This is a genomic window from Streptomyces sp. NPDC029956, assembly GCF_055574655.1.
In genome coordinates, this window is record NZ_JBVHZJ010000013.1 from 30,916 (window position 1) to 88,586 (window position 57,671).

Consider the following 57,671-nt stretch of genomic DNA (forward strand, 5'->3'; position numbering starts at 1 on the left):
CGGCTCTCCCTGTGGACTCAGTCACAACCACCCCCCACCCTGGGTCTTCGGCCCCCGAGCCGCTCCCGGACGCCCCCCGCCCGAGGCGACGACCCGCCCCCCCCCCCCCCCCCAGGGGCCCGTGCGGGGTGTTACAGCGCCGGGTGGGCGTTCTTCAGGAGCTCCTGGAACTGGGCCGAGAACCACTGGCCCGAGATCGGGGCGTCCGGCAGCGAGCCCGACATGCTGTTCCCGTTACGGGCGTTGCCCGTGTACGTCGGGTCGCACATCCGGTCGAAGCCCTTGCCCTCGTTGTTCGGGATCTCCTTGCTGGCGCCGTCGGACTCGCCCGGGGGCTTGACCCAGACGTACGCGTCGATGCCCGCGGCGGGCGCCGCCTGGGGCCGCTCGCCGAGACCGGCACCGGACTGGTTGCACCAGTTGCCGAGGTGGATGCGACGGTCGTACTTACCGCCGTTGACGTAGGTGTCGACGGTGGTCGTGGCGCCCGGGGCGGTGGGCCGGGCGGTCCCGCCCCAGCCGTTGCGGGAGGTGTCGATCAGCATGCCGAGGTTGCTGTCGAAGCCGAGCGAGACCAGCTTGGTGCGCATCGCCTGGGCGTACGACAGCTCGTCGGTGTACCGGTTCCAGTCGACCCACTTCGACTGGCGCACGGAGACGCCGTTCACGCTGTCGTTGATGGTGAAGTGGTCCTCCTTCAGGGCGCTGTAGTTGGCGGTGTTCACGATGAAGCCGTGGACGTTGGCGACCGTGGAGCCCTCGGCCGTGGCGGCCTGCTTGAACAGCTCGGCGGAGGCGCCGAAGTTGTCGTCCCAGCCCAGCCAGCCGTGGTGGCCGGCGTCCACGTAGTTGTAGACGTTGCCGATCGCGCCGAGCTTCTTGAGCGCGTAGCCGACGCCGGTGATGTAGTTGCCGTTGGCCTTCATGACATCGCAGTTGGCCGTGGCGGTCGGGCGTCCCGAGACGTTGGTGACCAGGTTCGGCAGCGAGTCGATCTCGACCGTGGTGACGATCCGCAGGCCCGCGTACTTCGAGTCGGCGAGGATCGCGGCGATCGGGTCGATGTACTCGGTCTTGTAGCGGCCGATCTCGGTCGGGCCGAGCTCGCCGTTGGAGGCGAGCGCGGCACAGTCGCGGCCCGGCAGGTTGTAGACGACCAGCTGGACGACGAGCTCGCCGGAGCCCTTCTGCTCCAGGGCCTTGTCGAGGTGGGCGCGCAGCCCCATCGAGGTGCTCGAACCGTTGATGGCGGCGATCCGGTCCAGCCAGACGCCGGTGGGCTGGTTGGAGACCTTGGTGCCGCCGGGCTCGGCCGCCGCCTTCGCGGACCACTCGGGGTTCACGTACACCTTGGCACCGGCGTACGGGTTGTCGGCCTTGGTGCCGGGCGGCGGGGTCGTCGGGGGAGTGGTGGGCGGGGTGGTGGGCGGCTCCGTCGGCTCGGTGGCGCCGTTGCAGGTGACCCCGTTGAGCTTGAAGGTGGCCGGTACGGCGTTGCTGCCGCTGTACGAGCCGTTGAAGCCGAAGGAGGTCGAACCGCCGGTGGCGAGGGTCCCGTTGTAGGAGACGTTCTTGGCGGTGACGGCGGCACCGGACTGGGTGATGGTGGCGTTCCAGCCCTGGGTGACCTGCTGGTTGCCGACGTAGGACCACTCGACGGTCCAGGCGGCCACCGGGTCACCGGTGTTGGTGACGGTCACGTTGGCGCCGAAGCCGGTGCTCCACTGGTTGGTGATCTGGTAGTCGACCTTGCAGCCGGGGGTGGCGGCGCCGGCGGTGGCGGTGCCGAAGACGGTGGCGGTGGCGCCGGTGGCCGTGATGAGGCCGAGGGCCGCCAGGAGGGCGGTGCGGCTGGTGCGGCTCATGCGGGTGGGGGTTCCTTTCAGGGGGTGAGGCTGCGCAGGTGGTCGCGCAGCCCGATGCCGAATGCGGTGGGGGTTCCGTCGTACGAACTGATCAGTGCGGGACCGGAGTTGCAGTTCCAGGTGTTCCAGGTCCAGCCCAGGTACGAGAGGTCGCGGTCGTCGAACCACTTCATGACGCGGTCGATGAACGCGTGTCCGCAGGTGTTCTCACCGATCTCGCCCGCGAGGAGAGGTACCTCGGCGGCTACCGGGGCGAGGGTGTTGTTCCAGCACGTCTCGTCGGCGCAGGTGTTGAAGTTGTAGACGTGCCAGGCGGCGGCCAGATTGCCCGCCGGGTCCGTGGGGCGGTACGTGAGCCACTGGCTCAGGTCGTTGGAGTACGCGATGCCCGGGGCGAGGACGAGGTTCTTCGCCCCCGTGGCCCGCACCGCGTCCAGCAGGTCCTGCATGCCGGCGACCTCGTAGCCGATGCCGGGGCAGGTGCCGCCGTCGCGCCAGCAGGACCAGGCCTGGGTCGCGGTGGAGGTCGCCCGGTCCGGATAGGGCTCGTTGAACAGGTCGAAGACGACCCGCTTGTCGTTCTTGAAGGTGTTCGCCACCGAGGTCCAGAACGCCGGTGTGTACTGGGCGTTGGGCATCGGCTTCTGGCAGGAGGCGTGGACGTCGGCGCAGCCCGCGGAGTTGCCCGTGTACTGGCCGTACGTCCAGTGGAGCTCGACCACCGGGGTCATGCCGTGCGCGATGACCTTGGTGACCAGGTCCTTCACGGCGTTGATGTAGTTCGTGCCCCGGTACTCGGGCTTGATGTTGTCCAGGCCGAGCCAGCACTCCTCGTTGAGCGGTATGCGGACCGTGTTGGCCTTCCAGTCGGCGATGGCCTTGACGGAGGCGTCGTCGACGGGACCGTCCCAGATGCCGTAGCCCTGGACGCACATGAACTCGCCGCCGGAGCGGTTGACGCCGAGCAGGCGTCGGGTCGCGCCGTTCTGATCGGTGAACTTGTTTCCGGAAACGCCGAGTTCGGGCGCGCCGGTGACCGGTGTGGGTGTGGTCGGGGGAGTCGTGGGCGGGGTGGTGGGCGGGGTGGTCGGGGGAGTCGTGGGCGGTGTCGTCGGATCGGTGGGCGTGGGAGTCGGCGTCGGGGTCGTGCCCGAGTCGCACGGTGTGCCGTTGAGCGTGAACGCGGTGGGCGCCGTGTTGGCACCCGACCACGAGGCGATGAAGCCGCCCGTGACCTTCGCGCCCGTGCCGAGCGCGGCGTTCCAGCTCTCGTTCACCACGGTGACGTCGGTCCCGGACTGGGACCACTTGCCACCCCAGCCCTGACCGACGACCTGGCCGGCCGGGAAGGCGAAGCCGAGGCTCCAGCCGTTCAGCGCGGCACTGTTGTTGGTGACGGTGACGGCACCCTGGTAGCCGCCGGCCCACTGGCCGACGACCGAGTACTCCACTGTGCAGGCGGGTGCGGCCGCGGCTCCTGAGGCCGTACCCATGAGGGCGAACGCGGTGCTCGCCATCGTGAGCGCCGCTCCGGAGAGCAGCGCGGACAGACGTGGGGGATGTCGCATGAGCGAGTCCTCGCAGCGAGGGCACACCCCTGACGGTGTGCCGACCGGACGGATTCGCTCCCACTGGTCGGGCAGACCGTAGCGTCAACTCCCGCCAAGGAAAAGAGGGGTTGGGTAAATTCCCTCGCCAATTGCCTTCGACTCTTCACGCACCTTGACGCCGATGCGTCCCAACTGCACAGTGGGAGCGCTCCCACTGGTTCAGAGCTTGTCTCCATGCACCTTTCGCTCTTCGCTCCCCCGACCTCCCGAGCCGCGAGGAGAACCACCCGCATGCCACGCCTCCGACCAAGAACGCGACCACGCCGGCAGCTGACCGCGCTGGCCGCCGCGCTCTCCCTCCCCCTCGGTCTCACGGCCGTCGGCGCCACCACGGCCCAGGCAGCCGACGTGCAGTGCAGCGTCGACTACAAGACGAACGACTGGGGTTCGGGCTTCACCGCCGAGCTCACCCTCACCAACCGCGCCACCACCGCGCTCGACGGCTGGACCCTCACCTACGCCTACGTCGGTGACCAGAAGCTCACCAACGGCTGGAGCGGCGTCTGGTCCCAGTCCGGCAAGAACGTCACGGTGACCAACGCCTCCTGGAACGGCACCCTCGCCGCAGGGGCCGCCACCACCACCGGCGCCCAGTTCACCTACAGCGGCGCCAACGCCGCGCCCACCTCCTTCGCGGTCAACGGCACCCCCTGCACGGGCGCCCACCAGCCGCCCGTCGCCGTCCTCACCAGCCCGGCACCGGGCGCCGTCTTCACCTCGGGCGACGCGGTGCCCCTCGCCGCCACCGCCGCCGCGGCCGACAGCGCCACCGTGAGCAAGGTGGAGTTCTACAGCGACACCGCGCTCCTCGGCACCGACACCACCGCGCCCTTCACCTTCAGCGCGGCCGGCCTCGCCACCGGCGCCCACTCCCTCTACGCCAAGGCCTACGACAGCCTCGGCGCCTCCGCCGAATCCCCGCCCGTCGGCATCACCGTCGCCGCGGGACCCGCGCTCGTCGCCGCCCCGAGCCAGCTCGGGGTGCGCCAGGGTGCCACCGGCACCTTCGACCTGAAGCTCTCCACCGCGCCCACCGCCAACGTCGCGGTGAGCGTCGCCCGTACCTCCGGCAACACCAACCTCACGGCGGCCCCGGCCTCGCTCACCTTCACCCCGGCGAACTGGAACACCGCCCAGAAGGTGACCGTCGCCGCCGCGGCCACCGGCACCGGATCCGCCGTCTTCACCGCGACCGCACCCGGCCACGCCAAGGCCGAGGTCACCGTCGCCCAGCTGGCCGCGAACTCCACCTACGACGCACGCTTCCTCGACCTCCACGGGAAGATCACCAACCCGGCCAACGGCTACTTCTCGCCCGAGGGCATCCCGTACCACTCCGTCGAGACGCTGATCGTCGAGGCCCCCGACCACGGGCACGAGACGACCTCGGAGGCGTACAGCTACCTCATCTGGCTCCAGGCCATGTACGGCAAGATCACCGGCGACTGGACCAAGTTCAACGGCGCCTGGGAGACCATGGAGAAATTCATGATCCCCACCCACGCCGACCAGCCCACCACCTCCTCGTACAACGCCTCGAAGCCGGCCACCTACGCGCCCGAGTGGGACCTGCCCTCGCAGTACCCGGCGCGCCTCGACTCCGGCGTGACCTCCGGCTCCGACCCGATCGCCGCCGAACTCAAGAGCGCCTACGGCACCGACGACATCTACGGCATGCACTGGCTGCAGGACGTCGACAACGTCTACGGCTTCGGCAACGAGCCCGGGAAGTGCTCCGCCGGACCGACGGCCACCGGCCCCTCCTACATCAACACCTTCCAGCGCGGCCCGCAGGAGTCCGTCTGGGAGACCGTCACCCACCCCACCTGCGACAACTTCGGCTACGGCGGGCGGAACGGCTACCTCGACCTGTTCACCGGGGACGCCTCCTACGCCAAGCAGTGGAAGTTCACCAACGCCCCCGACGCCGACGCCCGCGCCGTCCAGGCCGCCTACTGGGCCGACCTCTGGGCCAAGGCACAGGGCAAGGGCGGTCAGGTCTCCGCGACCGTCGGCAAGGCCGCCAAGATGGGCGACTACCTGCGGTACTCCATGTTCGACAAGTACTTCAAGAAGGCCGGGAACTGCGTCGGTCCGACCACCTGCCCCGCCGGCACCGGCAAGGACAGCGCGCACTACCTGATGTCCTGGTACTACGCCTGGGGCGGCGCCACCGACACCTCCGCCGGCTGGTCCTGGCGCATCGGCTCCAGCCACGCCCACGGCGGCTACCAGAACCCGCTCGCCGCCTACGCGCTCAGCGAGTACGCCCCGCTCAAGCCCAAGTCGACGACGGGCGCCGCCGACTGGGCGACCAGCCTCGACCGGCAGCTGGAGTTCTACCGCTGGCTCCAGTCGGACGAGGGAGCCATCGCGGGCGGCGCCACCAACAGCTGGCAGGGCCGCTATGCCACCCCGCCGGCCGGTACCCCCACCTTCCACGGCCTCTTCTACGACGAGAAGCCCGTCTACCACGACCCGGCGTCGAACCAGTGGTTCGGCTTCCAGGCCTGGTCCATGGAGCGGGTCGCCGAGTACTACCAGCAGACCGGTGACGCCCAGGCGAAGACGGTCCTCGACAAGTGGGTCTCCTGGGCGCTGTCCAAGACGACCGTCAACCCGGACGGCACCTACCGCATCCCCTCCACCCTCCAGTGGTCCGGCGCGCCCGACACCTGGAACGCGACGAGCCCCGGCGCCAACGCCGGGCTGCACGTCACCGTCGCCGACTACACGAACGACGTCGGTGTCGCCGCCGCCTACGCCAAGACCCTCACCTACTACGCGGCCAAGTCCGGCCACGCCGAGGCCAAGCGCGTCGCCAAGGCCCTCCTCGACGGCATGTGGGACCACCACCAGGACCCGCTGGGCATCGCCGTCGAGGAGACCCGCGCCGACTACAACCGCTTCGACGACCCCGTGTACGTACCGAACGGCTGGACCGGCACCATGCCGAACGGCGACACGGTGAACAACTCCTCCACCTTCGCCTCGATCCGCACCTTCTACCAGGACGACCCGGCCTGGCCGAAGATCGAGGCCTATCTGGCGGGCGGCGCCGCGCCCGTCTTCACCTACCACCGGTTCTGGGCCCAGGCGGACATCGCCCTGGCCATGGGCTCGTACGCGGAGCTGCTCGAATAGCAGCCGCCCCGCACGGAGCGGCTCCACGTACGACGAGACCGGGCGGACCCCGAGAAGGGGACCGCCCGGTCTTCCGCCGTCCCACCGCCGGGTGAGTACGCGTACTCAGGTGGCGCCGTCCCGGACTCCTCCATGCTGGTGCGCGAACGCCCGACCGTCTCAGGGGGGACCCGCATGACCCACGGCCTGCAGCTGCGCGCCGCCACGCACGACGACCACGACTGGATCCACGAACTGCGCCATCGCGTATACGCGGAGGAGCTGGGACAGCACCCGGTGGACCCCTCGGGGCGGCTGAGTGACGGGCTCGACGGCGACAACGTGTACCTCGTGGCCGCACGTGGGGAGACACGGATCGGTTTCGTCAGCCTCACCCCGCCCTGGGTCGGCCGCTACTCCCTGGACAAGTACCTGACGCGCGAGGAGCTGCCCCTGCTGACGGAGGAGCCGTTCGAGATCCGCGTCCTGACCGTCGAGGAGCGCTGGCGCTCCACCGCGGCGGCGCCCCTCCTCATGTACGCGGCGCTGCGCTGGGTCGCCGCGCGGGGCGGCAGCCAGGTGGTCGCGATGGGCCGCACGGAGCTGCTCGGCATGTACCTCGCGGCCGGGCTGCGGCCGGTGGGGCGGACGGTCCGCTCGGGCGCCGTCTCGTTCGAGGTGCTGAGCGGCTGTGTGGCCGAACTGACGCGGACCGTCGCCGAGCGCCACGGCCGGACGCTGGAACGGGTGCGGGCGGGCCTCGACTGGGAGCTGGACGTGCCGTTCGCTCCGCGCGCGGACGGCTGTGAGCACGGCGGTGCCTTCTTCTCCGCGATCGGCACGGACTTCCGGACTCTGACCCGCCGTCACGAGGTCGTCCCCGCCGATGTGCTGGACGCCTGGTTCCCGCCGTCACCCCAGGTCCGTGCGGTCCTGGCGGAGGACCCGGGGTGGGCGGCCCGGACCTCGCCGCCGACGGGAGCGGAGGGGCTGCTCGCGGAGCTGGCCGAGGTCCGCGAGCTGCCGGTGGAGTCGCTGGTCGTCGGGGCCGGTTCGTCCGACCTGATCTTCCGGGCGTTCGGCCGGTGGCTGACGGCGGGGAGCCGCGTGCTCCTGCTCGATCCGAGCTACGGCGAGTACGCCCATGTCACCGAGCGGGTCATCGGCTGTCGGGTCGACCGGCTCCGGCTGCGCCGGGAGGACGGCTGGCTGCTCGATCCGGCCCGGCTGGCCGCCGCGACCCGCGAAGGACTCTACGACCTCGTGGTGGTGGTCAACCCGAACAACCCGACCGGCCGCCACGCTCCCGCCGACGCGCTGCGCGCGGTGATCGAGGCCTCGCCCGCGCGCACCCGGTGGTGGATCGACGAGGCGTACCTGGGCTACGTCGATCCCGAGGACTCGCTGGCCGGGCTCGCCGCGGTCGACCCCCGGGTAGTGGTCTGCACCTCGCTCTCGAAGTCGTACGCGCTGTCGGGGATGCGGGCCGCGTATCTGGTGGCGGACCCGGACACGGCGGGGGAGCTGAGGCGATGGACGCCGCCGTGGCCGGTGAGCCTGCCGGCCCAGCTGGCAGCCGTGACGGCGCTGCGCGACCCCGGGTACTACGCGGAACGCCGGGCGCGCACCGCCGTGCTGCGCCGACGGCTCGCCGCCGACCTCGCGGAGCTCGACGGGTTCTCCTCGGTCGACGAGGGCGTGGCGAACTTCCTCACGGTGTCCCTCCCGCCGGACGGGCCGAGCGCGGCCCGGCTGGTAGGCGAGTGCCGCCGCCACGACGTGTACCTGCGGGACCTGTCGCCGATGTCCCCGGCGTACGAGGGACGGACCGTTCGCATCGCCGTCCGCGACACGGCGGAGAACGCGCGGATCGTGGCCGCCTGCCGGAGCGCGCTGGAGGCTCTGCGGACACCGGTGCGGTCCGATGTCCAGGGGGTGCCCGACGTGCCGACCGCGTCGGGTGCGGTGGAGGTGCTGGGCGGGCCGGTGTCGTCGGGCGCGGCGAGCGGGTGGGTGTCCCGGTGACGACGGTTGCCGGTCTCGTGCCCTACCTCGGCGGTGCGCTGGCGGGCGGAGGGCTCGTGGTGGCGGCGACCCGGCGGCGGGAGCTGATGGTCCGCTGGTGCGTCTGGGCGCTCGGAGTGCCGGTGGTCACCGCCGCGTTCTGGTACGGCCCGCCGGGGATCGCCGTGCTGGCGGCCCTGGTCGCGGTGGTCGCCGTGGCCGAGTACGGCGGGTTGCTGAGTCTGGGCCCGGTGGACCGCGTGCTGCTGGGCGCGGCCGTCGTCGGGCTCGTGCTGACCGTGTGGCTGGCGCCCGGAGAGGTGCTCCGGGTGGCGGCGGCCGGGGCGCTCGCGATCGCCGGGGCGCCGCTGCTGTCGGGTGATGCGGAGCACGGGCTCCGCCGCCTGGGCGCGGGCCTGCTCGGTCTCGTGTGGCTGGGTGTCCTGGCCGGTCTCGTGTGGGTGGGTGTCCTCGGCCTCGTTCTCTTCGTGGCCGTGTCGATCGCCGACATCGTCGCGTACGCGGCGGGGCGCCGTCTCGGTGGCCCCCGGCTCTCCCCGCTGTCGCCCGCCAAGCGCTGGAGCGGCACCCTGGCCGGGGCCGCGGCCGGTCTCGGCGCGCTCGCCGTGCTGTCGTCCCTGACGTGGCAGACGACGGTTGCGGTCGCGGTCGGCGGTCCGCTCGGGGACCTGCTGGAGTCGATGGTCAAGCGGGGTGCAGGGGCCAAGGACGCCGGCCGTTGGCTGCCCGGCTCCGGAGGTCTGCTCGACCGGATCGACTCGCTCCTCGTCGCCCTGGCGGTGCTGCTGCTCCTGGGCTGAGGTCCATTGACGCACGCGATCTCCCCTCCTACGTTCTCGTTCGGACATACGACCGTTGGTCGATATTTCGAACATCCTGAACGAGAGGGAATCGCGTGTCCCACCCCGAACGCACCACCCGCACCGCTCGTTTCACCCTCGACCCCGACTTCACCGTCGGACCCGTCGACCCGCGCCTCTTCGGCTCCTTCGTCGAGCACCTCGGCCGCTGCGTCTACACCGGCATCCACGAGCCCGGCCACCCCGCCGCCGACGAGGACGGGCTGCGCACCGACGTCCTGGAGCTCGTCCGCGAGCTGGGCGTCACCGCGATCCGCTACCCCGGCGGGAACTTCGTCTCAGGGCACCGCTGGGAGGACGGCGTCGGGCCCGTCGGGGAACGCCCACGTCGGCTCGACGTCGCCTGGCGGTCCACCGAGACCAACCGCTTCGGCCTGAGCGAGTTCATCGCCTTCCTCAGGAAGGCCGGGCCGCAGGCCGAGCCGATGATGGCGCTCAACCTCGGCACCCGGGGCATCACCGAGGCCATGGACCTCGTCGAGTACGCCAACCACCCCGGCGGCACCGAGCTCTCCGACCGTCGGATCGCCCACGGCGACAAGGACCCCTTCGGCATCCGCCTCTGGTGCCTGGGCAACGAGATGGACGGCACCTGGCAGACCGGGCAGAAGACCGCCGAGGAGTACGGCCGGCTCGCCGCACAGACCGCGCGCGCCCTGCGCCAGATCGACCCCGGGCTCGAACTCGTCGCCTGCGGCAGCTCCGCGCGCGGCCTCCCCACATTCGCCGCCTGGGAGGCCACCGTCCTCGCCGAGACGTACGAGGTCGTCGACCACGTCTCGCTGCACGCCTACTACGAGGAGACCGACGGCGACCGCGACTCCTTCCTCGCCTCCGCCGTCGAGATGGAGGCCTTCATCGAGGAGGTCGTCGCCACCTGCGACCACGTCGGGGCCCGGCTGAAGTCGGCGAAGCGGCTGACCCTCTCCTTCGACGAATGGAACGTCTGGTACCAGCGCCGGCCCAACCCCCACCCGGTGGAGGACTGGCAGGAGGCGCCCCGCCTCCTGGAGGACGTCTACACGGTCACCGACGCCGTCGTGTGCGGCAGCCTCCTCATCACCCTGCTCCGGCACGCCGACCGCATCGCGGTCGCCTGCCTCGCCCAGCTCGTCAACGTGATCGCCCCGATCATGACCGAGCCCGGCGGCCCCGCCTGGCGCCAGACCACCTTCTTCCCCTTCGCCCAGGCCTCCCGGTACGGCCGCGGGACCGTGCTCGACGTGCGCGTCGACTCGCCGCCGTACCCCACGGAGCGGTACGGCGACGTCCCGCTGCTGCACGCCACGGCCGTACGCGACGAGGACGGCGGTGTCACCGTCTTCGCGGTCAACCGCGGCCGGAACGCGCCCCTTCCGCTCGAGGTCGCCCTGCGCGGGCTCGACCTGGGCCGGGTCGTCGAGCACAGCGCGCTCGCCGACGCGGACCCGGAGGCCCGCAACACCCTCGACGAGCCGGAGCGGGTCGCGCCGCACGCCGTGGCGGGCGCGACGCTCGTGGACGGGACGCTGCGGGCCGTCCTCGAACCGATGTCGTGGAACGTGATCCGGCTGCGCTGACGCCCTCCTCGACGGACGTTCCGGCGGTGGTCCCGGCGACCGCCTCGGCGGCCGTTCCGACAGGCTCGTAGCTGCGCGCAGTTGAATCCTTTCAGCTCTTGCCCCCGCACCCCCTCCTCGAAGCGCTTCGAAAGATCCTGTCCGAAGCGTTGACGTGACTGGCGGGCGAACCTACTTTGTCCCAGCAAGCGCTTTCCTGAAACGTTCTAATCACACGCGCGGGAGGACGAACTGTGCGTACTCAAAGCACTGTCGACCGTCGGAGTCTGCTGAAGTTCGCAGGCGGGTCACTGGCGGCTCTCGGCCTGACCGCCGCGGGATGCGGCACCGGCTCCGGATCCGGGGACGGCACCGTCACCCTCCGGTACGCCTGGTGGGGCTCCGACGACCGGGCCAAGCGGATCAACCAGACGATCGCCCTCTTCGAGAAGAAGCACCCGAAGATCAAGATCAAGACCGACTTCCAGCCGTACGCCGACTTCTGGAAGAAGTTCAACACCCAGGCCTCGGGCGGCAACGCCCCCGACGTCTTCCAGAACGCCATCGGCTTCCTGCGCAAGTACGACGCGAAGAACGTCCTGCTCGACCTGCGCGAGCAGGCCGAGCAGGGCAACCTCCGGCTCGACGGCTTCCGGGCCGGCCTGGAGAAGTTCGGCGAGGTCGACGGCAAGCTCCTCGGCATACCCGTCGGCAGCAACTCGATGGCCCTGGTCGTCGACCGGACGGTCCTCGCCAGGGCGGGCGTCGCCCCCAAGGCCGGATGGACCTGGGACGAGTACCACGCCGCCCTCGCCAGGATCCGCGACACCCAGGGCCGCGCCGGCGACGCCGGCCCCTACGGGATCATGTACCTGTACGACCTCTACCTGCGCCAGCAGGGCAAGGCCTTCTTCACCACCGCCGGACTCGGCTTCACCGAGGCGGATCTGACGGACTGGTGGACCAAGGCGCACCAGGGCGTGACGTCCGGCGTCTACGCCGACCCGAAGCGGACGATCCAGGCCAAGCCGAAGTCCGCGGTCACCGCCGAACTCGCCGCCTGCGAGTTCACCTGGGACAACTTCACCGTCCGCTACGCCTCCGAGGGAAAGAGCCGGTACGGTCTCGCCCCCATCCCGACCACCGACGGCCGCAGGACCGGCCAGTACCTCGGCTCGCTCATGCTCAGCGGCTCCCGGCGCACCAAGCACCCCGAGGAGGTCGCCCGGTTCATCGACTTCATGGTCCACGACCCCGAGGTCGGGAAGATCATGGGTTACGACCGCGGGGTCCCGGCCACCACGGCCCAGTACGAGGCGTACGTGCCGAGTGACGAGGTCGGCAGGCAGATCGCCGCGTACGAGAAGCAGCTGGTGGAGAGCCGCGTCCTGGAGCCCATCACCCCGCACCCGGCCGGTGCCGATGTCACCGAGGCAGCCTTCCTGCGGCTCGGCGAGGAGATGTCACTGGGCACGAGGCCCGTCCCGGACGCGGTGAAGCAGTTCTTCACCGAGGCGAAGACGGCGCTCTCCTCCTGATGGACGCCGCCGTGACCTCCGTACCGGACGCCGGGTCGAACCCCGTACCGCACCCCGAGCCGGCGACCCCGCCGGAACAGCCTGCCGCCCCCGCGGACGCCGGCTCCGGCGGGGGACACCCGCACCCGAAGCCCGGCGGCGCCGGGCGGAACGGCGGAGCGGGCCGGCCGGACGGCACAGGCCGGCCGGGCGCCGCCGGACCGCGCGACCGGGCCCGCCGCGAGACCCTCGCCGGCTATCTCTTCATGTCCCCCTGGATCGCCGGCTTCCTCCTGCTCACCGCGGGGCCCATGGTCGCCTCGCTCTACTTCGCCTTCACCGACTACAACCTCTTCGACGCACCGAAGTGGATCGGCCTCGACAACTTCACCGAGATGTTCGGCGACCCCCGCTGGCGCACCTCCGTCGAGGTGACGGGCTGGTACGTGGTGATCGGCACCCCGCTCAAGCTGGCCGCGGCACTCGGGGTGGCGCTGCTGCTCAACCAGAGCCGCCGCGGACAGGGCTTCTACCGTGCCGCGTTCTACGCACCCTCACTCGTCGGCGCCAGCGTCTCCATCGCCATCGTCTGGCGGGCGCTGTTCTCCGACGGGGCCGCCATCGACCGCGGGCAGCAGTTCCTCGGCATGGAGGCCGGCGGCTGGATCGGAGATCCCGACCGCATCATCTACAGCCTGGTCGCCCTCACGGTCTGGCAGTTCGGTGCCCCCATGGTCATCTTCCTGGCCGGACTCAAGCAGGTTCCGCGCGAGCTGTACGAGGCGGCGGAGGTCGACGGCGCGGGACCGTGGCGGAGGTTCTGGAGCATCACCCTGCCGATGATCTCCCCGGTGCTCTTCTTCAACGTGCTCCTGGAGACCATCCACTCCTTCCAGATCTTCGGATCCGCCTACATCATCGGCAGCCAGGGCAACGCCTGCGGACCGGCCGACGGCACCCTCGTCTACACCTGCTACCTCTACATCCAGGGCTTCGAGAACAGCCGGATGGGCCTCGCCTCGGCGATGGCATGGATGCTGCTGCTCGCCGTCGCCCTGGTCACGGCGTTCCTTTTCTGGTCCCAGCGGCGCTGGGTGCACTACGAGGAGGGGGCCCGATGAGCCTCGTACGCACCCGGACCGCCGCGCGGACGGGAACGGGCCGCACGGCGGGCTCGCTCGCCTGGCACGTCGGCGCCCTCGCCGTCCTCGCGGTCATCCTCTACCCCGTGGTGTGGGTCGTCGGCGGCTCGTTCAAGCCGAACGACGAGATCGTCGGCAGCCTGTCCCTCTTCCCCACCGAACCCATCACCGACAACTACCGGCGGCTCGCCGACGGCATCGCCGACATCCCCATCACCACCTTCTTCGGCAACTCCCTCTTCCTGGGCATCGGTTCGGTCATCGGCGTGGTCCTCTCCAGCTCGCTCGCGGCCTACGCCTTCGCCAAGATCCGTTTCGCCGGGCGCGGACTGCTCTTCACCTCGATGATCGGCACGCTGCTCCTGCCGTACCACGTGCTGCTCATCCCGCAGTACGTGCTGTTCCAGAAGCTCGAACTCATCAACACCTACACGCCGTTGCTCATCGGGAAGTACCTCGCCACGGACGCCTTCTTCGTCTTCCTGATGCTCCAGTTCATGCGCGGGCTGCCGAAGGAACTCGACGAGGCGGCGCGGCTCGACGGCTGCGGACACCTGCGGACGTACTGGTCGATCGTGCTGCCGCTGTGCCGGCCCGCGCTCATCACCAGCGCCATCTTCACGTTCATCAACGCGTGGAACGACTTCATGGGGCCGCTGATCTATCTCAACGAACCCGAGAAGTACACGGTCTCGCTCGGCCTCAAGATGTTCGTCGACCAGGACGGCGTCGCCAACTACGGCGGCATGATCGCGATGTCGCTGGTGGCGCTGCTGCCCGTGGTCGCGTTCTTCCTCGCCTTCCAGCGGTACCTCATCGACGGCATGGCCACGTCGGGCCTCAAGGGCTGAGGGGCGTGCCGAGATGAGAGCCAGATTCCTGGCACGGTTCGCCGTCTTCGCCGAGTGTCTGCTCGTCGGGGTGTGGATCGCCGTCGCCGCGCTGCCCCTCGTCACCCTCCCCGCGGCACTCGCCGCCGGCGCCGCGCACCTGCGGCGCTGGACCGCGGACGAGGAGACCGGCCTGCGGTCCTTCGTCGCCGACCTCCGCCGGGCGATACGGGGCGGAGGATGGTCGGCGGGCCTCGGCTACGGGGCCGCGCTCGCCCTGGTCGGTGCCGACCTGGCGTTCGTACGGGCGCTGCCCGTGCCCGGCGGCCGGGCCGCCGGGGCCCTCGCGATCCTCGCGGCGCTCTGGCTGACGGTCACCCTGCTGAGGGCGGCCACGGCCTGGCGCCCGGAACGGCGCTGGCGCGATCTGCTCGGCCCCGCGGCCCGTCGCGCACTCTGCGACCCCGCGGGCTCGCTCCTCGTCGTCTGCGGCCTGGCGGTGATCGTCGCCTCGGCCTGGTTCTCCGCCCCCCTGGCCCTGCCCGCCCTGGGCATCCTCGTCGCCTCGACCCTGGCGGCGGAACGCCGCCGGCCGTCTCCGGCCGCGGCCTGATCCACCGGTCCGAGCCGGGGCCGCTCACGCACCCTCCCCCTCCGCCGGCGTGCCCTCCTCGGCATGCCCATGAAAGGAGTTCCCGTGTCCGCCGTACCTCGTCGCTCCCTCCTCAAGGCCGCCGCCGTGGCAGGGGCCGCCGTGCAGTTCAGCTGGGCGCTCGGGCGTGGGGACGCCCGGGCCGCCGTGGCCGCCGAGACCCCGGCCGACGAGCGGCCCGCGCGCGTCACCTGGCTGGAGCCCGGGGGGCTCGGCGCCGCCGCCGGCTCGACCTTCGGCGTCGCCTGGCCCAAGGGAGTCCACCCCGACGGCCGGGCCTTCGCGCTCACCACCGCCGACGGCACCGACGTGCCCGTGCAGACCTGGACCACCGCCCGCTGGCCCGACGGCTCCCTCAAGTGGACCGCGCACGCCGTCGGTCCCGAGGCCGCCGGGGCCGAGCGGTTCACCCTCGCGCCCGGCACCCCCGCGACCGCCGCACAGACCGTCTCCGTCACCGAGACCGGCCGCCGGATCACCATCGACACCGGCACCGTCCGGGCCGTCGTCTCCAAGGACGGTGGGAGGAAGCTCGTCGAGTCCGTCACCCGCGACGGCGTGACGATCGCCACCGACGGCCGGCTCGTCCTGCTGCGGCAGAGCGACCTCGACGACGGCGACCACGGCGACGCCGCATGGGACCGGTTCGACGGCGAGATCTCCCGCGCCGTCGTCGAACAGCGTGGCCCCGTCCGGGCCGTGGTCCGCATCGACGGCAAGCACCGCAAGGGAAGCCGCAGTTGGCTGCCCTTCTCCGTGCGCCTCTATTTCTACGCGGGCTCCGAGTCGTTCCGCATGGTCCACACCATCACCTATGACGGCGACCAGAAGAAGGACTTCGTCCGCGGCCTCGGCGTCCGCTTCACCGTCCCCCTGCGGGACGCCGCGTACGACCGGCACGTCCGGATCGCCGGCGAAGGCGCCGGGTTCCTCACCGAGGCCGTCCAGGGCGTCACCGGACTGCGCCGCGACCCCGGGGCCGCCGTCCGCACCGCCCAGGTCAAGGGCGAGAGGCTGCCCGACCCCGCCACCTGGGACCAGCGCGTCACCACCCGCATGCAGTACGTCCCGGCCTGGGGCGACTACACCCTCGCCCAGCTCTCCGCCGACGGCTTCACCCTCCGCAAGCGCACCAAGCCCGGCCACGGCTGGATCCCGGCCGGCGGCGGCCGTCGCGCGAGCGGCTTCGGCTACGTCGGCGGGGTGACCGGCGGACTCTCCTTCGGCCTGCGGGACTTCTGGCAGAAGCACCCCGCCCAGCTCGACATCCGCGGCGCCGCCGGTGACGCCGCCGAGGTCACCCTCTGGCTCTGGTCGCCCGAGGCGCAGCCCATGGACCTGCGCTTCTACCACGACGGCATGGGCCAGGACACCTTCCCCGAGCAGCTCGAAGGCCTCAACATCACCTATGAGGACCACGAACCCGGCTTCGGCACCCCCTACGGCATCGCCCGCACCAGCGAGCTGATGTTCTGGGCCAACGCCGCCACCCCCACCGCCGCGACCCTCGTCGACCAGGCCGCCGCCGTCCGCACCCCGCCGCAGCTCGCCGTCAGCCCCGAAGACCTCGTCCGTGCCCGGGTGTTCGGCGGGCTGTTCTCGCCCGTCGACCGCTCCACCCCCGCCAGGGCGACCATCGAGGACCGCCTCGACTACCTCTTCACCTACTACAAGGACCAGGTGGAACAGCGCCGTTGGTACGGCTTCTGGGACTACGGCGACATCATGCACACCTACGACGAGGACCGGCACCAGTGGCGGTACGACGTCGGCGGCTACGCCTGGGACAACTCCGAACTCTCGCCCGACCTGTGGCTCTGGTACGCCTACCTCCGCTCCGGCCGCGCCGACGTCTTCCGCTTCGCCGAGGCCATGACCCGGCACACCGGCGAGGTCGACGTCTACCACCTCGGCACCTGGGCCGGCCTCGGCACCCGGCACGGCGTCCAGCACTTCGCCGACAGCGCGAAGCAGCAGCGCATCTCCACCGCCGTCTACCGCCGCCCCTACTACTTCCTCACCGCCGACGAACGCGTCGGCGACCTCATGCACGACCTGGTCGACTCCGACGAGACCTTCCTCGCCCTCGACCCCGTCCGGAAGATCCGCACCGAGCCCTACACCCCCGACCGGCACGCCCTCTCCATCGGTTTCGGCACCGACTGGAGCGGTCTCGCCGCCGCATGGCTCACCGAATGGGAGCGCGGCGGACCCAAGGCCGCCAAGGCCGAGGCCCGGCTCCGCTCCACCATGGAGACCATCGCCGCCCAGCCCAACGGCTTCGTCCAGGGCGCCGGTCTGTACGACCTCGACACCGGCCGCTTCGCCGTCGCCGACAAGCCCGTCGTCGGCGTCTCCCACCTCTCCGCCATGTTCGGCCTGGTCGAGATGTGCGCCGAGCTCATCGACCTCGTCGACCAGCCGAGGTTCAAGGAGGCCTGGCTCGACTACTGCCGCTACTTCAACGCCTCCAAGACCGAGCAGGCCGCCCGCTACGGCCAGAACTTCGGCACCCTCCTCCTCTTCCAGGGGCACTCGCGCCAGGACGCCTACGCCGCGGCCCAGCTGAACGACACCGAGCTCGCCCAGCGCGCCTGGGCCAGGTTCGACAAGAGCGACGGCTACACCTCCGCCATGGTCTGGGACAAGACACCCGTCCAGGGGCCGGCCGCCCTCGAACCGGGCTACGAGCACCTGTGGATCAGCACCAACACCACGGCCCTGTACGGCCTGGCCGCCATCCAGAACCTCGCCCTCGTCGGCGACCACCTGCCCGCGTGACCACCGGAGGCCACCCGATGAGGTGACCCTTCCACTCCCTGGTCCTCGACCACTGGGACTACCGCGACCCGGTCGACGAGGGTCTCGACATCCTGTGCGCGATCCTGGCGATCGCGGTCATCCGCCGGGTGACCGCGGCCCAGCCCGCCGGCCCGCTGCCGTACTTCCACATGACCTGAGCCCCGGCCCCCGCCGAGGGACCGGGGACGAAGGTCAGCCGAGCGGGGCGAAGGCGAGGGAGAACGCCGCCGGGGCCGCGTCGAGCCGGTACTCCGGCAGCACCCCCGGTCCGCAGGACTGGGAGCCGATGCCGTGCTGGGCGTGGTCCAGATGCAGCCACAGCGTGTCACCCGCCACCAGCTCGCCGCGGTGGTCGGCCGCGTCCAGCTGCTCGGTCGTCCAGCGGCGGGCCGTGAAGGCGAAGACGGGGTCGCCCTCCACCCGGACGCCCGCAGCCGCGGAGGCCAGCTCCACCCACCGCGTGCCGATCCGGGCCCCGTTCTCCTGCGGCCGCAGGTACGGGGTGTGGAGCGCGTCCACGGTCGCCTCCCAGCGGCCGAGCCGCGCCGCCTCCCGTGTGTCGGGGTACGCCTCGCCCGGCCCCGCGCCGTACCAGACCACCCGGTCCAGCGCGGCCGGCAGCCCGAGCCGGACCCCGAGCCGGGGGAGCGGCACCCGCCAGTCGCCCTCGGGGACCACCTCGACGTCGAGCCGTAGGACGGTGCCGTCCGAGGACCAGCGGTACGTGGTGCGGAGCCCGACGTCCGACGCGGCGGGTGCGACCCGCGACCGTACCGTCAACCCCGCCTCGTCCACGACGACGTCGTCCGTACGGTGCCGCATCCGGTGCAGTCCGAGCGCGCGCCAGAGCGGGCCGTGGCGCTCGTCGGGCTGCCAGGGCGCGCCCTCGTCGTTGTCGGTCGGCGCCCGCCAGACGTCGAGACGCGGGCCGGCGGTGACGGGGAGGGAGCCCAGGGCCAGGAGAAGACCGGTCCGGGAGTCGAAGACGCCCGGACCGAGAGCGGTCCGGCCGTCCGCGCGCGTCGGGTGGACGGGCGGCAGGGGCGTGCGACGGGACGGCGCGGTGGCCGGGATCTGTCCCCAGGCGATCTCGTGCCCGGCGGGAGCCCACGCCGTGTCGTGCGCGAGCAAGGCCCGTACCGTCCACAGGGTCTCCGCCCCGGCGGGATGCGCGGGCGGTACGGGAAGCGTGATCCGGGCACTCGCTCCGGCGGGGAGAGCGGGCACGTCGAGGGGGCCGGTGGCGAGGCTCTCGCCGTCGGCGAGGAACGACCAGGTGAAGGCGAGATGCGCGAGGTCGGAGACGTCATGGCCGTTGGTCACCAGGGCCGTGCCGGCCCCTCCGTCGGCGATACGGACCGGTTCGACGACCTTCTTGTACTCCAGGAGCCCCGGCGACGGCGTCCGGTCGGGGAAGAGCAGTCCGTCACAGACGAAGTTGCCGTCGTGCAGCTCCTCCCCGAAGTCGCCGCCGTAGCCGTACCCGTGGACCGGATGGACGAGACCGTGGTCGATCCACTCCCAGACGAAGCCTCCCTGGCAGCGCTCGTACATCTCGAAGAGCCGCTGGTAGTCGGCGAGTCCGCCGGGACCGTTCCCCATCGCGTGCGCGTACTCGCAGAGGATGAAGGGGAGTCGGCGGCGGGCCTCGGGGCCCTCGTCGGCCCGGCGGCCGATCTCCTCGACCTCGGCGTGCGGCGGGTACATCCGCGAGTAGACGTCGGTGTCCGCGCAGGAGCGGTCGCCCTCGTAGTGGACCGGTCGGGACGGGTCACGGTCGCGGATCCACCGCGCCATCGCGGTCAGACCGGCACCGGTGCCGCACTCGTTGCCCAGCGACCACATCACCACCGAGGGGTGGTTCTTGTCCCGCTCGACCAGCCGCGCCGCCCGGTCGAGCAGCGCAGGGGTCCACCGCGGGTCGTCGACCGGGTTGCCCTCCCAGGACAGCTCCTCGAAACCGTGGGTCTCCAGGTCGCCCTCGTCGATCACCCACAGCCCGTACGCGTCGCAGAGATCGAGGAAGGCGGGGTGGGGCGGGTAGTGGGAGGTGCGGACGGCGTTGATGTTGTGCCGCTTCATCAGCTCGACGTCCTGGCGCATCGTCGCCAGGTCCAGGCTGCGCCCGTGCTCCGGGTGGAACTCGTGCCGGTTCACGCCCCGGAAGAGCACCCGTCGCCCGTTCACCGTCATGACGCCGTTCTCGACGGCCACCGTCCGGAAGCCGACGCGGAGCGCGACCCGCTCCCCGCCCGCCGCGAGTTCGGCCTCGTACAGGCGGGGGACCTCGGCGCTCCACGGCTCGACCGGCACCGTGGCCGCCTCGCCGGTGGCGAGGTCGAGGCCGAGCTCGGGCACGGTCACCCGGCCCGGCACGTCGCACTCCACCCGCAGGGTGCCGGTGCCGGTGACGTGGTCGTACGAGGCATGGGTGAAGAAGTCGCCGGGCGCGCCCTCCGGCCGGTGCAGCAGGGTCACGTCGCGGAAGACGCCCGGCAGCCACCACTGGTCCTGGTCCTCCAGGTAGGAGCCGGAGGACCACTGGTGGACGCGGAGGGCGAGGACGTTGTCCCGGGGCCTCAGGAGGTGGCCGACCGCGAACTCGTGGGCCAGACGCGAGCCCTTGAACTCGCCCAGCTCCGTGCCGTTCAGCCAGACCCGGGCGCACGACTCGACCCCGTCGAGACGGAGCACCGCGCCGCCGGCCTCCGGCCAGTCGGCGGGCAGGTCGAAGCGGCGCAGATGGTCGCCGGTCGGGTTCTCGGTGGGGACGCGGGGCGCGTCGACGGGGAAGGGATAGCGGACGTTGGTGTAGACGGGGCCGCCGTGCTCACCGGCCGAGGGCCCGCCGTCCGGGCCGCCCGCCGGTCCGCCGTACGCCTTCCCCTGGAGCACCCAGTGGCCCGGCACCGCCACCGTCCCCCAGGCGCCCGCGTCGAAGTCCGGCGCGGCGAAGGACGCGTCCTCGGCGTCGGCGGTGGGGGAGAGCCGGAAGGCCCAGTCCCCGTTCAGGGACAGGGCGGCGGCGTCGGAGCGGGGGTACCAGGCACGCGGCGGCAGCGTGCCGCGGCCCGGCGAGACGTCTTCGTACCAGGGCAGGTCGGACATGGTCCTCCGGTCGGAGAGCGCGCGGGGGAGAGCGCGGGAACGGGCGCGGGAGAGGGTGGGAACGGGCGCGGGAGAGGGTGGGGGAGAAGGAGAGGGGAACGGAGAACGAGGAGATCAGCGGCGCAGAAAGCGCCTTCCGTCCGGAGTCCATCCCACCGCGCCCGGCGTCCCCGCACAACCCCGCCCGGCCGCCCGGCGCTTGGACTCTTCGCGGCCCGCCTGGACAGCTCGACGAGCGGCCGCTTAGGGTCGGGGTCCGAATCATCGACGGGCGCCGTTCGCCCGGAACACCGGGAACAGCCGAGGAGCGCGCACGTGGTCACCCTCGCCGATGTCGCCCGTCACGCCGGGGTGTCGGCCAGCACCGTCAGCTACGTGCTCAGCGGCAAACGCTCCATATCCGCCCCCACCCGCGAGCGGATCCAGCACAGCATCGACACCCTCGGCTACCGGCCGCACGCCGGCGCCCGCGCGCTCGCCAGCAGCCGCACCGACATCCTCGCCCTGATGATGCCGCTCCGTACCGGTCTCTACGTGCCGGTCATGATGGAGATCGCGATGGCCGTCACCACCACGGCGCGCTCCCACGGCTACGACGTCCTGCTGCTCACCGGCGAGGAGGGCCCCGAGGCCGTCCGCCGCGTCGAGGGCAGCGCCATCGCCGACGCCATGATCGTCATGGACGTCGGACTCGACGACCCCCGGCTCCCCTGCCTCCAGGAGGCCGAGCGGCCCGCCGTCCTCATCGGCCTCCCCACCGAATCCGCGGAAGCAGCCGACACCGCCGGACTCGACTGCGTCGACCTCGACTTCGAGGCCGCCGGAGCGCGCTGCGTCGAGCACCTCGCCGCACTCGGCCACACCGGCGTCGCCGTCCTCGGCGAACCGCCCGCCGTCTACGAGCGGGGTACGGGCTTCGCCGCCCGCACCCTCACCGGACTGCGCGCCGCCGCCGCGACCCACGGCGTCGGCCTGCTCCACCGGCCCGTCGACGGCACCTACGCGGCCGTCACCGCCGCCGTCACCCGCGTCTTCGAGGAACGCCCCGGCACCACGGCCCTCGTCGTCCAGAACGAGGCCGCCGTCGAGCCGCTGCTCGCGCTCCTGCGGCACCAGGGCCGTGCCGTGCCCGAGGACGTCTCCGTGGTCGCCATCTGCCCCGACCAGGTCGCCGTCCACGCCTCCGTACCGCTCACCGCCGTCTCCGTGCCCGCCCAGGAGATGGGCCGCCTCGCCGTCGAACGGCTCGTCGGACGCCTCTCCGGCGAAGAGCCCCGGGGTACGGAGCTCATACCGCCGCTGCTGACCGCCCGCGCGAGCACGGGCCCGGCCCCCTCCGGCCCGGCCTTCACCGGTCTCACCGCCGCCCCTGCCTCCGCCGCCGGCCCCGCCTCCGCCGGCCCCGCCCTGCCCGGACCCCGCGTGTCCGGATCCGCCCCCACGGAGGACCGTCGTGGTCGCGGCGGACACTGAGGCCGAGGACAGCGCGGCCGAGTTCCGGGCGTTCTTCGAGCGCCACTACGCCGAACTCGCCCGCCTGGCACACCTGTTGACGGGCGAGACCGATGCCGCCGACGACCTCGCCGCCGACGCCATGCTCGCCCTCTGGCACCGCTGGGACCGGGTGCGCGCCGCCGACCACCCCGCCGCCTACGCCCGCGGCGTCGTCGCCAACCTCGTCCGCACCCGGATCCGGGGCACCGTCCGGGAGCGGCGCCGTATCGCCGCCTTCTGGGACCGGCGCCCCGACCACACCGAGGACCCGGACGTGCCCGCCGTCGTCGACGTACGGACGGCGCTGCGCGCCCTGCCGTTCCGCAAGCGCGCCTGCGTCGTGCTCCGGCACGCCTTCGACCTCTCCGAACGCGACACCGCTCTCGCGCTCGGCGTCTCCGTCGGTACGGTCAAGAGCCAGACCGCCAAGGGCATGGCCGAGCTCCAGCGGCTGCTCGGCCCCCGGGCCACCACCGAACTCGCCGCGGGGAGACGCTGATGGACGAGACACAGCTCCGCCGCGAGCTGCGGGAGACGGCGCTCGCGCACCGGCCGGACCACGCCCGCATGCTCGCCCGGGTGGAACGCGGCATGGCCGCACCCGCCCCGGCGGCCCGGCCGCCCCGCCCCGCGACCCGCTGGACCGGGCGGCGCTGGACGGCCGTCGTGGCCGTCGCCGCGGCCGTCGCGGGAGTCGTCGGCCTCGGTGGTCTCGCGGCGACCACGCTGAACGACCGGCCCGTGGCGCCCGCCACCGGGCTCCCCGCGCCCGGTCCGAGCGCCCGGGCGACCGCCACGATCGACCCCGGCAGCAACCGCTGGTGGGCGCAGAGCGATCTCGGCCTGACGACGGACACCCCTGTCAGCGGCCTCACCGTGGAGCTGAGGATCGTCCGCACCCCCGGGGTCGTGAGCACCGGCCATTGGCGCACCCGCCCCGCCGAGGACTTCACCGCGACGGTGACCGAGGAGGGCCGGGAGCTGGTCTACCGCTGGACGCTCAAGCCGGGCCGGTCGGTCCCGCCGGGTCCCCATGCCTTCGCCGGTCAGTACAACCACGCCGAAGGGGTACGGGACGCCTCGGCCGACACGTACACCGTCGTCCTGACGGGCCCCGACGGCGGCCGCTCCACCCTGCGCGGAGACTTCGGGACGCCCGGACCGAGCTGACGCCCGGGCCTGGGCGACGAACGGGCCTGGGCGACGAACGGACCTGGGCGACGAACGGACCTGGGCGACGAACGGACCTGGGCGACGCCCGGACCGAGGTGACGACCCGGGCGGCCGGGATCAGACGCCGGTCGTGGACCCGGGGCGGACGATCATCAGGACGACGACGACCGCCCAGAGGACGTTGAACACCCCGGTGACCATGGAGAGCCGGGACGCCGTCGGCCGCGCCTCCTCCTCGGTGGCCGCGCCCTCGGCGAGGGCGAGCATGCGCCGCTGACCCGGCAGGACGGCCAGGCCGAGCAGGGCCGCGGCGGCGACGGTCAGCACGAGCGAGACGATCAGCCACGCGTCGGTCAGTACGCCGAGCTGGGCGCCGGTGGCGATGCCGAACACCGGCACCACGACCCCGGCGACGGCGTAGCCGGTGCAGATCCGATGGAGGAGTGCGGCCGTGCCCGTCCCCTCGGACCGGCCGTCCCGCTGCTCCTCCCCGCCGCCGCAGGCCCGGAGCGCGAAGCGCGGGAACATCGAGGCGGCGACGGTGATCGACCCGACCGTGACGATCGCCACCAGGACGTGGACGGACAGCAGGAATTCGGTCACGGCGCATGCCTCCGGACGAGAGCGGGATGTTCTGGCTGCCAATAGGTTGGCTACCAATACATACACTGCCTACCCCTCACCTGTGTAGGCTGCCTACTCATGAAGGCGGATGCGGTGCGAGGGCACCTGGACGGACTGCTGCTTGCGGTGCTCGAACCGGGCCCGCTGCACGGGTACGCGATCATCGCCGCGGTGCAGCAGCGCAGCGGAGGCGTGCTCGAACTGCGGACGGGCACCATCTATCCGGCCCTGAACCGGCTGGAGCGCACCGGCCTGCTGAGCAGCAGCTGGCAGTCCTCCGGGGAGCGCCGACGCCGGTGCTACGAGCTGACCGACGAGGGCCGACGCACGCTCGCCGGCGAACGTACGGCCTGGAACGAGTTCACCGCCGCGATCGGTTCGGTCCTCAACCCCACGGCACCGCACGGGCTCGCCACATGACCGCCCCGGGCGCGGGCGCCGCCACCGGTCCCGTCGGCACCGGCCCCGTCGGCGACCCGCTCGCCGCGTACGTCGCCGACCTCACCGCCGCCCTGCACGGGCCCGCCCGGGCCAAGGACCGGATGATCGAGGAGATCCGCGGCGGACTCGAGGACACGGCGGACGCGCACGTCGAGCGGGGAGTGCCCCGGCGCGAGGCGATCGGCGCGGCGGTCCGGGAGTTCGGGACCGTCGCCGAGCTCGTCCCGAGCTGCCAACGGGAGCTGTCCCTCGCCCAGGCCCGGCACACCGCCCGGGCCGTGGCGCTCACCGCACCCTTCCTGATCGCCTGCTGGTACCTCACCGGCGTGACCGCCCAGGAGCCCGCGGGATCGGTTCTCCACACGGCGCGCCTCCTGGCCGCGCACCTGTCGGGAGTCGCGATCGCCGCGACGGTGCTCGCCGCTGCGGCCCTGGCCGCCACCGGAACCCTGGCCCGCCGCCTGTCCCCGCCGGCCCGGCTGCCGGTCGTGGTCGCCTGGACCGGCACGACCGCCGGAGCCGCCATGGGGGTGACGACACTCGCCCTCGCGACCGCCGCCGCGCTCGCGACGAACTGGCCGCTGCTCGCCTTCGCGGGCGCGCTCGCGGCCGCCTCCCACGCCGTCGTGGCGACTTCGGCCCGCGCCTGCCGCCGCTGCGCGCGACCTCCGGTCCTCGGCACACCGGACCTGGGCTGATCCCCGACGACGGGCGAGGGCGCCCGGGGGTACCTCCCCAGGTCGTCTGCGTGGGGTGTTCGCGAAGGCCGTCCGTTCCGTCACGATGAGGGGATGAGCCATGGATTCACCACACGCGTCCTGGACGTCACCACCGGAGGATCGGAGAGGGTGTACGACCTGACCGGGGAGTGCGTCGCCTTCCTGGCCGAGGTGGCAGAGGGGCGAGGAGGCCTCCTCAACGTCTTCACGCCCCACGCGACGACGGGCGTGGCGCTGATCGAGACGGGCGCGGGCAGCGACCACGACCTGCTGACGGCCCTGCACCACCTGCTCCCCGCCGACGAACGCTGGCAGCACCGCCACGGAAGCCGGGGCCACGGCCGCGACCACGTCCTGCCGGCCATCGTCGCCCCGCACGCGACGCTCCCCGTGATCGACGGCGAACTGGCGCTCGGCACCTGGCAGTCGGTGTGCCTCGTGGACACGAACAAGGACAACCCCGACCGCCAGGTGCGGTTGAGCTTCCTCGGTTAGTCGGTCCCTCGGTTAGTCGGTCCCTCGGTTGGGCGGTCCCTCGGTCCGGTGTGCGGCGGGCGGTGCCAGTGCGCTGTGATCCACGGATGGCGATTTTGCGCCGTTCGGGTGTGACATCAGGCGTAGGCTCCTGCCGGAGAACGAGGGGGGATCGATGACTGACGACCGCAAGGCGACCGTGCCCGTGTGGACGCTGGCGACCGGTGACGTCCGCGTGTCGGGGTTGACCGCGGGCGAGTCGATGACGGCCGAGCGGCTGGCCGAACTGCGCGGGGTGCTGGCAGTCCTGGCCGAGGAGCCGATCGTCACACTCGAGGCACATCCGATGCCCGACAGGAGCGACCGCGGCCATGGCATCCCGCTCGACGCGGTGAGTCCCCTGGCGCAGCACCTGTCACAGTTCGTGACGCAATCGGCGCGGAGTTCCCTCACGGTGGCCAGGGCGACCGCTTCCGGCGAGGGCCTGTATCGCATGGTGATCCCGGCGAAGGTCGCCGCTCAGTTCGGGCAGGGACTCGTTCGCCCGATGGCGCCCAAGGGGGGCACCGGCCGCATCTTCAGTGCGCTCGTGGACTCCAAGGGCAAGATCGCCGGCCAGGCGACGTTCGTGCCGGTCGGAGGAGCGGCGGCAGCGGGCACGGTCGGCGGGGCCGGTGCGACCGCCGGTGTCGCGGTTGCCGGCGGCACCGCACTCACCGTGGCAGCCCCGCTCGTGCTCATGGCCGTGGCGGTGGGGGTCAGCGCGCACGCCGACCACAAGCGCCAGCAGGCCATCGAACACATCACGGAGCTGCTGGAGCAACTGCAGGAGGACAAGCTCGACGACGAGCTCAGCGAACTCGACGCCTGCCGGAGCACCATCGACAAGGCCACCGCCATTCTGCTCGACCAGGGCAGGCTCGGCGTCTCGCTGGGACTCGACTCGGCGGTGCACGCCATCGGCACGTCACTGAGCAAGGCTGAGCGCCGCCTTGCTCGCTGGCGGAGTGTGCTCGACGGACTGCCCGAGGGGCAGGCCGTCGAACTCGGCACGCTGACCAAGGCGTTCCCCGGCGTCGACGACCAGGGCGGTACGTTCCGCACGCACCTCGAACTCGCCTCCCTGGCCATCGCGCTGATGAGGCGGGTCGTCGTCCTCCAGGCGGTCGAGCATGCCCAGAGCGAGCCCGGCAACCCGTTCGAGCACTTCACCCGTGCTCTCCGGCGCGACCAGCAGCGTCTCGACGAGCTGCAGTCGGGCATCGCCGACGTCCTGGTACGCCTGTCGGCACTGGAGCTGGCACGCCCGAACGGTCTGCGGCCCGTCTTCACGACCGGTGAGGTCGATCGCCTGATGAGCGCGGCACACCGCATCCGCAGGCTGGGCGACGGAGTCGCGGTGAACGGCCGCACGCCCGACGTGGCGATCGAGATCGCCCGCGACAAGGACGGCTCGGTGGTCGTGTTCCCCGCGCTGCACGCGTAGGCGCAGGCGTGGGCGCGGAGGCGTCGGGCCTCTCGGCCGGCGCCTCCGCGCTCAGGGGGCTGTTCCCCCTTTCCTCGGGTTCGGCGTCACAGGGGCGGGCACGGGTGCCAGTCGCCCAGATAGGCGGCCCGGGTCGCCGACCCGGCTTCGGCGGGCGTGAGGCGGGGGCGGTTCTCCGGGGACGGGACTCGGGCGCCCGGCCCGGAGTTGCGGTACTCGGCGAACCGCTGCTCCTGCCACGGGTGGGCGTCCCGCATGTTCGCGTACGGGGCGACCGCGTCGATCCCCGGGCCGAGCACGCTCTCCCGGACCACGAGCGACGGCCAGGCGGTGGGGTCCGAGCCGGGCACCCAGGGCCGGGCCAGCTTGTAGAAGCCGTCCGGGGCGTCGCCGGTGACCCGGCAGCGGGTGGCGAGGAACCCGTGCGGGTTCTCCCGGGCGGTGGACGGGGCGAAGACGAATCCGTGCGGGGCCGCCGCGAGGTCGGGGCGGTTCAGCGTACGGAAGTGGCAGTGCTCGAACACGGCGGTGGCCCGGCCGAAGACGAAGTCGACGTCGCCCTCCACGTAGCAGTGCGCGAAGTACTGGCGTGCGAAGGCCGTCAGGGCCGTGGAGTCGGCGTACAGGGTGTCCTGGTGGCCGAGGAAGCGGCAGTGGAGGAAGGACGACCGGTCGCCCTGCACCTTGAGGGCGACGGCCTGCGTGCCGGGGTTCCCCGGCAGGTCGGTGCGGAGGAAGTCGTTGGCGAAGGTGACGCCGTGCGCGGTGAAACCGGCCGCCTGGACGGTGGTGGTCGCCGACCCGGTGGTGCCGTGGGTGCCGCCCTCGGGGCGCGGCGTCCCGGCGGCGTTGGCGTACACGACGACGACGTCCCGGGGGTCACCGCTCGCGCCGATCCAGGTCATGTCCGTACGGGCGGAGCTCACGGCGACCGTCTCCCGGTACGTCCCGGGGGCGAGCACCAGGGTCCAGCCGGTGCCGCTCGCGGCGGTGACCGCCGCCTGGACGGTGGTGTGGTCGCCGAGGCCGCCCGGGTGGACGTACAGCGTCCGCACGCCGAGCCGGCGGGCGGGCGAACCGAACCGGCCGAAGGGCCGGGCGGGCGAGGACGGGGCGGCCGAGGCGGTGGCCGAGGGCAGCGCGAGGGCGAGTGCCGTTCCGGCGGCGCCCAGGAGCAGGGAGCGGCGTCCTGGGACGGCTCCGGTGACGTGCGAGGGCATGCGGGCTCCTCCTGGAAGCGGATGGGTGCTCAGCAGGAGCGGCCGGCGCCCGCGTGGTGGTCGACGAGGGCGGGCACGGCCCGCGGGTGGTCGACCCGGGTGCGCAGGACCGGGGTCCAGCCCGCGTCGGCCCGCAACAGCTCCTCGGGGAACTGGGTGTTGTGGACGGCGAGGAGGTCGACCGGCCTGCCGTTCACGTAGTTGCCCACGGTGGTGACGGGCGCGTCCTTCCACTTCTTGAGGATCTTGCCCGCCGGTACGTCCCCGGCGAGCGTGAACGCGTTCTTCTCGGCGTAGAGCTGGGACTCCTGCCCGATGCCGAGGCTGTACGCGTACGTCGAACTCGGCACGACGAAGTGGTTGTTGTAGGCGTCGACCTGTCCGAAGCGGACCCGCGGCGCCCGCTCGATCACGTTCTCGAAGAGGTTGTGGTGGAGGGTGACGCGCAGCTTGCCGCGGTCGGTGGCGCCCGCGCTGTCGCTGTTGCCGATCATCAGGGTCTTGTCGTGGTCGGTGAAGACGTTCCACGAGACCGTGACGAGGTCCGCGCCCCGCACGACGTCCAGTTCGCCGTCGTGCTGCTGGTAGACCTCGCCGTAGTACGAGGGCAGCGAACTGTCCGGGTGGGCACCGTCGGTGAAGGTGTTGTGGTCGATCCAGACATGGGTGGAGCCGTACACGACGAGGCTGTCGTACTCGGAGTTCCACGCCCCGGTCGCGCCGTCCGTCGGGTCCCACTGGGGGAAGCAGTCGAGCGGGCTCTCCATCGTCAGGTTGCGGACCACGACGTTGTCGACGCCCTGCACCTGGAGGCTGCCGCCGGTGATCCCGGCGTGCCTGCCGACACCGACGATCGTGGTGTTCGCGGGCACCTTGACCTTGATGGCCTCGCCCTGGGCGGTCGCGGACGCCGCGCGGAGGTCCTCCTGGGGGCCGCTGACCACGTTCTCGTACCCCCAGACGGCGGGGTCGTAGTCGGCGAGGTAGCGGTCGAGGTCGTAGCCGGGGGCCTCGAAGGCGGCGCAGCCGGCGGCGGTGGCGTTCAGCGTGCCCACGACCTTGACGATCCGGGGCTCGGTACCGGGCACGGCCAGCGCGTCCCGGAACTCCTCCCAGGTGGTGACGGTGAAGACCCGGGAGGCGGTGGCGGCCGCCCCGCCGGTGGTGCCGGTCCCCTCGGACGCCCAGCCGTCACCGGCCGGCAGGGTGGCGCGGGCGGGGTCGGTGCCGGGGCGCGGGGCGGCGTGGGCACCGGCCGCGGGGGCGGTCACCGTCAGGGTGAGGGCGGTCGCGGCCACCATTCCCAGTCGCGTGCGTCGGTTCACGATCGGCTCTCCTCGAACTCGGAAGCGGTAGGGACGGGTTCGGGCCAGGTGATCAGCCCTGCGGGGATGTCGTCGTCCACGCGGCGCGTCTCGCGCGGGGCGAGGACATGGGTGCGGAGCAGTTCGGCGGTGACCAGCCGGGCCACCTCGATCGCCCCCGGCGGGTTGAAGTGGGTGTTGTCCTGCTCGGTCGCGGTCCAGTTGAAGTACGTCTTGGTGGCCTCGGGGCCGAGCCGCTGCCACAGGGCCAGCGACAGCGCCTCGACGTCGAGGAGGGGGACGTCCGACTCGCGGGCGGTCTCCCGCATCGCCGCCGGGTACGCGCCGAGCGTCCGCAGCGCGGTGCCGTCGACGTCGAACCTCCGCCGCTCGACGGAGGTCGCGAACACCGGGAGGGCGCCCCGGGACCGCGCGCCCTCGACGAAGACCCGCAGATTGTCCTGGTAGGTCGTCCACGGCTCGGTGTAGCGGATGGGGTCGGCGACCTTCTGGTCGTTGTGGCCGAACTGGATCAGGAGCAGATCTCCGGGGCACAGCGCGGCCAGGATCGTTTCGAGCCGTCCCTCGTCGAGGAAGCTCTTGGTGCTGCGTCCGTTGACCGCGTGGTTGGCGACCCGCACGCCCCGGTGCAGGAAGAAGGGGAGGGCCATGCCCCAGCCCGTCTCGGGCGCGGCGTCGGCGTACTTCTGGGCGGCGGTGGAGTCGCCGGCGATGAAGAGGGTGCGCATACGGGGGTGTCCTTGGGAACGGGCCGGGGGAGCCCCGGCCAGGGCGAGCGCGAGGCCCGCCCCGGCCGTGACCACCGCGCGGCGGCCTACGCTCACTGCTTCTGCTGCAGCCACTCGGCCTGCGCCGCGTTCAGCTGCTCGGCCAGGTGGTCGAGGAACGCCTTGGCCGTGGACGTGCCGAGCAGGACCTTCTGGAAGCCCGACTCGTTCTCGGCCTTGGAGATCGTGTTCCAGTCCGGCAGGTAGTACGGCAGCTCGACGATGGTGGCCTCGCCGCTGAACAGGACGTCGGCGCCCAGCTTGGTCGGCTCGGCCTCCTGGAGCCACGGGTCCTTGGCGGCCTCCGTGTTGGCGGGGATGGCACCGGCCGACTCGTTCCACTTGCTGTTGGAGGCGTGCGAGGCCGCGAACTCGATGAACTTCCAGGCGGCGGCCTTGTTCTTGCTGGAGGAGAAGAGGCCGAGACCGTCGACGGGGTTGGAGACCTGCACCCGGGTGCCGTCCTCGAGGGTCGGGTTGGGGATGCCCCGGAACTTCTCCGTGCCGAGCGCCTTCACGTGGTCCTGGTAGGAGCCCAGGTTGTGGTTCAGCATGCCGATCTCGCCGCTGTCCCACTGGGCGACCATCTTGGTGAAGTCGTTGTTGACGTCGGCGGCCGGAGTGGTCCTCTTGAACAGGCCGGCGTACTTCTCCAGGGCCGCCACGTTCTTCGGGTCGTTGACGGTGGTCTTCTCGCCGTCCCAGAAGCTGGTGATGCCGCTCTGGCCGTACATGGCGTCCAGGGCCTGCGCGATGGAGCCGGCGCCGCCGCGGATCGTGTAGCCGAACCGGTTCTTGTCGGTGGCGGTGAGCTTCTCCGCCGCCGCGTAGAACTTCGACCAGGTGGTGGGTTCCTGCAGCCCCGCCGCCTTGAACAGATCGGTGCGGTAGTACAGCACACCGTTGCTGGCGGAGGTGGGGACGGTGAACAGCTTGTCCTGGCCGCCCGCCGCGGTGACGCTCCTGATCATGGCGTTGTTCAGCTTGCCCTTGAGGGAGCTGCCCTCGACGCGGGCGTCGAGCGGCTCCAGCGCCTTCTGCGCGGCGATCCCGGCGAGCATCGCCGCGCCGACGCCGCCGACGTCCGGCAGGCCGTCGCCCTGGATCGCGGTGTCGTACTTCGACTGGACCTCCTTGGAGGCGATCCCGACGTACTCGACGTCGATGTCGGGGTTCGCCTTCTCGAAGTCCGCGATGATCTCCTTCCAGACGTCGGTGCGGACACCGCCGTTGTTGTCCCAGAAGGTGATCTTTCCCTTGCCCGATCCCTCGGTGCCCTTGTCGCCGCCACCGCCGCTGCCGTCGTCACCGCAGGCGGTGGCGGTCAGGGCGAGGACACCGGACAGGGCGAGGGCGAGGGCGGCTCTGCGCCGTCCGCCGGGGAAGATGGTCATCGTCGGCTCTCTTCTCTCGGGGTGTTGCGGGGACTACGGGGATGGGGTGTGGGGGAGTTCGGGGCGGGACGCCGTCGGGGCGCCCCGGGTGATGCCGTTCAGGCGGCGGTGACGCGGAAGTCGGAGAACACGGCCGTCCCGGCGTGTCCCGTGCCTTCCGGCGCCCCGGCGAACAGGCCGAGCAGCGCGCCGACCCATTGCCAGGGCGTGGCGGCGAACTCCGGCCCGAGCCGGACCGGCCCGTGCTGGACCGGCCTGCCGTCCGAGCCGGCACCGGACCCGGAAGGGGACGCGCAGGCGGCGTCGGTATCGGTGCCAGGGCCCTTGTCGGTGTCGGTGTCGATGTCGCTGGCGTACGAGAAGCGGCAGCGCGCGTCCGCCCTCACCTCGATGCGGAGCAGGACGCGGTCCCCGGCCGGCGGCCTTGAGCGGGCCGCGTCGCGCTCGCGGTCCGCGTTCGCCGGAGCGAAACGGTGGACGAGCCGGACCGTGCCGTCCGGCGCCCGCTCCAGACCGATCCACGCGTACGCGTCCCCCAGGACGACGAGCCCCGCGCGGGCCCCGGGTGCCGTCGAGTCGAGCCGCAGCCCGACCTCGACGACCACGTCCCCGGCGGGCAGCCGCTGGGTGAGGACGTGCGGCACGCCGCGGAGATCGTCGAGCCGGTCCGACCGCGCACAGTCGAGCCGCAGCCCGTCGCCCGTGTGCTGACTGGCCCAGCCCTCGCCCGGGTTGGCGGTCCACTGCCACTGCCGGCCGAACCGGCCGCCGGGAAAAGTGTCGTCCACGGCGGGCCGCGCGGGCGGCTGCTCCGGCAGGTCCGGCTTGCGGTGCACCCGGACGGGGGCGCCCTCGTCGCCGAGCACGGGCCAGCCGTCCGCGTCCCAGCGCATCGGCTGGAGATGGACGAGCCGGCCGTGCGCGCCCGACTGCTGGAAGTGCAGGAACCAGTCCTCGCCCGGCCCGGTGCGCACCCAGCCGCCCTGGTGCGGGCCGTTGACGTCGGTGTCGCCCTGGGCCAGGACGATCCGTTCCTCGTACGGGCCGAGGAACGACCGCGACCGGAACGCGCCCTGCCAGCCGGTGGCCACGCCCCCGGCCGGGGCGAAGATCCAGAACCAGCCGTCGTGCCGGTACAGCTTGGGGCCCTCCAGGGTGAACCAGCCGGGGAGCCGGTCGGCGTCCACGAGGACCCGGCCCTCGTCGAGGACCTTCGTGCCGTCGGGGCTCATCCGGTGCCCGGTGAGCCGGTTGTTGAAGCCGGCGCGGGACTTGGCCCAGGCGTGCACGAGGTACGCCTCGCCGGACTCCTCGTCCCACAGGGGGCAGGCGTCGATCAGACCACGGCCCGCCTTCACCAGATGCGGTGCCGTCCACGGACCGCGTACGGAAGGGGAGTTGACCTGGAAGATCCCGTGGTCGGGATCGCCCCAGAAGATCCAGAACCGGCCGTCGTGGTGCCGGAACGAGGGCGCCCAGACGCCGCGGTCGTGCCGGGGCGCGGTGAACGCGGCGGCCGGTTCGAGCCGCTCCAGGGCGTGTCCGACGAGCGTCCAGTTGACCAGGTCCCGGGAGTGCAGGAGCGGCAGCCCGGGGGCGCGGCCGAAGCTGGAGGCCGTCAGGTGGTAGTCGTCGCCGACCCGGACCACGTCGGGGTCGGACCAGTCGGCGGCGAGCACGGGATTGCGGTACGTACCGTCGCCGAGGTCCCCCGTCGGAAGGGCGGCGGTGGTCCCCGTCACGACGTCACCGCCTTGCGTACCAGGGCGGAGGCCCCGTCCCGGTCGAGGCGTCCGTCGGCGACGACGGTCACCACCCGCCGTACGAAGGTCTCTCCGGCCGCCACCGGGAGTCGCTCGTCGTGGGCGAGCGAGGAGCCGACGCCCGGGTACTCGGCCGCGCGGACGAACCACGGGTCCTCACGGGTGCGGGCCGTCGCCCCGGCGAACACCAGGGTCCAGCCCTCGCCCGCGAGCGCCACCCAGTCCGCGCGGGCCCCGTGCACCGCGTGCTCGCCGTCCGTGCCCGCACCGTCGCCTCCCGCTCCGGCGCCGAACACCACCGGAGCCGTGGCCTCCTTCGGCGCCCGCCAGAAGAAGCCGCCGTACGCGGCGCCCGGCCGGCCGTTCGTCGCGGGGCTGCCGATCGACAGGTCCCGCCCGGACACGTTGGTGAGGGAGAAGGTGAGGTCGAGCGCCCAGGCCGTCCCGGTGAGCGCGGTGGCCGCCACCGTCCGGTGCTCGCGGAGCAGCCGTTCGCCCCCGGCCGTCCAGGTGAGCTCCTCCACGAAGCCGTCCGGGTCGCACAGCTTGAACCCGTCGTGCCGCTGCACGCCGTGGTTGTCGAGCTCGACCGACCCGCGGTCGCGGACGAAGGTGCGGCCGCCCCAGAAGTTGTGGCCGGCGACGTCGGGTACGGCGACGCCGACGCCGAGGTGGTGCGGATGGTCCTCGGGCACCGTCTCGGTCACGGCGCGGCCGGCGAGGGTGGTGACCGGGTGGAGGTACGGCCGGGGGGAGTAGTCGGGGGCCAGTTCGGGCCGGGTCGTGCAGTGGGCGACGGTGCGGCCCCCGCAGCGCAGGACCGTCGGCGGCTCGGGGTTCATCGGACCTCCGCCCGGGTCGACGGGGCCCAGGAGGCGCCGAGTTCGGAGAACAGCCTGAGTCCGTCGGCGCTGGCGTCCACCAGGGCGTCGACGCCGTCGACGACCCGGCGCGGCGCGCTCTCGCCGGGCTCGGTGTGCCAGTGCGCGGCGGGTATCGCCAGGGGGTCGGGGGCCGTCCGTACCGCCTCGACGACCCGCATGAACGCGCCGGTCTCCACCGGCGGCACCCACAGGGGCTCGCCGTCGGTGACGTGCGCGACGAGGTTCTCCAGGAGGTCGGTGCGGGCGTACTCGGTCTCCACCGGCCCGTGTCCGGCCCGCTGTACGAGCACCCGGTCCTGCCGGTACCAGAAGGTGATCCGGCCCTGGGTGCCGTGGACGATGACGTACGGCTCCGACGACCGTTCGGCGCAGAGGGTCGCGGCGACGGTGACCTGGGTGCCGGACGAGGTGACGACCCGTACCGCCGCGGTGTCGTCGGACTCGATGGCGTGGGCGTGCAGCAGCTCGGTCTCGATGTGCTCGACGTCCTCGGCGCGGGTGGAGCCGGACAGTGCGAGTGCCGTGGCCACCGCGTGCGCGAGGGGGTTGGTGAGCGCCCCGTCGACGACGTCGGCCCCGCCGAGCCGGCGGTGGCCCGCCCAGGGGGCGCGCCGGAAGTAGGCCTCGTCGCGGACCCAGGCCCCGGCGGCGCCGACGCCGAGGAGTTCGCCGATCGCGCCCTCCGTGACCATCCGGCGGATGGCGGGCACCGCGTGGGACCCCAGCGACTGGAACCCGATCTGGCAGGCCACCCCGGCCGCCTCGACGCCGTCGGCCATCCGGCGGAACTCGGCGTACGAGGGGGCCGGCGGCTTCTCCAGGAGGATGTGCGCCCCGTGCCGGGCCGCGGCGAGCGTCATGTCGGTGTGGGTCTGGATGGGGGTGCTGAGGACGGCGATCCGGGCGCCGGTGGAGGCGAGGAGCGCCGCGAAGTCGGCGGACTGCTCCGGGTCGCCGATGCCGTCGAGCTCGGCGGCGTCGAGCGGTCGCAGCTCGCAGACCCCGGCGAGGCGGACGAGTCCGCGCTCCTCGAGCCGGCGGATGTTGAGGAGGTGGCTGCGGCCGTGGCCGCGGGCACCGGCCAGGACGACCGGCAGGGGGGAGGGTGCGGTGTTCATGTCTTCCCTGTTCGTGCGTGCGGTGCTCACGGCGGGGCTCATCCCTTCACCGCCCCGGCGCTGAATCCGGTGACCAGCCACTTCTGGATGAAGCCGAAGACGATGACGACGGGCACGGCGGCGATGACGCCGCCCGCGGCGAGCGCCCCGAGGTCGACGCTGTCGGCGCCCATGAGGGTGTTGAGGCCGACCGGGATCGTCTGCTTGTCCTGGCTGCTGAGGAACATCAGGGCGAAGAGGAAGTGGTTCCAGGCGTGGACGAAGGCGAAGGAGCCGACGGCGACCAGGCCGGGCCTGAGCAGCGGGAGGACGACGATCCGGAAGGCGGAGAAGCGGTTGCAGCCGTCCACCCAGGCGGCCTCCTCCAGGGAGTACGGCACGTTCCTGATGAAGCCGCTGATGAGGATCATCGACAGCGGGAGCTGGAACACGGTCTCGGCGATGATCACACTGCCCAGGGAGTTGATCATCTTCAGCTCGGCGAAGATCTGGAACAGCGGGACGAGGAGCAGGGCGCCCGGCACGAACTGCGAGCAGAGCAGGGCCAGCATGAAGCCCTTCTTCACCTTGAAGTCGAAGCGGGCCAGCGCGTATCCGCCGGCCAGGGCCACGACCGTGGTGCTGATGAGCACCGCGACACCGATGAGCAGGCTGTTCTGGAAGAAGACGCCGAAGCTCCGCTCGTTCCAGACCTTCTCGAAGTGCGCGGTCGTCATCGGCCAGGGCAGCAGCGAGGTGGAGCCGGCCGGGCGTACGGCGAAGAGCAGGATCCAGTAGAAGGGGACGAGGGTGAAGAGGAGGTAGATCCCGAGGGGCAGATAGATCTGCCAGCGGGGCACCTCGTCCCACGCCCGGTGCTTGGCGCGGGCGGGCGCGGGCGGCGTCCGGTCGGGCGGCTGCGCGGCCCGCGGCGGCGGCACGTCGGCCGGCGCCTTCGTCGTGGTGGACCCGCTCAGGGTGGACTCGGCTGTCATTTGCCGTCGCCTCCGAACTTGCTCAGGCGCAGATAGACCATCGAGCAGAAGAGAAGGATCACGAACGCCACCGTGGTGAGGGCGGAGGCGTATCCGAAGTTGTGGGCGTCGACGCTGGTGTGGGCGATGTACAGCGGCAGCGTGGTCGTCTCGCCCGCGGGACCGCCGCCGGTCAGCGTGTACAGCAGGTCGACGTTGTTGAACTCCCAGACCGCGCGCAGCAGTGTGGAGAGGACGATCGCGTCCCGGATGTGCGGCAGGGTGATGTGGAGGAACTGCCGGACCCGGCCGGCTCCGTCGACCTCGGCCGCCTCGTACAGGTCCTTCGGGACGGACTGCAGGTCGGCGAGGATGAGGATGGCGAAGAAGGGCACGCCGCGCCAGAGATCGGCGACGATCGCCGCCGGGAACACGGTCGAGGTGTCGGAGAGCCAGGACGTGCCGTACGTGCCGAGACCCATGTCCGCGAGGTAACGGCTGATTCCGGTCTGGGAGTTGTAGAGCAGCACCCAGATCGCGGAGGTGAGCACGCCCGAGACGGCCCACGGGGAGAAGACCAGGGCCCGGCCCAGGGCGCGGCCCACGAAGGTCTGGTTCACGATGAGCGCGAGCGCGAGACCGAAGAGGAGCTGGAGGGTCACCTCGACGACGACCCACTTGAGGCTGAAGGTCAGCGTCCCCCAGAACCGCGGGTCGTCCGTGAAGATCCGGGTGAAGTTGTCGAGACCCGCGAAGCCGTTCCGCCAGGGCTTCGTGGGGTTGTAGTGCTGGAGGCTGTAGTAGAAGACGCTGATCACCGGGTAGGCGATGAAGCCCAGCATCAGCAGGCCGGCGGGGGCGATCAGCAGGTACGGCAGTCGGCGGGGGGTCGCTCCCGTGCGGCGGCGGCGCCGTGCCGTGACGGCTTGGGGCGGTGGGGTCACAGCTGAGGCCATGACGGCGGCTCCGTTCTCGGTGAAGCGCTTCGCGAACGACGTTCGAGATTTCGGACAGAGTGGGGCGGGTGGAGCTGATGGCGCTGATGGGGCGGGCAGGGGCCTGAGCGACCGGCCGGCGGGCCGGCGATGCTGTGCGGCGGGTTCTCAACCCGCGTACGGATCGGGTGTGGTGCCCGGACGCGCCAGGAACGCGAAGTCGCAGCCGGTGTCGGCCTGGGAGATCTGCTCCATGTAGAGCGCGCCGTAGCCGCGCTCGTACCGGTCCGGCGGCGGTGTCCAGGCGGCCCGGCGGACGTCCAGCTCCTCGTCCGTGACGTGCAGGTGGAGGGAGCGTGCGGCGACGTCGAGAGTGATCGTATCGCCCGTACGGACGAGGGCAAGGGGGCCGCCGACATGGGACTCGGGTGCCACGTGCAGCACACACGCCCCGTAACTCGTCCCGCTCATCCGGGCGTCGGAGATCCGCACCATGTCCCGCACGCCCTGTTCGAGCAGGTACCGGGGGATGGGCAGCATGCCGTACTCCGGCATCCCCGGACCGCCCTTCGGACCCGCGCCCCGCAGCACCAGCACATGCTCGGGCGTGATGCCCAGCGCCGGATCGTCGATGGTCCGCTGCATCGTCCGGTAGTCGTCGAAGACGACCGCGGGACCGGTGTGCTTGAGCAACTGCGGCTCGGCCGCGATGTGCTTGATGACGGCGCCGTCGGGACAGAGGTTGCCCCGGAGCACCGCGACCCCGCCCTCGGCCGCCAGCGGCCGCGAACGGTCCCGGATCACCTCCTCGTCGTGGACGAGCGCGCCGTCGAGCTGCTCCCGCAGCGTGGCGTGCGAGACCGTCGGACGATCCAGGTGCAGGACATCGGTGAGCCGGGAGAGGAAGCCCGGCATCCCGCCCGCGAAGTGGAAGTCCTCCATCAGGAACCGACCGCCCGGCCGCAGGTTCGCGAGCACCGGCACCGTCCGCGCGATCCGGTCGAAGTCGTCGAGCGTCAGCTCGACACCCGAGCGCCCCGCCATCGCGATCAGATGGATCACCGCGTTGGTCGAGCCGCCGAGCGCCAGGACGGCGGCGACCGCGTCCTCGTACGCCTCCCGCGTCAGGATCCGCGACAGCCGCAGGTCCTGCCGGACGAGTTCCACGATCCGCAGCCCCGAGGCCGCCGCCATCCGGTCGTGACCCGAGTCGACCGCCGGCACCGAGGAGGCGCCCGGCACGGTCACGCCGAGGGTCTCCGCCGCGGCGGTCAGGGTGGACGCCGTCCCCATCGTCATGCAGTGCCCGGGGGAGCGGGCGAGACCGCTCTCCAGCTCCGCCATCTCGCAGTCGCCGATCCGTCCGGCCCGCTTCTCGTCCCAGTACTTCCACATGTCCGTACCGGAGCCGAGCGTCTCGCCCCGCCAGTGTCCCGGCAGCATCGGCCCCGCCGGAACGAACACCGTCGGCAGGTCGACCGAGGCCGCACCCATGAGGAGCGCCGGGGTGGTCTTGTCGCAACCGCCCATCAGCACCGCCCCGTCCACCGGGTACGAACGCAGCAGCTCCTCCGTCTCCAGCGCGAGGAGATTGCGGTAGAGCATCGGGGTCGGCTTCTGGAACGTCTCCGAGAGGGTGGAGACCGGGAACTCCAGCGGGAAGCCGCCGGCCTGCCACACCCCGCGCTTCACGGCCTGCGCGCGGTCGCGGAGGTGGACGTGGCAGGGGTTGATGTCGGACCAGGTGTTGAGGATCGCGATCACCGGCTTCCCGAGGTGCTCCTCGGGAAGGTAGCCGAGCTGCCGGGTTCGCGCCCGGTGGCTGAAGGAGCGGAGGCCGTCGGTGCCGTACCACTGGTGACTGCGCAGGTCCTCGGGGCGCCGGCCGCCTTCGCCGGGGCGCCGTCCCTCGTCGCCGGGGCGGCTCTCGTCCCCGGAGATCCGGCCCGTGCCGGCGTTCCCCTCGCCGCTCATATCGGCCACCCGGCGACGATCGTGGCGACCTCGGCCCGCTCGCTCCCGGGGAGTTCACGGCTCGGCGGGCGGACCGCGCGGCGGCAGAGGCCGAGGGAGGCGAGGGCCTCCTTGACCACCGTCACGTTGTCGGCGCTGCCGTTGGCCGCGCGCAGTTCCTCGAAGCGGCGGATCCGCTCCCAGACCTTCATCGCGGTCGGGTAGTCGCCGGACCGCAGCGCCTCCAGCATCTCCAGGGAGAGCGCGGGGGAGACGTTGACCAGGCCGGAGGTGAATCCGGTGGCGCCGCTCGCGAAGTAGGCGGGGGCGTACGGCTCGGCCAGGCCCGCCACCCAGACGAAGCGGTCGAGGCCCGCGTCCCGGGCGAACCCGGCGAACCGGGCCGCGTCGGGGACCGCGTACTTCACCCCCACGACATTGGGGCAGGCGGCGCCGAGCTCCGCGAGCCGGGCCCCGCCGATCAGCGGGTTGCGGATGTAGGGGACGACGCCGAGCTCGGGGACGGCCTCGGCGATGGCCCGGTGGTAGTCGACCCAGCCGCTCTCGGAGACGTACGGGTGGACCGGCTGGTGGACCATCACCATGTGGGCGCCCGTGGCCCGGGCGTGCCGGGCGGCCTCGACCGCCGTCGGCACGTCGTGGCCGACGCCGACGAGGATCGCGGCACGGTCGCCGGCCTCGTCGACGGTGATCTCGGTGACGGAGCGGCGCTCGTCGGGCGTGAGGGCGTAGAACTCGCCGGTGTTGCCGTTGGGGGTGAGGGTGCGGACCCCGCCGTCGAGGAGCCGGCGGAGCAGCGCGCGGTGGGTGACGGTGTCCACGGAGCCGTCCTCGGCGAACGGGGTGACCGGGATGGCCACGACGTCGGCGAGGGCGGCCCTCATCGTCTCGAATTCCATGCTCACTCGCTGTTCAGGGGGGACTGGGGGAAGGCGCGCTCGACGAAGGACGCGATGTGGTCGTGGACCGCTCGGCCCACTCCGCCGACGTCGCCGGCGGCCGCGAGCCGCAGGATCTCCTCGTGCTCGGCGGCCTCCCGCTCCCAGGAGGGGACGGCCGCCCAGGCGACGGTGGAGACCAGGGCGGCCTGGTCGCGGACCTCGTCGAGCATCCGGCCGAGCAGCGGGTTGCCGCAGGGCAGGTAGAGCGCCCGGTGGAACGCCCGGTTGGCCAGGGACCGTTCGGCCGGGTCCTCGGCCCCGGCCGCCCGCCGCAGGGCTTCCCGTGCCTCGTCGAGCGGAGCGCCGGAGGCCACGGCGCGGCGGACCGCCTCGGGTTCCAGGAGGAGGCGTACGTCGTAGACGGCGCGGGCCATGTCGGCGTCGACCATCCGGACCGTGACGCCCTTGTACTGGTTCATCACCACGAGCCCGCTGCCCGCGAGGGTCTTGAGCGCCTCACGGACCGGGGTCTTCGACACCCCGAAACGTGCGGCGAGTTCGGCCTCGACAAGTGCCTGGCCGGGTCTGAGTCCTCCGGTGAGGATGTCGTGCTTGATCGCTTCGAGCACGTACTGGGTGCGGGAGGGGATGGGGCTGGGGGCGAAGGCCATGGAGCACTCTCAGATCTCATGTATCGCGTCTCATATATGACGTACGAAGTGCAACGGGCATGAAGCTAAGGGGGCGTTCGTGTTTCGTCAATGCTTCGCGCAAACGCTTTCTACGGTGCGGTCCCGATCCGGGTCGCTCGGCCGCGGGGCTGGTTCGGTGTTTTGTTTTCTGGGATAACTATTGAGGGCACCGTGCCGGCCCCACCGGGCCGAGTCGCCCGCCCGACCCACCCCACCCCCAAGGACCAGCATGAAGTTCACCGACGGCTTCTGGCTGATGCGCGAGGGCGTCCACGCCTCGTACGCCACCGAAGTCCGCGATCTGCGCCCGGAAGCGGACCGCTTCACGGCCCACGCCTCCGTCAAGCGGGTCGAGACCCGCGGCGACACCCTGAACTCGGCCCTCCTGACCGTGGAGTGCCACGCCCCCGCCGAGGGCGTGATCGGCGTACGCGTCACCCACCACGCCGGAAAGACCCGCCGCGGACCGGACTTCGAGCTCGCGGGCTCCGGCGCGGACGCGGACGCGGATCGCCCGGGGCCGGGCGCGGTCCGCCTCGACGGCCCCCTCGTCGAGCTGGCCTCGGGCCCCCTCCGGCTGCGCCTGGACCGATCGGCCCCCTGGGCCCTGGAGTTCCTCGACGCCGACGGCCGTACGCTCACGGGGTCCGGGCGCAAGGGCACCGCGTTCGTCACCACCCCCGACGGCGCCCACCACATGGCCGTCCAGCTCGCGCTCGGCGTCGGCGAGCAGATCTACGGCCTCGGCGAGCGCTTCACCCCCTTCGTGAAGAACGGCCAGAGCGTCGACATCTGGCAGGCCGACGGCGGCACCAGCAGCGAACAGGCCTACAAGAACATCCCGTTCTACCTCTCCTCGCGCGGCTACGGCGTCTTCGTCAACCACCCCGGACACGTCTCCTTCGAGGTCGGCTCCGAGGCCGTCGGTCAGGTCCAGTTCAGCGTCGAGGACCAGACCCTCGAGTACCTCGTCGTCGCGGGCCCCACCCCCAAGGACGTCCTGGCCCGCTACACGGCGCTCACCGGACGCCCCGCCCTGCCCCCGCCCTGGTCCTTCGGCCTCTGGCTGACCACCTCCTTCACCACCCGCTACGACGAGGCCACCGTCACCTCCTTCGTCGACGGCATGGCCGCCCGCGACATCCCGCTCTCCGTCTTCCACTTCGACTGCTTCTGGATGCGCGAGTACCAGTGGTCCGACTTCCGCTGGGACCCCGAGACCTTCCCCGACCCCGAGGGGATGCTCGCCCGGCTCAAGGCCCGGGGGCTGCGCGTCGGGATGTGGATCAACCCGTACATCGCCCAGAAGTCCCCCCTCTTCGAGGAGGGCAGGGAGCGCGGACACCTCCTCCGGCGGGCGAACGGCGACGTCTGGCAGTGGGACCTGTGGCAGCCCGGCATGGCCCTCGTCGACTTCACGAACCCCGAGGCCAGGACCTGGTTCCAGGACAAGCTGCGGCCCCTGCTCGCGCAGGGCGTCGACGCATTCAAGACCGACTTCGGCGAGCGCGTCCCCACGGACGTCGTCTGGCACGACGGCTCGGACCCCGAGCGCATGCACAACTACTACGCCCAGCTGTACAACCGGACCGTCTTCGAGCTCCTGGAGAAGGAACGCGGCACCGGCGAGGCCGTCCTCTTCGCCCGCTCGGCGACCGCCGGCGGCCAGCAGTTCCCCGTCCACTGGGGTGGCGACTGCTGGGCCTCCTTCGAGGCCATGGCCGAGTCCCTGCGCGGCGGCCTCTCGCTCTCCCTGAGCGGATTCGGCTTCTGGAGCCACGACATCGGCGGCTTCGAGGGCACGCCCGAACCGGAGGTCTTCACCCGCTGGCTCGCCTTCGGCCTGCTCTCCTCGCACAGCAGACTGCACGGCAGCGACTCGTACCGGGTGCCGTGGGAGTTCGGCGAACAGGCGGTGGAGGTCGCCCGGCGCTTCACCCGGCTCAAGCACCGGCTGATGCCGTACCTGTACGGGGCCGCCGCCGAGGCCCGCGCGACCGGCGTACCGGTGATGCGGCCGATGCTCCTGGAGTTCCCCGAGGACCCGGCCTGCCGGACCCTCGACCGGCAGTACATGCTCGGCCCCGACCTCCTGGTCGCGCCGGTCCTGACCCCCGGGGGCGAGGTCGAGGTCTACCTCCCGGCGGGCGACTGGACCCACCTCCTGACGGGCGAGACCGCCTCCGGCCCGTGCTGGCGCCGCGAGACCCATGACCTGGACAGCCTCCCGCTGTACGTGCGCCCCGGCGCGGTCCTGCCCCTCGGCGCCGACGACTCCCGCCCGGACGGCGACTGGCTGGACGGCCTGACGCTGCTGGTGGCCCCGGGAGGCGAGGCGGGCACGGTGAGGGTCGCGGTCCCGGACCACACGGGCGCGACGGCCGCGGCGTACGAGGTGGCCCGCACGCCGGAGGGCCCGCGGGCGACCGTGACCGGCACGGAACTCCCGTACACGGTCCGGGTCCTGGGGACGGACGCATGGTGATCCGGCCGGACACCGGGGCGGGGGGAGGATGATCGTCACGGCGTAGGGTCGGGGCCATGACGACGCATCACACGGTACGAGAGCCCGAGCAGCGCAAGAAGGACGTCCTCGCCCGCCTGACGGAGGAGGTGGACATCTGGGTGGCCTCGGCGAGCGCCGACGCCCGGCCGTACCTCGTCCCTCTGGCCTTCCACTGGGACGGCACGGACATCTGGCTCTGCACCCGGCTGACCAACCCCACCGGCCGCAACCTCGCCGCCGGCGGGCGGACCCGGCTGGCGCTCGGGCACACCCGGGACGTCGTCCTGATCGACGGCGACGTGACGACCCTCGCCGTGGACGACGTCCCGACGGAGGCGATCGAGGGCTTCGCCGCGAAGTGCGGCTGGGACCCCCGGAACTCGGGCCCCGCGTACGGCTGGTTCCGGGTCCGCCCCACCGCCGTGGAGGCCTGGCTGGAGGAACCCGAACTGGCCGGGCGCCACCTGATGCGGGACGGCGTCTGGACGGTCTGATCCCGCCCGCCGGCGGAATCGGCCCCGGCCCGGCGGATGCCGTCGACGGCTGCACGCCGCATCGGCGAGGAGGTGTCGGCGGCCGGGTCAGCCACCGTCCTCCTCGCTCGCCGCACCGGTGGTCACCAGCGCGATGTACTCCAGGCGGACGGCGAACGTGGTGTGCCCCGTGGTCGCGGTGTGCGACGCGCAACCGGCCGCGCCGCTCCAGGGCCGCGGTGTCGGCTCCGACTCCCACGCGCATCCACCGTCCATGCAGCGCGCGGTCATCGTGACCTCGGACTCCGGTCCCGGGTGCCTGCCCATCCGGTAGGCCGTCGCGACGGACACCGCCGCCCAGGTCACGGCCGCTCCCGGGGGAGCGTCGCCGACGGTTCGTCGTGCGGGTGGCTGCGGATCTCGACCCGGAAGTCCGCCGCCGCCGAATGGTCCTGCGTCCGGCGGCAGTACCGCTCCCGCTCGGCCGCGAGCGCGCACGTCGCGCAGCCCGGAACGGGCACGGCGGGCGGCACGGGATCCACCGAGAGGACCACCGGAGGCTCCGGAAAGGTCTGCCGCACGCGGGGCCCCGCCGTGACCGGGGTGGTGAGCACGCGGATCAGCGCGCGTTCGTCCTCGGTCGGCCGGCGCAGCTCGGACGGCGCCGCCGTCCACGCGGTCCCCCCGCCGGGCCGTTGCAGATGGACGACCTCGCCGTCCCAGGCGGTCACCTTCCCGAGGCGGAGCTTCCCCTCGGGTGTGTCTGCCGCCATGAACGCCCCGAGGCCGGGGACCGGGCCTGGGCAGTCGCTTGCGGGCACGGGTGTTCCTCTCTGTAGCGAATCCACTACCAGGAGGCATCAGGGTGACCTACTGTCGACATACCTTCAACGTACGAGTTATGGAGGGAGAGTCGTGGCCAACCGTAAGGTGCTGGACCCGGACAGCGGGCCGGAGGCTGCGTATGGGGCGCGATTGCGCAGGCTGCGGGAGGGGCGGGGCTGGACGCAGGAGGAGCTGGCCGAGCGGACGGGATACTCCAGCAAGCACGTTTCAGCCGTCGAGACTGGGCGCAGATCTTCAACTCTCGGCTTTTCAAGAGCTCTTGACGAGGCGTTCGGCCTGTCGGAATCCGATCAGTCGTGCGAGCGTGAGTGGCAGAAGCTGCGGCACGGTGTGCTTCTGGAAGGCTTCCCGGAGTACGTGCATCAGGAGCGGCGAGCCGTCGAGATCCGCCTCTTCACGATCGGGATCATCCCGGGCCTTCTTCAGACGCCCGGATACGCGAAGGCTGTGGCGAGCGGCTCCGCAGCACGCGGAACCATCACGGCGGACCAGGCTGCGGAGCGGGTGGCGTTCCTGGCCGAGCGCCAACGGATTCTGGAGCAGGAGCAACCGCCGATGCTCTTCGTCGTGATGGACGAGAGCTGTATCCGCCGTCCCGTCGGGGGGCCGGAGGTCATGGCCGAGCAGCTCGACCGGCTCGTGGAGTTCGCGGCACGCCCGTACACGGTCCTTCAGGTGGCACCGTACGACATAGGCGAAAGGCGCCCGTTCGACCTGCCCGTGAACCTCGTGAGCCTGGCTGACCGATCCGTACTCTTCTATGCCGAATCGCAGGCGCGGGGCCACCTGGAGCGGGAGCGTGAAGCGGTGTCGTCCATGCTCAGGCTCTACCATCAACTGGCAGCGGAATCGCTCTCTCAAGCGGACACCGTGGCCGTGATCGAAGACGTGCGAAAGGGCATCTTGTGACGAACGAGTCCCCCCGCTGGTTCAAGTCCTCCTACAGCAGCAACGGTGGTGACTGCGTGGAGGTCGCCCACAACCTCGTGCCCGCCCTCGGAGTCGTCCCCGTCCGTGACTCGAAGGTTCCCGCCGGTCCGGCCCTCGCCGTCTCCGCCGACGCCTTCACCGCCTTCGTCGACGCGGTCAAGGGGCGGCGGTCCGGAGTCTGAGGGTGGCTCGCCGGGGTCAGCGGTAGTCGTCCGGGTGGCCCTGCATCCACGTGTTGATGAAGTCGCGGGTGCCGATGAGCAGCTTCTCGTGCTTCTTCAGGTTCTCGTAGGAACTGTCCCCGGCCAGCTTCTTGTTGAGCTCGGCGATCTTCTGGATCGGCTCGGGGAAGTGTCCGGGCCCCTTGGGGTCGGCCTTCATCGCCCCGTCCAGTTCATGGAGTTCCTTGTGGACCCGGCCGAGGAAGTAGGCGCAGTCGCTCGCGCAGGAGTCGTTGAGCGTGGCCTGCAGGGCGGCGAAGGCGTCACGGACCTTCTCGGCGGAGGCGGAGGGGTCGCCGGACGGAGTGGGGGTGGCGGCCGCATCGGGTGCGGTGGTGGGCTCGGTCGTGGTGGCCGCCGCCTCGGGCGTCCCGGTCGTGGCCGCAGCCCCCGGGCCCGCCGCCGGACGGTCGGGCTCGGGGGTCGTGCCGCAGGAGACGGTCAGGGCCGCGAGAGCGGCGACGACCAGCGCGGCGCGTCGTACGGACGTCTTGTCGATCATGTGGAGCCCTCCCTGGTGTCATGTGCAGGGCGACCCTAACCCGCGCATGATCCAGGACCCGGCACCGGAAGCGGACCTCAACCGGAGAAGGCGACGTGCGCCAGCCGCACCGGCCCGCGCAGCTCGACGCGGAGGTCCGTCACGTCCCGCACGTGGCAGGCCGCCCCCACGGCGGCATAGGCGTACGGACCGTCCGTCGGTCCCACGGTGACGGCGGCCAGGGCGGTCGTCCCGTCAGCCGCGAAGAACGTCACCTCGCCCGTCCCCGAGGCCGTCACGGTGATCTCCCTGATGCCGTCGCCGACGTCGCACGCACGGTAGAGCAGGGCGCCTGGCACGCCCGGGTCCGCCGGCGTCACCGCGTCGCCGGCGGTCTTCGTGCGGTCCACGATCACCGTCCCGGACTGCTCGTCGTAGTCGGCCGCGGCGAGACCCTCCACCAGGACCGGGCGCGGTCCGGGCGCCTCGCCCGTCACCTCGACGCGGACGGTACGCCGGATGTCGGCACTGGACGCGCCCGCGTGGAGTTCGTACGCCCCCGGCTCCACCGTCCACCGGCCGTGGGTCACGTCCCAGTGGCCCAGCACCGTGAGCGGCACCTCGAAGGCGAGGGAGGCGGACGCGCCCGGTGCGAGTGACACCCGCTCGTGGGCGACGAGCTCGCGGTGCGGGCGCGGCACGGAGGGCGCGACGGCCCGCCCGTACAGCTGGACGACCTCGTCGGCGGCGACGGCACCCGTGTTGGTGACCGTGCAGGAGACCCGTACCGTCTCCCCGTCCACGGTCGCCGTCAGCTCCTGGTAGGAGAACGTCGTGTACGACAGGCCGTGTCCGAACGGGAACAGCGGCGCGCCGTCGAAGTACAGATAGGTCTGCCGGCCGCCGATGACGTCGTAGTCGAGGAGGTCCGGCAGGTCCGCGTCGGCCGCGTACCAGGTCTGGGGGAGCCGGCCCGCGGGGGAGACGTCGCCGGCGAGCACCCGGGCGAGCGCCGTGCCCGCCGCCTGCCCGCCGTGCGCGGTCCACAGCAGGGCCGGGAGCGCGGCGGCGGCCTCCGTGACCGCGTACGGGTAGGAGGAGACCAGGACGAGTGCGGTCCGCCGGTTCGCCGCGTGCGCGGCCCGCCACAGCCGCTCCTGGTGGGCCGGGAGGGCGAGCGTCGTCCGGTCCTCCGTCTCGCGGCCGTTGATGTGCGGGTCGTTCCCCGCGACGACGATCACCGTGTCCGCCCCGGCGGCGGCCCTCGCGACCGCCTCCTCGCCCCGCTCGACCACCTCCACCGTGAAGGGTTCGGCGGATTCCCGGTCGGCGGCAACCTTCACGCCGTCGGCGGCGACAGAGACGTAGCCACCCGTTCCGAGGTGCAGAAGGAGGTGCCCGTGCGCATGCCCCTCATGGGGTTCGAGCCGGAAGGTCTCGTGGACGACCCAGCCCCCGGGCTCGTCCGCCGAGGCCCGGACGAATCCGTCCTCGGCGACCGACAGATGGCGGCCGTCGGGGGCGCGCAGGGTCAGCACCCCTTCGCCCCAGTCGACCAGGGCGAGTTCCGAGCCCTCCGCGTCGGCGATGAGCGGCGGCAGGTCGGTACGGCCGGCGAGCAGCGCCGGATCGAGTGCGCCCTCCGTACCCCCGGCCGTGCCGTCGCCCGCGCCGTCGCCCGCGCCGTCGCTCTCGGGCACCCGCAGCGCTGCGCCGGACGCGGTCCGCAGCCGTATCAGGTCCACGCCCTCGGCGAAGGTCACCCGGTCCTCGCCGAACCTCTCCCGCAGTCCGTCCAGCGGGGAGGAGCGGTGGATCAGCGAGCCGCTGTACCAGTCCAGTTTGCAGGCGTCGCCGAGCAGCCCGACCACGGCGATCCGGCGCCCGTCGTCCGCGAGGGGCAGCAGCGGGCCGCCCGACCCCAGGGGCTCGTTGCGCAGCAGGACGACCGCCGCCTCCGCCGCCTCGCGGGCCAGGTCCCGGTGCTCGGGGGTGTCGAAGCGGGCCTCGGCCGCGTACGGGTCGAGGTCCGGGTCGAACTCGCCGAGCCGGAACCGCACGGTCAGCTGACGCCGTACCGCCCGGTCCACGTCCTCCTGGTCGACGAGTCCCGCCTCCAGGGCCCGTCGCAGCCGCCCGAGGATCACGGAACTGTCCGTGCCGTGGTCGGTGAAGGAGTCGACCCCGGCGCGCAGCGACGCCGCCACCGCCTCCTCGTGCGTCGCGAAGTAGCCCTGCGAGTCAGCCAGGTTGGAGGGCGCGCCCGCGTCCGAGCAGACCAGCAGTTCCTGATCCGTCCAGGTGCGCAGCTCCTCCTCGATGTACGGGGAGAGGTGGTTGGGCCGGCCGTTGACGAGGTTGTACGCGGGCATCACCCCGGCCACCGCGCCCGCCTCGACGGGGCCCCGGAAGGCCCGAAGGTCGTACTCGTGCAGCACCCGGGGGCGTACCGACGCGGAGGAGGTGTCCCTGGCCGTCTCGTTGTTGTGCGCCAGCCAGTGCTTGAGGACGGGCGCCGTCCGCCAGTACACGGGATGGTCGCCGCGCAGGCCCCGGGTGTACGCGGTGGCGATCGCGGCGGTCAGCGCCGGGTCCTCGGCGTAGCCCTCCTCGCCGCGCCCCCACAGCGGGTTGCGCAGCAGATTCACCGTCGGTGCCCACACGTTGAGCCCGACCCGGTCGTCCTTGGCGCGCATCGCGCGCGCCTCACGGGAGACCGCCTCGCCGACCCGGCGCACCAACTCCGGGTGCCAGGTCGCTCCGAGGCCCACGGACTGCGGGAACACGGTCGCCGGTCCCATCCAGGCGACACCGTGCAGGGCCTCCTGGCCGGTGCGGAAGGCGGCGAGGCCGACGCCGTCGGACCCCGGGGTGAACTGGTGGAGGAGTCGGAGGCGTTCGTCGGCGGTGAGCCGGTCGAGCAGGTCGTCGACCCGGCGGGCGAGGGGGAGCGCCGGGTCACGGAAGGGCGGCCGGTGTGCGGTCACGTGCGAGTCCCTTGCAGAGGGGGCGTGGATGCCGGGAAGGCTGGGCTTTCGAAGCGCTTCGATGCTCCGTGCGGGAGGAGTGGGTGTCAAGCCGTGGTCCACCGCCATCCTCCTTTCACACCAACCCACTTGGACGGAACGGCACAGACGCGGAATCCGCTGAGATTCTCGGTGACGACTCTTGCCGCGCCTGTGACGTTCACTTAACCTCGCAGCAATATCGAAGCGCTTCGACTCTCGATCGTCGAGAGCGCCCGGGGGACCGCCCCGCCCGCACCACCTCCACCGCAGCCGGCCGGCACCCCCGCGGTCGCCGTATGTCCTGGCGCGTGCCATGAAGGGTTGACGCAATGACGCCGAACGCCGTCTCCACGGGCTCCCGGAGAACCACCCCGAGCCGGAGCGACTCCGGGCAGAGCCGCAGGGGCTTCCTCGCCTCCACCGCCGTCGCCGCCGCCGTGGTCGCCGGCGGCGCGCCGCTGCTCACGGCCTGCGGCGGCGGCTCGGACAACGGGAAGAAGGACGGCACCACCACCGGCAAGGACGCGGCCAAGCTCCTCCCCGCGTTCGCCGCCAGCACCGTCGTCGCCCCCGACATCGCGCCGAAGAACGGCTCGGCGGCCGGGTTCACCCGCGCCATCCCCGGCTCCGAACTCAAGGCCTCCGTCCCTGGGAAGCGGGGCAAGGGCGGCGCCCTCACGATCATGGCCCCGTTCTGGGGACCGCCGCCCGCCCCCGACAACCCGTACTACAAGGCCATGAACGAGGCCATCGGCGTCCGGGCCACCTGGCAGAACCAGGACGGCAACGTCTACGACCAGAAGCTCGGCGCCGTCCTCGCCTCCAGCGAGATCCCCGACGTGGTCGTCGTCCCCGGCTGGAACCTGGGCGGCAAGATACCCAGCGCCGTCGATGCCAAGTTCGAGGACCTCGGCCCGTACCTCTCGGGCGACAAGGTCAAGGCGTACCCGAACCTCGCGGCGATCCCCACCGACGCCTGGCAGCGCTCCCTCTTCGGCGGCAAGCTGCGCGGCCTGCCCATGCCCGCCTCCTACGTCACCAACCTCGCGCCCTTCTACCGCAAGGACCTCTTCGACGCGAAGGGCTGGCAACTCCCCAAGAGCGCCGACGAGTTCCTCGCCCTCGCCAAGGAGATCACCAGCGCCAAGGCGAAGGTGTGGGCCTGCGGCGACATGACCTGGACCGCGTACAACATGTTCGGCGTCCTGTCCGGCAGCGACAAGGCGCTCGGCTGGAACCTCGTCGACGGCAAGCTCACCAACCGCATCGAGACCCCCGAGTACCTCGAAGCGCTCGAATGGACCCGCAAGCTCTTCGACGCCGGAGTCGTCCACCCCGACGAGAAGACCCAGAACCAGGGCGACACCGGCAACCGCTTCACCGCCGGCCAGTGCCTGATCTACAACAACGACCTCTCCCACTGGTACGCCAAGACCTCCGAACAGACCGGGCAGAACCCGTCGTTCGCGATGGCCGCCATGGACATCCCCGGCCACGCCGGCGGACTCCCCAAGCTCTGGGCCACCAACCCCGCCAACATCTGGGCCTTCATCCGGAAGGGCAGCTCCAAGGCGGTGATCGAGGACGCCCTGGCCGTCGCCGACTTCACCGCCGCCCCCTACGGCACCAAGGAACGGATGCTCACCGACTACGGCGTCGAGGGCGTCCACCACACCGTCAAGGACGGCCTCCCGGTCAAGACCGACAAGGGCAACCAGGAGGTCAGCAGCTCCTGGATGTTCGTCGCCAGCCCCGCCCCCTACATCGCCCACCCCGACACCCCCGAGGTCACCCGGGCCATGATCGAGTGGCAGCAGCGGATGGGCGCCGTCACCTCCAAGTCCTCCTTCTACGGCATGACCGTCACCGAGCCGTCCCGGTGGACCGGCCTCATGAACGACTTCGAGCAGCTGGAGAAGGACATCGTCCGCGGCCGAAAGAAGATCTCCGACATGCAGCAGGCCGTCTCCGAGTGGAAGACCAAGGGCGGCGACGAGCTCCGCGACTGGTACAGGAAGCTCCTCGACGCCAACGGATCCGCGGCGAGCTGACCGTGAGCACGCTCGACACCAAGACGGCGGAGCCGGCCGCGCCGGCCGCCACCGGCCGGGCGCCACGAGGCCGCCGGGACCCGCGGCGAAGCCGTACGGCCGGGCACGTCCCGCTCGGCCGGCGGCTCCGCCGCGACCGGACCCTGCTCCTGATGACGGTCCCGGCGCTCGTCCTCGTCGTCGTCTTCAACTACGTCCCGATCCTGGGAAACGTGGTCGCCTTCCAGGACTACGACCCGTACGTCTCGACCAACGGCGTCACCGCCATGCTGGAGAGCCCGTGGGTCGGCCTCGCCCAGTTCGAACGGGTCTTCTCCGACCCGGGGTTCTGGCACGCCGTCGAGAACACCCTCGTCCTCTTCCTGCTCCAGCTCGTGCTGTTCTTCCCGGTGCCCATCGCGCTCGCCCTGCTCGTCAACAGCATCCTGCGACCCCGGGTGAGGGCGCTCGTCCAGGCGATCCTCTACCTGCCGCACTTCTTCTCGTGGGTCCTCGTCATCACGGTCTTCCAGCAGATCCTCGGCGGCGCCGGCATCATCGCGCAGACCCTCAGGCAGCACGGCCACGAGGGCTTCGACCTCATGACCGACCCGGCGGTCTTCAAGTTCCTCGTCACCGCCGAGGGCGTCTGGAAGGACGCCGGCTGGGGCGTCATCGTCTTCCTCGCCGCGCTCGCCGCCGTCAACCAGGACCTGTACGAGGCCGCCGCGATGGACGGGGCCGGGCGATGGCGGCGCATGTGGCACGTCACCCTGCCCGCGCTGCGCCCCGTCATCGCGCTGCTGCTCGTCCTCCGCGTCGGCGACGCGCTGACCGTCGGCTTCGAACAGCTGCTGCTCCAGCGCGACGCCGTCGGCCCGGGCGCCGCCGAGGTCCTCGACACCTTCGTGTGGTGGACCGGACTGCGCAGCCAGGACTTCAGTTACGCGGCCGCCGCCGGACTGGTCAAGGGAGTGGTCGGCCTCGTGCTGGTCCTCTCGGCGAACAAGACCGCCCATCTCATGGGCGAGCAGGGGGTGTACCGCAAGTGACCCAGAACGCGGAAGCGGCCCGGCGGCCGCCGGCGACCCGGCGTCCCGCCCCGTCCCGATGGGCGGCGCCCGCCCGGCCCGTCTGGGAGGAACCGCCCGGCCGGGCCGGCCTCGCCGCCAAGGGCGCCGTCCTCGTCCTCGCCTGCCTCGCCGTCCTCGTCCCGCTGTGGATCGTGGTGGTCACCAGCCTCTCGTCCAAGAAGACGATCACGGAGACCGGCGGCCTCGTGGTCGTCCCCAGGGACATCACCTTCATCGCCTACCAGGAGCTCCTGAGCGGCGGCCAGGTCACCCGCGCCGCCGTCGTCAGCGTCCTGGTGACCGTGACCGGCACGGCCTTCTCGATGGCCGTGTCGATCCTCTGCGCGTACGGACTCTCCCGGCCCGGCTCGCTCGGTCACCGCTTCATCCTGCTCACCCTGATGGCCACCATGTTCTTCGGCGCCGGCCTGATCCCCACGTACCTCCTCGTGCAGACCCTCGGCCTCACCGACACCTATCTCGCGCTGATCCTCCCCAGCGCCGTCAGCGTCTTCAACATCCTCGTCCTGCGGGGCTTCTTCATGGGCGTCTCACCCGAACTCGTCGACAGCGCCCGCATCGACGGAGCGGGGGACCTGCGCATCCTCTGGCAGATCGTGATGCCGCTGTCGAGAGCGGTCATCGCCGTCATCACCCTCTTCTACGCGGTCGGCTACTGGAGCGCCTGGTTCAACGCCTCCATCTACCTCAGCGACCAGAACATGATGCCGCTGCAGAACGTCCTCATCCAGCTCGCGCAGAAGCAGGAGATCCCCGTCGGCCTCGGCCAGGCCGTCAAGGCGGGCAACCTCTCCGGACTCGCCGTGCAGATGGCCGTCATGGTCCTGGCCCTGCTGCCCGTCGCCGTCCTCTCGCCCTTCGTCCAGAAGCACTTCAGGAAGGGCATGCTCACCGGCGCCGTCAAGGGCTGACCCACCGAACGCACCACCCCACCCTCCCCCCTTCTCACGGAGAGCCGGATGCCGAGCCTCGACGACGTGACCCGGCCGCCCGGCCGCCCGCCCCGGATCCTCTACGGAGGTGACTGGAACCCCGAGCAGTGGCCCGAGGAGACCTGGACCGAGGACGTCCGGCTCATGCGCCGCGCCGGGGTCACCTCCGTCACCCTCGGCGTCTTCTCCTGGTCGCGCATCGAACCCACCCCGGGGAAAAGGGAGTTCGACTGGCTCGACCGCCTCATGGACCTGACGCACGCCCACGGCATCGGCGTCGTCCTCGCCACCCCCACCTCCTCGCCGCCACCCTGGATGGGACGCCTCCACCCCGAGACGCTGCCCCACGACGAGGACGGCCGCACCGAAGGGTGGGGCTCACGCCAGCACTTCTCCCACTCCAGCGACGCCTACCGGCAGTACGCGGCGGCGATCACCGAGGACCTCGCGGGCCGCTACGCCGACCATCCGGCGCTCACGATGTGGCACATCAACAACGAGTACTGCACCTACGACTGGGGCGACGAGGCCGCCCGCACCTTCCGCCGGTGGCTCCGGAACCGGTACGACACCCTCGATGCGCTCAACACCGCCTGGGGCACCGACTTCTGGAGCCAGCGGTACGGCGACTGGGCCGAGGTCCTGCCGCCCCGGCGGGCGCACTACCTGAAGAACCCCGCGCACGTCCTCGACTTCCGGCGCTTCACCTCCGACCAGCTGCTCGACTGCTACCGCGCCGAACGCGACATCGTCCGCCGCCACACCCCGCACCTCCCCGTGACCACCAACTTCATGCCGTTCTGGTCGGGGCAGGACGGCTGGGCGTGGGCGGCCGAGGAGGACCTCGTCTCCGTCGACGTCTACCCCGACCCGAGAGACCCGGGCTCCGGCGCGTACAACGCGATGATCGGCGACCTGACCCGCTCCCAGGCGGGCGGCCGGCCGTGGATGGTCATGGAACAGGCAGCGGGCGCCGTCAACTGGCGGGGCGTCAACCACCCCAAGCCGTACGGACTCAACCGCCTCTGGGCCCTCCAGACCGTCGCCCACGGAGCGGACGCCGTCTGCTACTTCCAGTGGCGCCAGTCCCGCCAGGGAGCGGAGAAGTTCCACTCCGGAATGCTCGGCCACGCGGGCGAACGGGGGCGCGTCTTCCAGGAGACCGTCCGCATCGGCGAGGACCTCGCCCGGCTCGGCCCCCGGGTCGCGGGCAGCCGGGTCACCACCGACATCGCCGTCCTCCACGACTGGAACTCATGGTGGGCCGGCGCCCAGGAAGGGGCGCTCTCCCGCCGCGTCGACCACGCCGAGATCGTCCACGCCTGGCACCGGGCCCTCTGGGACGCCCACCTCCCCGCCTCCTTCGCCCACCCCCGCCACGACCTGAGCGGCCACCGGCTCGTCCTCGTCCCGCACCTCTACCTCCTCGACGACACCGCGATCGACAACCTCGTCGCGTACGTGCGCGGCGGCGGCACCCTCGTCTGCGGCTTCCTCACCGGCATCGCCGACCAGGACGACCGGGTCCGCCCCGGCGGCATGGACGCCCGCCTCCGGGAGCTCCTCGGCATCGGGCTGCTCCAGGAGTGGTGGCCGCTCGACGAGGACGAACACGTCGACTGCGGCACCTTCCGGGGGACCCTCTGGTCCGAGGAGCTCACCGCCGCCCCCGGCGCCGAGACGGTCGCCGCCTACCGGGGAGGAGAGCTCGACGGCCTGCCCGCCGTGCTGCGCAACGGCCGCGCCCGCTACCTCTCGACCCTCCCCGAGCCGGCCGCCCTGAGCCGGCTCCTGGCGGCCGTGGCCGAGGAGGCCGGGGTGCGCCCCGTCGTCGACGGCCTGCCGGCGGGCGTCGAGGCCGTCCGCCGCGGCGAGCTGCTGTTCCTCCTCCACCACGGCCGCGACCCGGTCACGGTCACGCTCCCCGGCCGCCACCGCGACCTGCTCACCGGGACCGAGGCCGAGGGGGCGCTGACGCTGGAGAGGTACGGGGTGGCGGTCCTGGAGGTGTCCGGAGCGGCGGCCCCCGAGCCCTGGGGCGCGGGGACACCGGAGGAGCGGGGACCGGAGCACGGTCCCGCGCCGGGGGAGCGACCGTGATCCACGGAACCTGGGAACCCGCGCCCGCTGCGCGCTGGGAGGACGCCTTTCTCGCCGGCAACGGCAGGCACGGCGCCCTGGTCCTCGGCGACCCCGAGGACGACCGGGTGATCGTCACCCACCACACCCTCGTACGGCCGAACAACGCACCCGCCGACACCGCCCCGCCCCGGCTCGCGGCAGCGCTCCCCGCCCTCCAGGACGCCCTGCTCGCCGGGGACGCGACGGCCGCCGAACGGTTCACGGACGGGCGCCCGCTCCGCTGGGTCCAGCCGTTCCACCCCGGCTTCCAGACCCGGGTGCGCGGACGGGGGAACGCCCGCGCCCTCCCCGTCCACCGGGCCGTGGACTTCACCACCGGGGTGGTCACCGGGCAGTGCGGGGAACGCCGCAGCGAGGTCTTCGTCTCACGCGCCGACGACGTCATCGTCCAGTACGTCACCGCGCCCGGTCCCGTGACGGACATCGACCTCGACCACCGGCTCCCCGGCGTCCCCGCCGAACTCGGCGCGGGCCGGGGCGTCGCCACCGCACGCCGGGAGACCGTCCTCACCCTGAGGGCCCGGTACCCGGACAGCCCACTCGGCTACACCGGCACCACCCTCCTGCTCATCGACACCGGACGCACCACGGTCACATCCGGCGGCGTCCGGGTCGAAGGAGCGGGGCAGCTGCTCCTCCTCACCAGGGTGCGGCGCCACGCCGAGGAGTCCGACCCGGCCCGGGAGACGGAGGACCTGCGGTCCCTGACCGACGGCCTCGACCCCGCCGCCCTCCACGCCCGGCTGCTCACCCGCCACACCGCCCTGCACGGCGCCGCCTACCGGCGGGTCTCGCTCGACCTCGGCGCCGACGCCACCGAGCGCGCCCTCCCCGGCTCAGCCCTCCTGCGCCGCCCCGAAAGCCCCGCCCTCCTGGAACGCCTCTTCGCGGCAGGCCGCTACCACCTGCTCTCCTCCGCGGGTTCGCATCCGCCCCGGCTCACCGGCCTCTGGACCGGGGACTGGAACACGGCCTGGTCCGGGGCCTTCACCACCAACGCCAACCTGAACCTCCAGACGGCCTCCGCCGCCGCGGCCGACCTGCCGGAGGTGACGAGGGCCCACGCCGACCTCATCCGCGGACAGGCGCCCGACTGGAGGGACAACGCCCGGGCGATCTTCGGCACCCGGGGCATCGTCGCCCCCACCCACACCGACGGCGTCTCGGGGCACACGTACCACTTCAGCCGCGAGTACCCCCTCCATCTGTGGACGGCGGGCGCCGACTGGCTCCTCAAGCCGCTGCTCGACCACGAGGAGACGAGCGGAACGCGCGATCCGACGACCACCACCCTCCTCGCCGAACTCGCTCTCTTCTACGAGGACTTCCTCACCCGGACCGGACCCGACGGCCGCATCGTCGTCGTCCCCTCGTACTCCCCCGAGAACCGGCCGCGCGGAGGGAGCTGGGGCGCCGTCAACGCCACCATGGACATCGCCGCCGCCCGGCACGCCCTGCGCGCCGCGGCCGACCGCGCGCCCCACGCCGACGCCACGCGGCTGCGCGCGCTCGCGGACCTCCTCCCGCCCTACCGGATCAACGACGAGGGCGCACTCGCCGAGTGGGCCTGGCCGGGGCTCGGCGACCGCTACGACCACCGGCACCTCAGCCACCTCTAC

45 protein-coding genes (1 of these 45 running past the window's edge) are annotated in these 57,671 nt (G+C 72.1%); 25 read left to right on the forward strand and 20 right to left on the reverse strand.

Annotation, left to right across the window (positions count from 1 at the left end):
* Window positions 1–131: 131 nt before the first annotated feature.
* Together ACZ4XX_RS13005 and ACZ4XX_RS13010 are read right to left on the reverse strand one after the other, a co-directional pair.
* Window positions 132–1,865: a glycoside hydrolase family 6 protein gene (locus ACZ4XX_RS13005; RefSeq protein WP_468507988.1), complete on the reverse strand. Its 1,734-nt coding sequence runs from the start codon at window positions 1,863–1,865 to the stop codon at window positions 132–134.
* 17 nt (window positions 1,866–1,882) lie between these two features.
* Window positions 1,883–3,433: a cellulase family glycosylhydrolase gene (locus ACZ4XX_RS13010; RefSeq protein ID WP_468507989.1), complete on the reverse strand. Its 1,551-nt coding sequence runs from the start codon at window positions 3,431–3,433 to the stop codon at window positions 1,883–1,885.
* A 273-nt stretch (window positions 3,434–3,706) separates the two neighbouring features.
* Between ACZ4XX_RS13010 and ACZ4XX_RS13015 the strand changes: the two genes are divergently transcribed.
* From ACZ4XX_RS13015 to ACZ4XX_RS13055, 9 genes are all read left to right on the forward strand, one after another.
* Complete coding sequence (locus ACZ4XX_RS13015; RefSeq protein ID WP_468507990.1) at window positions 3,707–6,619, forward strand: glycoside hydrolase family 48 protein; 2,913 nt, start codon at window positions 3,707–3,709, stop codon at window positions 6,617–6,619.
* 174 nt (window positions 6,620–6,793) lie between these two features.
* Entirely contained in the window at window positions 6,794–8,623 is a 1,830-nt protein-coding gene (locus tag ACZ4XX_RS13020; RefSeq protein ID WP_468507991.1) for an aminotransferase class I/II-fold pyridoxal phosphate-dependent enzyme, read from the forward strand.
* A complete protein-coding gene (locus ACZ4XX_RS13025; protein ID WP_468507992.1) occupies window positions 8,620–9,423 on the forward strand; it encodes a phosphatidate cytidylyltransferase in 804 nt (267 codons plus the stop codon). Before ACZ4XX_RS13020 ends, ACZ4XX_RS13025 begins: the two co-directional genes overlap by 4 nt.
* Window positions 9,424–9,518: 95 nt before the next feature.
* A complete protein-coding gene (gene arfA, locus ACZ4XX_RS13030; RefSeq protein WP_468507993.1) occupies window positions 9,519–11,042 on the forward strand; it encodes an arabinosylfuranosidase ArfA in 1,524 nt (507 codons plus the stop codon).
* A 233-nt stretch (window positions 11,043–11,275) separates the two neighbouring features.
* Complete coding sequence (locus ACZ4XX_RS13035; protein WP_468507994.1) at window positions 11,276–12,559, forward strand: ABC transporter substrate-binding protein; 1,284 nt, start codon at window positions 11,276–11,278, stop codon at window positions 12,557–12,559.
* Window positions 12,559–13,659, forward strand: coding sequence for a carbohydrate ABC transporter permease (locus ACZ4XX_RS13040; RefSeq protein ID WP_468507995.1), 1,101 nt, complete (start codon window positions 12,559–12,561; stop codon window positions 13,657–13,659). Before ACZ4XX_RS13035 ends, ACZ4XX_RS13040 begins: the two co-directional genes overlap by 1 nt.
* Window positions 13,656–14,531, forward strand: a complete 876-nt coding sequence (locus tag ACZ4XX_RS13045) for a carbohydrate ABC transporter permease (protein ID WP_468507996.1) — start codon at window positions 13,656–13,658, stop codon at window positions 14,529–14,531. Before ACZ4XX_RS13040 ends, ACZ4XX_RS13045 begins: the two co-directional genes overlap by 4 nt.
* 13 nt (window positions 14,532–14,544) lie before the next feature.
* Complete coding sequence (locus ACZ4XX_RS13050) at window positions 14,545–15,123, forward strand: hypothetical protein (protein WP_468507997.1); 579 nt, start codon at window positions 14,545–14,547, stop codon at window positions 15,121–15,123.
* Window positions 15,124–15,207: 84 nt separating this feature from the next.
* Window positions 15,208–17,943, forward strand: coding sequence for an exo-rhamnogalacturonan lyase family protein (locus ACZ4XX_RS13055; RefSeq protein WP_468507998.1), 2,736 nt, complete (start codon window positions 15,208–15,210; stop codon window positions 17,941–17,943).
* A 213-nt stretch (window positions 17,944–18,156) separates the two neighbouring features.
* Here ACZ4XX_RS13055 and ACZ4XX_RS13060 read toward each other — a convergent pair whose 3' ends face one another.
* The gene (locus tag ACZ4XX_RS13060) at window positions 18,157–21,072 is read right to left on the reverse strand and encodes a glycoside hydrolase family 2 TIM barrel-domain containing protein (RefSeq protein WP_468507999.1); all 2,916 of its coding nucleotides are present in this window, start codon (window positions 21,070–21,072) and stop codon (window positions 18,157–18,159) included.
* Between the two features lie 315 nt (window positions 21,073–21,387).
* On the opposite strand from ACZ4XX_RS13060, the gene ACZ4XX_RS13065 reads away from it, so the two are divergent.
* Genes ACZ4XX_RS13065 through ACZ4XX_RS13075 form a run of 3 tightly spaced genes read left to right on the forward strand, consistent with a single transcriptional unit; the run spans window position 21,388 to window position 23,736 of the window.
* Window positions 21,388–22,545 (forward strand): LacI family DNA-binding transcriptional regulator, encoded by a 1,158-nt coding sequence (locus tag ACZ4XX_RS13065; RefSeq protein WP_468508000.1) that lies wholly within the window; start codon window positions 21,388–21,390, stop codon window positions 22,543–22,545.
* Window positions 22,526–23,065, forward strand: coding sequence for a SigE family RNA polymerase sigma factor (locus ACZ4XX_RS13070; RefSeq protein ID WP_468508001.1), 540 nt, complete (start codon window positions 22,526–22,528; stop codon window positions 23,063–23,065). Before ACZ4XX_RS13065 ends, ACZ4XX_RS13070 begins: the two co-directional genes overlap by 20 nt.
* A complete protein-coding gene (locus tag ACZ4XX_RS13075) occupies window positions 23,065–23,736 on the forward strand; it encodes a hypothetical protein (RefSeq protein ID WP_468508002.1) in 672 nt (223 codons plus the stop codon). Before ACZ4XX_RS13070 ends, ACZ4XX_RS13075 begins: the two co-directional genes overlap by 1 nt.
* Before the next feature lie 120 nt (window positions 23,737–23,856).
* On the opposite strand, the gene ACZ4XX_RS13080 is transcribed toward ACZ4XX_RS13075, so the two are convergent.
* Entirely contained in the window at window positions 23,857–24,342 is a 486-nt protein-coding gene (locus tag ACZ4XX_RS13080; RefSeq protein ID WP_468508003.1) for a hypothetical protein, read from the reverse strand.
* A 99-nt stretch (window positions 24,343–24,441) separates the two neighbouring features.
* Here ACZ4XX_RS13080 and ACZ4XX_RS13085 point away from each other — a divergent pair, with 99 nt between their 5' ends.
* The 4 genes from ACZ4XX_RS13085 (at window position 24,442) to ACZ4XX_RS13100 (ending at window position 27,483) form a co-directional block, all read left to right on the forward strand.
* Entirely contained in the window at window positions 24,442–24,783 is a 342-nt protein-coding gene (locus ACZ4XX_RS13085) for a PadR family transcriptional regulator (RefSeq protein WP_467628446.1), read from the forward strand.
* Window positions 24,780–25,502 carry a permease prefix domain 1-containing protein gene (locus tag ACZ4XX_RS13090; RefSeq protein ID WP_468508004.1) on the forward strand — a complete coding sequence of 241 codons (723 nt, stop codon included), beginning with the start codon at window positions 24,780–24,782 and terminating at the stop codon, window positions 25,500–25,502. Before ACZ4XX_RS13085 ends, ACZ4XX_RS13090 begins: the two co-directional genes overlap by 4 nt.
* 93 nt (window positions 25,503–25,595) lie before the next feature.
* A complete protein-coding gene (locus tag ACZ4XX_RS13095; protein WP_468508005.1) occupies window positions 25,596–26,018 on the forward strand; it encodes a YjbQ family protein in 423 nt (140 codons plus the stop codon).
* A 154-nt stretch (window positions 26,019–26,172) separates the two neighbouring features.
* Window positions 26,173–27,483, forward strand: a complete 1,311-nt coding sequence (locus ACZ4XX_RS13100) for a hypothetical protein (protein ID WP_468508006.1) — start codon at window positions 26,173–26,175, stop codon at window positions 27,481–27,483.
* Window positions 27,484–27,569: 86 nt separating this feature from the next.
* On the opposite strand, the gene ACZ4XX_RS13105 is transcribed toward ACZ4XX_RS13100, so the two are convergent.
* The 12 genes from ACZ4XX_RS13105 to ACZ4XX_RS13160 form a co-directional block, all read right to left on the reverse strand.
* Window positions 27,570–28,703 (reverse strand): pectinesterase family protein, encoded by a 1,134-nt coding sequence (locus ACZ4XX_RS13105; RefSeq protein ID WP_468508007.1) that lies wholly within the window; start codon window positions 28,701–28,703, stop codon window positions 27,570–27,572.
* Window positions 28,704–28,732: 29 nt separating this feature from the next.
* The gene (locus tag ACZ4XX_RS13110; RefSeq protein WP_468508111.1) at window positions 28,733–30,004 is read right to left on the reverse strand and encodes a pectate lyase family protein; all 1,272 of its coding nucleotides are present in this window, start codon (window positions 30,002–30,004) and stop codon (window positions 28,733–28,735) included.
* 20 nt (window positions 30,005–30,024) lie between these two features.
* On the reverse strand, window positions 30,025–30,852 hold the full coding sequence (locus ACZ4XX_RS13115) for a rhamnogalacturonan acetylesterase (protein ID WP_468508008.1): 828 nt from the start codon (window positions 30,850–30,852) through the stop codon (window positions 30,025–30,027).
* Window positions 30,849–32,189 (reverse strand): ABC transporter substrate-binding protein, encoded by a 1,341-nt coding sequence (locus tag ACZ4XX_RS13120; protein WP_468508009.1) that lies wholly within the window; start codon window positions 32,187–32,189, stop codon window positions 30,849–30,851. Before ACZ4XX_RS13120 ends, ACZ4XX_RS13115 begins: the two co-directional genes overlap by 4 nt.
* Window positions 32,190–32,287: 98 nt before the next feature.
* On the reverse strand, window positions 32,288–33,931 hold the full coding sequence (locus ACZ4XX_RS13125) for a glycoside hydrolase family 43 protein (protein WP_468508010.1): 1,644 nt from the start codon (window positions 33,929–33,931) through the stop codon (window positions 32,288–32,290).
* Complete coding sequence (locus tag ACZ4XX_RS13130) at window positions 33,928–34,794, reverse strand: DUF6807 domain-containing protein (protein ID WP_468508011.1); 867 nt, start codon at window positions 34,792–34,794, stop codon at window positions 33,928–33,930. Before ACZ4XX_RS13130 ends, ACZ4XX_RS13125 begins: the two co-directional genes overlap by 4 nt.
* Window positions 34,791–35,954, reverse strand: coding sequence for a Gfo/Idh/MocA family protein (locus ACZ4XX_RS13135; RefSeq protein WP_468508012.1), 1,164 nt, complete (start codon window positions 35,952–35,954; stop codon window positions 34,791–34,793). The genes ACZ4XX_RS13130 and ACZ4XX_RS13135 overlap by 4 nt, the downstream gene beginning before the upstream one ends.
* A 38-nt stretch (window positions 35,955–35,992) precedes the next feature.
* Window positions 35,993–36,928: a carbohydrate ABC transporter permease gene (locus ACZ4XX_RS13140; RefSeq protein WP_468508013.1), complete on the reverse strand. Its 936-nt coding sequence runs from the start codon at window positions 36,926–36,928 to the stop codon at window positions 35,993–35,995.
* A complete protein-coding gene (locus tag ACZ4XX_RS13145) occupies window positions 36,925–37,863 on the reverse strand; it encodes a carbohydrate ABC transporter permease (protein WP_468508014.1) in 939 nt (312 codons plus the stop codon). The genes ACZ4XX_RS13140 and ACZ4XX_RS13145 overlap by 4 nt, the downstream gene beginning before the upstream one ends.
* Window positions 37,864–38,010: 147 nt before the next feature.
* Window positions 38,011–39,816, reverse strand: a complete 1,806-nt coding sequence (araD, locus tag ACZ4XX_RS13150; RefSeq protein ID WP_468508112.1) for an L-arabinonate dehydratase — start codon at window positions 39,814–39,816, stop codon at window positions 38,011–38,013.
* Window positions 39,813–40,721: a dihydrodipicolinate synthase family protein gene (locus ACZ4XX_RS13155; RefSeq protein WP_468508015.1), complete on the reverse strand. Its 909-nt coding sequence runs from the start codon at window positions 40,719–40,721 to the stop codon at window positions 39,813–39,815. Before ACZ4XX_RS13155 ends, araD begins: the two co-directional genes overlap by 4 nt.
* Complete coding sequence (locus tag ACZ4XX_RS13160) at window positions 40,718–41,368, reverse strand: GntR family transcriptional regulator (protein WP_468508016.1); 651 nt, start codon at window positions 41,366–41,368, stop codon at window positions 40,718–40,720. Before ACZ4XX_RS13160 ends, ACZ4XX_RS13155 begins: the two co-directional genes overlap by 4 nt.
* A 250-nt stretch (window positions 41,369–41,618) precedes the next feature.
* Here ACZ4XX_RS13160 and yicI point away from each other — a divergent pair, with 250 nt between their 5' ends.
* Together yicI and ACZ4XX_RS13170 are read left to right on the forward strand one after the other, a co-directional pair.
* Window positions 41,619–43,874 carry an alpha-xylosidase gene (gene yicI, locus ACZ4XX_RS13165; RefSeq protein ID WP_468508017.1) on the forward strand — a complete coding sequence of 752 codons (2,256 nt, stop codon included), beginning with the start codon at window positions 41,619–41,621 and terminating at the stop codon, window positions 43,872–43,874.
* Between the two features lie 56 nt (window positions 43,875–43,930).
* A complete protein-coding gene (locus tag ACZ4XX_RS13170) occupies window positions 43,931–44,389 on the forward strand; it encodes a pyridoxamine 5'-phosphate oxidase family protein (protein ID WP_468508018.1) in 459 nt (152 codons plus the stop codon).
* Between the two features lie 87 nt (window positions 44,390–44,476).
* On the opposite strand, the gene ACZ4XX_RS13175 is transcribed toward ACZ4XX_RS13170, so the two are convergent.
* Entirely contained in the window at window positions 44,477–44,734 is a 258-nt protein-coding gene (locus tag ACZ4XX_RS13175; RefSeq protein WP_468508019.1) for a hypothetical protein, read from the reverse strand.
* Window positions 44,731–45,189 (reverse strand): hypothetical protein, encoded by a 459-nt coding sequence (locus tag ACZ4XX_RS13180; RefSeq protein WP_468508020.1) that lies wholly within the window; start codon window positions 45,187–45,189, stop codon window positions 44,731–44,733. Before ACZ4XX_RS13180 ends, ACZ4XX_RS13175 begins: the two co-directional genes overlap by 4 nt.
* 94 nt (window positions 45,190–45,283) lie before the next feature.
* Between ACZ4XX_RS13180 and ACZ4XX_RS13185 the strand changes: the two genes are divergently transcribed.
* The gene (locus tag ACZ4XX_RS13185) at window positions 45,284–46,123 is read left to right on the forward strand and encodes a helix-turn-helix domain-containing protein (RefSeq protein ID WP_468508021.1); all 840 of its coding nucleotides are present in this window, start codon (window positions 45,284–45,286) and stop codon (window positions 46,121–46,123) included.
* Entirely contained in the window at window positions 46,120–46,326 is a 207-nt protein-coding gene (locus tag ACZ4XX_RS13190) for a DUF397 domain-containing protein (RefSeq protein WP_468508022.1), read from the forward strand. Before ACZ4XX_RS13185 ends, ACZ4XX_RS13190 begins: the two co-directional genes overlap by 4 nt.
* Before the next feature lie 16 nt (window positions 46,327–46,342).
* On the opposite strand, the gene ACZ4XX_RS13195 is transcribed toward ACZ4XX_RS13190, so the two are convergent.
* Window positions 46,343–46,867: a hypothetical protein gene (locus ACZ4XX_RS13195; protein ID WP_468508023.1), complete on the reverse strand. Its 525-nt coding sequence runs from the start codon at window positions 46,865–46,867 to the stop codon at window positions 46,343–46,345.
* Window positions 46,868–46,944: 77 nt separating this feature from the next.
* Window positions 46,945–49,833, reverse strand: a complete 2,889-nt coding sequence (locus ACZ4XX_RS13200) for a glycoside hydrolase family 3 C-terminal domain-containing protein (protein ID WP_468508024.1) — start codon at window positions 49,831–49,833, stop codon at window positions 46,945–46,947.
* Window positions 49,834–50,183: 350 nt separating this feature from the next.
* On the opposite strand from ACZ4XX_RS13200, the gene ACZ4XX_RS13205 reads away from it, so the two are divergent.
* The 5 genes in view from ACZ4XX_RS13205 to ACZ4XX_RS13225 are tightly spaced (at most 48 nt apart) and all read left to right on the forward strand, a layout consistent with a single transcriptional unit that may run on beyond the window.
* Complete coding sequence (locus tag ACZ4XX_RS13205; protein WP_468508025.1) at window positions 50,184–51,905, forward strand: extracellular solute-binding protein; 1,722 nt, start codon at window positions 50,184–50,186, stop codon at window positions 51,903–51,905.
* 2 nt (window positions 51,906–51,907) lie between these two features.
* A complete protein-coding gene (locus tag ACZ4XX_RS13210; protein ID WP_468508026.1) occupies window positions 51,908–52,936 on the forward strand; it encodes an ABC transporter permease in 1,029 nt (342 codons plus the stop codon).
* Window positions 52,933–53,889: a carbohydrate ABC transporter permease gene (locus tag ACZ4XX_RS13215; RefSeq protein WP_468508027.1), complete on the forward strand. Its 957-nt coding sequence runs from the start codon at window positions 52,933–52,935 to the stop codon at window positions 53,887–53,889. The genes ACZ4XX_RS13210 and ACZ4XX_RS13215 overlap by 4 nt, the downstream gene beginning before the upstream one ends.
* Before the next feature lie 48 nt (window positions 53,890–53,937).
* On the forward strand, window positions 53,938–56,010 hold the full coding sequence (locus ACZ4XX_RS13220; RefSeq protein ID WP_468508028.1) for a beta-galactosidase: 2,073 nt from the start codon (window positions 53,938–53,940) through the stop codon (window positions 56,008–56,010).
* Window positions 56,007–57,671 carry the 5' portion of a glycosyl hydrolase family 95 catalytic domain-containing protein gene (locus tag ACZ4XX_RS13225; RefSeq protein WP_468508029.1) on the forward strand. It continues 585 nt past the right edge of the window, so the window shows 1,665 of its 2,250 coding nt (coding positions 1–1,665); the start codon lies at window positions 56,007–56,009; its stop codon lies beyond the right edge, outside the window. The genes ACZ4XX_RS13220 and ACZ4XX_RS13225 overlap by 4 nt, the downstream gene beginning before the upstream one ends.

Bases quoted from the DNA above. Each gene is read 5' to 3' on its own strand.
- ACZ4XX_RS13105 (WP_468508007.1), bottom strand. From the start codon at position 28,703: ATGCCCTCGCACGTCACCGGAGCCGTCCCAGGACGCCGCTCCCTGCTC.
- ACZ4XX_RS13170 (WP_468508018.1), top strand. From the start codon at position 43,931: ATGACGACGCATCACACGGTACGAGAGCCCGAGCAGCGCAAGAAGGAC.
- ACZ4XX_RS13095 (WP_468508005.1), top strand. From the start codon at position 25,596: ATGAGCCATGGATTCACCACACGCGTCCTGGACGTCACCACCGGAGGA.
- ACZ4XX_RS13010 (WP_468507989.1), bottom strand. From the start codon at position 3,433: ATGCGACATCCCCCACGTCTGTCCGCGCTGCTCTCCGGAGCGGCGCTC.
- ACZ4XX_RS13120 (WP_468508009.1), bottom strand. From the start codon at position 32,189: ATGACCATCTTCCCCGGCGGACGGCGCAGAGCCGCCCTCGCCCTCGCC.
- ACZ4XX_RS13020 (WP_468507991.1), top strand. From the start codon at position 6,794: ATGACCCACGGCCTGCAGCTGCGCGCCGCCACGCACGACGACCACGAC.
- ACZ4XX_RS13040 (WP_468507995.1), top strand. From the start codon at position 12,559: ATGGACGCCGCCGTGACCTCCGTACCGGACGCCGGGTCGAACCCCGTA.
- ACZ4XX_RS13140 (WP_468508013.1), bottom strand. From the start codon at position 36,928: ATGACAGCCGAGTCCACCCTGAGCGGGTCCACCACGACGAAGGCGCCG.
- ACZ4XX_RS13090 (WP_468508004.1), top strand. From the start codon at position 24,780: ATGACCGCCCCGGGCGCGGGCGCCGCCACCGGTCCCGTCGGCACCGGC.
- ACZ4XX_RS13130 (WP_468508011.1), bottom strand. From the start codon at position 34,794: ATGAACCCCGAGCCGCCGACGGTCCTGCGCTGCGGGGGCCGCACCGTC.
- ACZ4XX_RS13075 (WP_468508002.1), top strand. From the start codon at position 23,065: ATGGACGAGACACAGCTCCGCCGCGAGCTGCGGGAGACGGCGCTCGCG.
- ACZ4XX_RS13100 (WP_468508006.1), top strand. From the start codon at position 26,173: ATGACTGACGACCGCAAGGCGACCGTGCCCGTGTGGACGCTGGCGACC.
- ACZ4XX_RS13145 (WP_468508014.1), bottom strand. From the start codon at position 37,863: ATGGCCTCAGCTGTGACCCCACCGCCCCAAGCCGTCACGGCACGGCGC.
- ACZ4XX_RS13050 (WP_468507997.1), top strand. From the start codon at position 14,545: ATGAGAGCCAGATTCCTGGCACGGTTCGCCGTCTTCGCCGAGTGTCTG.
- yicI (WP_468508017.1), top strand. From the start codon at position 41,619: ATGAAGTTCACCGACGGCTTCTGGCTGATGCGCGAGGGCGTCCACGCC.
- ACZ4XX_RS13160 (WP_468508016.1), bottom strand. From the start codon at position 41,368: ATGGCCTTCGCCCCCAGCCCCATCCCCTCCCGCACCCAGTACGTGCTC.
- araD (WP_468508112.1), bottom strand. From the start codon at position 39,816: ATGAGCGGCGAGGGGAACGCCGGCACGGGCCGGATCTCCGGGGACGAG.
- ACZ4XX_RS13015 (WP_468507990.1), top strand. From the start codon at position 3,707: ATGCCACGCCTCCGACCAAGAACGCGACCACGCCGGCAGCTGACCGCG.
- ACZ4XX_RS13220 (WP_468508028.1), top strand. From the start codon at position 53,938: ATGCCGAGCCTCGACGACGTGACCCGGCCGCCCGGCCGCCCGCCCCGG.
- ACZ4XX_RS13005 (WP_468507988.1), bottom strand. From the start codon at position 1,865: ATGAGCCGCACCAGCCGCACCGCCCTCCTGGCGGCCCTCGGCCTCATC.
- ACZ4XX_RS13045 (WP_468507996.1), top strand. From the start codon at position 13,656: ATGAGCCTCGTACGCACCCGGACCGCCGCGCGGACGGGAACGGGCCGC.
- ACZ4XX_RS13110 (WP_468508111.1), bottom strand. From the start codon at position 30,004: ATGGTGGCCGCGACCGCCCTCACCCTGACGGTGACCGCCCCCGCGGCC.
- ACZ4XX_RS13205 (WP_468508025.1), top strand. From the start codon at position 50,184: ATGACGCCGAACGCCGTCTCCACGGGCTCCCGGAGAACCACCCCGAGC.
- ACZ4XX_RS13195 (WP_468508023.1), bottom strand. From the start codon at position 46,867: ATGATCGACAAGACGTCCGTACGACGCGCCGCGCTGGTCGTCGCCGCT.
- ACZ4XX_RS13060 (WP_468507999.1), bottom strand. From the start codon at position 21,072: ATGTCCGACCTGCCCTGGTACGAAGACGTCTCGCCGGGCCGCGGCACG.
- ACZ4XX_RS13135 (WP_468508012.1), bottom strand. From the start codon at position 35,954: ATGAACACCGCACCCTCCCCCCTGCCGGTCGTCCTGGCCGGTGCCCGC.
- ACZ4XX_RS13085 (WP_467628446.1), top strand. From the start codon at position 24,442: ATGAAGGCGGATGCGGTGCGAGGGCACCTGGACGGACTGCTGCTTGCG.